Source organism: Actinoplanes sp. NPDC048796, from assembly GCF_040650035.1.
Classification (GTDB): domain Bacteria; phylum Actinomycetota; class Actinomycetes; order Mycobacteriales; family Micromonosporaceae; genus Actinoplanes.
This window is the reverse complement of sequence record NZ_JBEZGO010000001.1, coordinates 810,453-866,087: the sequence shown is the minus strand read 5'-3', so window position 1 is coordinate 866,087 and position 55,635 is coordinate 810,453. Positions and strand designations below refer to the sequence as shown.

General features: G+C 71.2%; 53 protein-coding genes (1 of these 53 cut by a window edge). 32 read left to right on the top strand and 21 right to left on the bottom strand.

Translation table 11 applies throughout. The annotated features are described in order from the left end of the window. Positions 1-241, top strand: partial view of a YciI family protein gene (locus tag AB0C26_RS04085; RefSeq protein ID WP_360241168.1) — the 3' portion only. The gene continues 167 nt to the left of window position 1, outside the view; 241 of the gene's 408 nt are visible here — the last part of the coding sequence; its start codon lies beyond the left edge, outside the window; it ends in the stop codon at positions 239-241. Beyond that, entirely contained in the window at positions 238-1,383 is a 1,146-nt protein-coding gene (locus tag AB0C26_RS04080) for a sigma-70 family RNA polymerase sigma factor (protein ID WP_360241165.1), read from the top strand. The genes AB0C26_RS04085 and AB0C26_RS04080 overlap by 4 nt, the downstream gene beginning before the upstream one ends. On the opposite strand, the gene AB0C26_RS04075 is transcribed toward AB0C26_RS04080, so the two are convergent. Continuing rightward, a complete protein-coding gene (locus AB0C26_RS04075; protein WP_360241162.1) occupies positions 1,380-2,177 on the bottom strand; it encodes a HEAT repeat domain-containing protein in 798 nt (265 codons plus the stop codon). The genes AB0C26_RS04080 and AB0C26_RS04075 overlap by 4 nt on opposite strands. A gap of 83 nt (positions 2,178-2,260) precedes the next feature. On the opposite strand from AB0C26_RS04075, the gene AB0C26_RS04070 reads away from it, so the two are divergent. After that, a complete protein-coding gene (locus AB0C26_RS04070; protein ID WP_360241159.1) occupies positions 2,261-2,407 on the top strand; it encodes a hypothetical protein in 147 nt (48 codons plus the stop codon). 41 nt (positions 2,408-2,448) lie between these two features. Next, positions 2,449-3,219, top strand: coding sequence for an SAM-dependent methyltransferase (locus tag AB0C26_RS04065; protein WP_360241156.1), 771 nt, complete (start codon positions 2,449-2,451; stop codon positions 3,217-3,219). 11 nt (positions 3,220-3,230) lie between these two features. On the opposite strand, the gene AB0C26_RS04060 is transcribed toward AB0C26_RS04065, so the two are convergent. Together AB0C26_RS04060 and AB0C26_RS04055 are read right to left on the bottom strand one after the other, a co-directional pair. Further along, positions 3,231-3,413 carry a hypothetical protein gene (locus AB0C26_RS04060; RefSeq protein WP_360241153.1) on the bottom strand — a complete coding sequence of 61 codons (183 nt, stop codon included), beginning with the start codon at positions 3,411-3,413 and terminating at the stop codon, positions 3,231-3,233. A 98-nt stretch (positions 3,414-3,511) separates the two neighbouring features. Further along, positions 3,512-4,183 (bottom strand): VOC family protein, encoded by a 672-nt coding sequence (locus AB0C26_RS04055; RefSeq protein WP_360241150.1) that lies wholly within the window; start codon positions 4,181-4,183, stop codon positions 3,512-3,514. A 99-nt stretch (positions 4,184-4,282) separates the two neighbouring features. Between AB0C26_RS04055 and AB0C26_RS04050 the strand changes: the two genes are divergently transcribed. After that, complete coding sequence (locus AB0C26_RS04050; RefSeq protein WP_360241147.1) at positions 4,283-4,501, top strand: hypothetical protein; 219 nt, start codon at positions 4,283-4,285, stop codon at positions 4,499-4,501. A gap of 353 nt (positions 4,502-4,854) precedes the next feature. Here the strand turns inward: AB0C26_RS04050 and AB0C26_RS04045 are convergent, their stop codons facing one another. Then, on the bottom strand, positions 4,855-5,334 hold the full coding sequence (locus AB0C26_RS04045; protein WP_360241144.1) for an SRPBCC family protein: 480 nt from the start codon (positions 5,332-5,334) through the stop codon (positions 4,855-4,857). After that, positions 5,331-5,693 carry a metalloregulator ArsR/SmtB family transcription factor gene (locus AB0C26_RS04040; RefSeq protein ID WP_360241141.1) on the bottom strand — a complete coding sequence of 121 codons (363 nt, stop codon included), beginning with the start codon at positions 5,691-5,693 and terminating at the stop codon, positions 5,331-5,333. The genes AB0C26_RS04045 and AB0C26_RS04040 overlap by 4 nt, the downstream gene beginning before the upstream one ends. Before the next feature lie 230 nt (positions 5,694-5,923). Here AB0C26_RS04040 and AB0C26_RS04035 point away from each other — a divergent pair, with 230 nt between their 5' ends. Further along, entirely contained in the window at positions 5,924-6,682 is a 759-nt protein-coding gene (locus AB0C26_RS04035) for a GNAT family N-acetyltransferase (protein WP_360241138.1), read from the top strand. 98 nt (positions 6,683-6,780) lie between these two features. On the opposite strand, the gene AB0C26_RS04030 is transcribed toward AB0C26_RS04035, so the two are convergent. After that, the gene (locus AB0C26_RS04030) at positions 6,781-7,824 is read right to left on the bottom strand and encodes an oxidoreductase (RefSeq protein ID WP_360241135.1); all 1,044 of its coding nucleotides are present in this window, start codon (positions 7,822-7,824) and stop codon (positions 6,781-6,783) included. Between the two features lie 83 nt (positions 7,825-7,907). Between AB0C26_RS04030 and AB0C26_RS04025 the strand changes: the two genes are divergently transcribed. Beyond that, a complete protein-coding gene (locus AB0C26_RS04025) occupies positions 7,908-8,459 on the top strand; it encodes an antibiotic biosynthesis monooxygenase (protein ID WP_360241132.1) in 552 nt (183 codons plus the stop codon). Here AB0C26_RS04025 and AB0C26_RS04020 read toward each other — a convergent pair. Then, a complete protein-coding gene (locus AB0C26_RS04020; protein WP_360241129.1) occupies positions 8,456-10,147 on the bottom strand; it encodes an alpha/beta-hydrolase family protein in 1,692 nt (563 codons plus the stop codon). The genes AB0C26_RS04025 and AB0C26_RS04020 overlap by 4 nt on opposite strands. Positions 10,148-10,312: 165 nt before the next feature. Here AB0C26_RS04020 and AB0C26_RS04015 point away from each other — a divergent pair, with 165 nt between their 5' ends. The 7 genes from AB0C26_RS04015 (at position 10,313) to AB0C26_RS03985 (ending at position 20,004) form a co-directional block, all read left to right on the top strand. Further along, positions 10,313-12,100 carry a sensor domain-containing diguanylate cyclase gene (locus AB0C26_RS04015; protein ID WP_360241126.1) on the top strand — a complete coding sequence of 596 codons (1,788 nt, stop codon included), beginning with the start codon at positions 10,313-10,315 and terminating at the stop codon, positions 12,098-12,100. A 47-nt stretch (positions 12,101-12,147) separates the two neighbouring features. Continuing rightward, positions 12,148-13,854 (top strand): acyl-CoA dehydrogenase, encoded by a 1,707-nt coding sequence (locus tag AB0C26_RS04010; protein ID WP_360243506.1) that lies wholly within the window; start codon positions 12,148-12,150, stop codon positions 13,852-13,854. Position 13,855: 1 nt separating this feature from the next. Beyond that, entirely contained in the window at positions 13,856-14,806 is a 951-nt protein-coding gene (gene ligD, locus AB0C26_RS04005; protein WP_360241123.1) for a non-homologous end-joining DNA ligase, read from the top strand. A gap of 51 nt (positions 14,807-14,857) precedes the next feature. After that, positions 14,858-17,302 carry an excinuclease ABC subunit UvrA gene (locus AB0C26_RS04000; RefSeq protein ID WP_360241120.1) on the top strand — a complete coding sequence of 815 codons (2,445 nt, stop codon included), beginning with the start codon at positions 14,858-14,860 and terminating at the stop codon, positions 17,300-17,302. A 57-nt stretch (positions 17,303-17,359) separates the two neighbouring features. Further along, positions 17,360-17,575 carry a hypothetical protein gene (locus tag AB0C26_RS03995; RefSeq protein ID WP_360241117.1) on the top strand — a complete coding sequence of 72 codons (216 nt, stop codon included), beginning with the start codon at positions 17,360-17,362 and terminating at the stop codon, positions 17,573-17,575. 196 nt (positions 17,576-17,771) lie between these two features. After that, positions 17,772-19,550 (top strand): penicillin acylase family protein, encoded by a 1,779-nt coding sequence (locus tag AB0C26_RS03990; RefSeq protein ID WP_360241114.1) that lies wholly within the window; start codon positions 17,772-17,774, stop codon positions 19,548-19,550. A 4-nt stretch (positions 19,551-19,554) separates the two neighbouring features. Further along, positions 19,555-20,004 carry a YdeI/OmpD-associated family protein gene (locus tag AB0C26_RS03985; protein WP_360241111.1) on the top strand — a complete coding sequence of 150 codons (450 nt, stop codon included), beginning with the start codon at positions 19,555-19,557 and terminating at the stop codon, positions 20,002-20,004. Positions 20,005-20,006: 2 nt separating this feature from the next. Here the strand turns inward: AB0C26_RS03985 and AB0C26_RS03980 are convergent, their stop codons facing one another. Next, the gene (locus AB0C26_RS03980) at positions 20,007-21,218 is read right to left on the bottom strand and encodes a hypothetical protein (protein ID WP_360241108.1); all 1,212 of its coding nucleotides are present in this window, start codon (positions 21,216-21,218) and stop codon (positions 20,007-20,009) included. Between the two features lie 141 nt (positions 21,219-21,359). On the opposite strand from AB0C26_RS03980, the gene AB0C26_RS03975 reads away from it, so the two are divergent. The 7 genes from AB0C26_RS03975 to AB0C26_RS03945 all read left to right on the top strand — a co-directional run bounded on the left by AB0C26_RS03975 (position 21,360) and on the right by AB0C26_RS03945 (position 28,908). Further along, positions 21,360-22,052 carry a SemiSWEET transporter gene (locus tag AB0C26_RS03975; RefSeq protein ID WP_360241105.1) on the top strand — a complete coding sequence of 231 codons (693 nt, stop codon included), beginning with the start codon at positions 21,360-21,362 and terminating at the stop codon, positions 22,050-22,052. A gap of 96 nt (positions 22,053-22,148) precedes the next feature. Then, positions 22,149-23,810 carry an alpha/beta hydrolase gene (locus AB0C26_RS03970; protein WP_360241102.1) on the top strand — a complete coding sequence of 554 codons (1,662 nt, stop codon included), beginning with the start codon at positions 22,149-22,151 and terminating at the stop codon, positions 23,808-23,810. Between the two features lie 228 nt (positions 23,811-24,038). Further along, positions 24,039-24,998 (top strand): helix-turn-helix domain-containing protein, encoded by a 960-nt coding sequence (locus AB0C26_RS03965; protein ID WP_360241099.1) that lies wholly within the window; start codon positions 24,039-24,041, stop codon positions 24,996-24,998. A 30-nt stretch (positions 24,999-25,028) separates the two neighbouring features. Then, positions 25,029-26,420, top strand: a complete 1,392-nt coding sequence (gene zwf, locus AB0C26_RS03960) for a glucose-6-phosphate dehydrogenase (protein WP_360241096.1) — start codon at positions 25,029-25,031, stop codon at positions 26,418-26,420. Between the two features lie 105 nt (positions 26,421-26,525). Beyond that, on the top strand, positions 26,526-26,963 hold the full coding sequence (locus AB0C26_RS03955) for a MarR family transcriptional regulator (protein ID WP_360241093.1): 438 nt from the start codon (positions 26,526-26,528) through the stop codon (positions 26,961-26,963). Then, on the top strand, positions 26,960-28,327 hold the full coding sequence (locus AB0C26_RS03950; protein WP_360241090.1) for an MFS transporter: 1,368 nt from the start codon (positions 26,960-26,962) through the stop codon (positions 28,325-28,327). The genes AB0C26_RS03955 and AB0C26_RS03950 overlap by 4 nt, the downstream gene beginning before the upstream one ends. An 11-nt stretch (positions 28,328-28,338) precedes the next feature. Then, the gene (locus AB0C26_RS03945) at positions 28,339-28,908 is read left to right on the top strand and encodes a hydrolase (RefSeq protein WP_360241087.1); all 570 of its coding nucleotides are present in this window, start codon (positions 28,339-28,341) and stop codon (positions 28,906-28,908) included. Positions 28,909-28,925: 17 nt separating this feature from the next. Here the strand turns inward: AB0C26_RS03945 and AB0C26_RS03940 are convergent, their stop codons facing one another. The 4 genes from AB0C26_RS03940 to cbiE all read right to left on the bottom strand — a co-directional run bounded on the left by AB0C26_RS03940 (position 28,926) and on the right by cbiE (position 32,530). Next, complete coding sequence (locus AB0C26_RS03940; RefSeq protein ID WP_360241084.1) at positions 28,926-29,411, bottom strand: hypothetical protein; 486 nt, start codon at positions 29,409-29,411, stop codon at positions 28,926-28,928. 199 nt (positions 29,412-29,610) lie between these two features. Continuing rightward, a complete protein-coding gene (locus tag AB0C26_RS03935) occupies positions 29,611-30,261 on the bottom strand; it encodes a cobalt-precorrin-6A reductase (RefSeq protein WP_360241081.1) in 651 nt (216 codons plus the stop codon). Between the two features lie 335 nt (positions 30,262-30,596). Further along, positions 30,597-31,382, bottom strand: a complete 786-nt coding sequence (gene cobM, locus AB0C26_RS03930; protein WP_360241078.1) for a precorrin-4 C(11)-methyltransferase — start codon at positions 31,380-31,382, stop codon at positions 30,597-30,599. Beyond that, positions 31,337-32,530: a precorrin-6y C5,15-methyltransferase (decarboxylating) subunit CbiE gene (gene cbiE, locus AB0C26_RS03925; RefSeq protein ID WP_360241075.1), complete on the bottom strand. Its 1,194-nt coding sequence runs from the start codon at positions 32,528-32,530 to the stop codon at positions 31,337-31,339. Before cbiE ends, cobM begins: the two co-directional genes overlap by 46 nt. Positions 32,531-32,647: 117 nt before the next feature. On the opposite strand from cbiE, the gene AB0C26_RS03920 reads away from it, so the two are divergent. From AB0C26_RS03920 to AB0C26_RS03910, 3 genes are read left to right on the top strand one after another with little or no spacing between them, the layout of a single operon-like run. Continuing rightward, positions 32,648-34,246, top strand: a complete 1,599-nt coding sequence (locus AB0C26_RS03920) for a ferric reductase-like transmembrane domain-containing protein (protein WP_360241072.1) — start codon at positions 32,648-32,650, stop codon at positions 34,244-34,246. A gap of 13 nt (positions 34,247-34,259) precedes the next feature. Then, positions 34,260-34,745: an FMN-binding protein gene (locus tag AB0C26_RS03915; RefSeq protein WP_360241069.1), complete on the top strand. Its 486-nt coding sequence runs from the start codon at positions 34,260-34,262 to the stop codon at positions 34,743-34,745. 32 nt (positions 34,746-34,777) lie between these two features. Continuing rightward, complete coding sequence (locus AB0C26_RS03910) at positions 34,778-35,506, top strand: FAD:protein FMN transferase (RefSeq protein ID WP_360243503.1); 729 nt, start codon at positions 34,778-34,780, stop codon at positions 35,504-35,506. Positions 35,507-35,628: 122 nt separating this feature from the next. On the opposite strand, the gene AB0C26_RS03905 is transcribed toward AB0C26_RS03910, so the two are convergent. Further along, positions 35,629-36,474 carry an enoyl-CoA hydratase/isomerase family protein gene (locus tag AB0C26_RS03905; RefSeq protein ID WP_360241066.1) on the bottom strand — a complete coding sequence of 282 codons (846 nt, stop codon included), beginning with the start codon at positions 36,472-36,474 and terminating at the stop codon, positions 35,629-35,631. 38 nt (positions 36,475-36,512) lie between these two features. Further along, complete coding sequence (locus tag AB0C26_RS03900; protein ID WP_360241063.1) at positions 36,513-38,999, bottom strand: LuxR family transcriptional regulator; 2,487 nt, start codon at positions 38,997-38,999, stop codon at positions 36,513-36,515. 120 nt (positions 39,000-39,119) lie between these two features. Here AB0C26_RS03900 and AB0C26_RS03895 point away from each other — a divergent pair, with 120 nt between their 5' ends. Next, entirely contained in the window at positions 39,120-40,004 is an 885-nt protein-coding gene (locus AB0C26_RS03895) for an NADP-dependent oxidoreductase (RefSeq protein WP_360241060.1), read from the top strand. Here the strand turns inward: AB0C26_RS03895 and AB0C26_RS03890 are convergent. Next, the gene (locus tag AB0C26_RS03890) at positions 39,999-40,598 is read right to left on the bottom strand and encodes a TetR/AcrR family transcriptional regulator (RefSeq protein ID WP_360241057.1); all 600 of its coding nucleotides are present in this window, start codon (positions 40,596-40,598) and stop codon (positions 39,999-40,001) included. The two genes, AB0C26_RS03895 and AB0C26_RS03890, sit on opposite strands and share 6 nt — an antisense overlap. Positions 40,599-40,682: 84 nt before the next feature. Between AB0C26_RS03890 and AB0C26_RS03885 the strand changes: the two genes are divergently transcribed. Together AB0C26_RS03885 and AB0C26_RS03880 are read left to right on the top strand one after the other, a co-directional pair. Beyond that, a complete protein-coding gene (locus tag AB0C26_RS03885) occupies positions 40,683-41,468 on the top strand; it encodes a TIGR03620 family F420-dependent LLM class oxidoreductase (RefSeq protein ID WP_360241054.1) in 786 nt (261 codons plus the stop codon). A 2-nt stretch (positions 41,469-41,470) separates the two neighbouring features. Further along, entirely contained in the window at positions 41,471-42,208 is a 738-nt protein-coding gene (locus AB0C26_RS03880; RefSeq protein ID WP_360241051.1) for an SDR family oxidoreductase, read from the top strand. Here AB0C26_RS03880 and AB0C26_RS03875 read toward each other — a convergent pair. The 3 genes from AB0C26_RS03875 to AB0C26_RS03865 form a co-directional block, all read right to left on the bottom strand. Continuing rightward, on the bottom strand, positions 42,178-43,239 hold the full coding sequence (locus AB0C26_RS03875) for a PH domain-containing protein (RefSeq protein ID WP_360241048.1): 1,062 nt from the start codon (positions 43,237-43,239) through the stop codon (positions 42,178-42,180). The two genes, AB0C26_RS03880 and AB0C26_RS03875, sit on opposite strands and share 31 nt — an antisense overlap. Beyond that, a complete protein-coding gene (locus tag AB0C26_RS03870) occupies positions 43,236-43,571 on the bottom strand; it encodes a helix-turn-helix transcriptional regulator (protein WP_360241045.1) in 336 nt (111 codons plus the stop codon). Before AB0C26_RS03870 ends, AB0C26_RS03875 begins: the two co-directional genes overlap by 4 nt. 75 nt (positions 43,572-43,646) lie before the next feature. After that, positions 43,647-46,532 (bottom strand): tetratricopeptide repeat protein, encoded by a 2,886-nt coding sequence (locus AB0C26_RS03865; RefSeq protein ID WP_360241042.1) that lies wholly within the window; start codon positions 46,530-46,532, stop codon positions 43,647-43,649. Positions 46,533-46,823: 291 nt separating this feature from the next. On the opposite strand from AB0C26_RS03865, the gene AB0C26_RS03860 reads away from it, so the two are divergent. Continuing rightward, on the top strand, positions 46,824-47,882 hold the full coding sequence (locus tag AB0C26_RS03860) for a hypothetical protein (protein WP_360241039.1): 1,059 nt from the start codon (positions 46,824-46,826) through the stop codon (positions 47,880-47,882). Continuing rightward, positions 47,879-48,154, top strand: a complete 276-nt coding sequence (locus tag AB0C26_RS03855) for a hypothetical protein (RefSeq protein ID WP_360241036.1) — start codon at positions 47,879-47,881, stop codon at positions 48,152-48,154. The genes AB0C26_RS03860 and AB0C26_RS03855 overlap by 4 nt, the downstream gene beginning before the upstream one ends. On the opposite strand, the gene AB0C26_RS03850 is transcribed toward AB0C26_RS03855, so the two are convergent. Next, positions 48,065-50,236 (bottom strand): tetratricopeptide repeat protein, encoded by a 2,172-nt coding sequence (locus AB0C26_RS03850; RefSeq protein ID WP_360241033.1) that lies wholly within the window; start codon positions 50,234-50,236, stop codon positions 48,065-48,067. The two genes, AB0C26_RS03855 and AB0C26_RS03850, sit on opposite strands and share 90 nt — an antisense overlap. Then, a complete protein-coding gene (locus AB0C26_RS03845) occupies positions 50,217-50,594 on the bottom strand; it encodes a hypothetical protein (protein WP_360241030.1) in 378 nt (125 codons plus the stop codon). Before AB0C26_RS03845 ends, AB0C26_RS03850 begins: the two co-directional genes overlap by 20 nt. 286 nt (positions 50,595-50,880) lie before the next feature. On the opposite strand from AB0C26_RS03845, the gene AB0C26_RS03840 reads away from it, so the two are divergent. The 3 genes from AB0C26_RS03840 to AB0C26_RS03830 all read left to right on the top strand — a co-directional run bounded on the left by AB0C26_RS03840 (position 50,881) and on the right by AB0C26_RS03830 (position 54,673). After that, positions 50,881-51,003: a hypothetical protein gene (locus AB0C26_RS03840; protein WP_360241027.1), complete on the top strand. Its 123-nt coding sequence runs from the start codon at positions 50,881-50,883 to the stop codon at positions 51,001-51,003. Between the two features lie 368 nt (positions 51,004-51,371). Next, entirely contained in the window at positions 51,372-52,961 is a 1,590-nt protein-coding gene (locus AB0C26_RS03835) for an ABC transporter ATP-binding protein (protein ID WP_360243500.1), read from the top strand. Further along, positions 52,958-54,673: an ABC transporter ATP-binding protein gene (locus AB0C26_RS03830; RefSeq protein WP_360241024.1), complete on the top strand. Its 1,716-nt coding sequence runs from the start codon at positions 52,958-52,960 to the stop codon at positions 54,671-54,673. The genes AB0C26_RS03835 and AB0C26_RS03830 overlap by 4 nt, the downstream gene beginning before the upstream one ends. On the opposite strand, the gene AB0C26_RS03825 is transcribed toward AB0C26_RS03830, so the two are convergent. Continuing rightward, complete coding sequence (locus AB0C26_RS03825) at positions 54,647-55,534, bottom strand: TetR/AcrR family transcriptional regulator (RefSeq protein WP_360241021.1); 888 nt, start codon at positions 55,532-55,534, stop codon at positions 54,647-54,649. The genes AB0C26_RS03830 and AB0C26_RS03825 overlap by 27 nt on opposite strands. Positions 55,535-55,635 lie beyond the last annotated feature (101 nt).

The window sequence follows — 55,635 nt, the reverse complement described above, 5'->3', positions numbered from 1 at the left end:
CGCCCCCGAGGGCGAGTGGGTCCGCTACGACGGCGAGGGCCGCCCACCGGTCACCGACGGCCCGTTCGCCGAGACCAAGGACCTCATCGCCGGCTGGATGATCATCGACGTGGACAGCCGCGACCGCGCCGTCGAACTGGCCGGCGAACTCTCGGCCGCCCCCGGCGCCGGCGGCAAGCCGATCCACGAGTGGCTCGAGGTCCGCCCGTTCCTGACCGAGACGCCCACCATCACCGAATGAACTCGTCCCTGCTGAGGGGCCTCACCCCCGGCGTGATCGGGGTCCTCGTCCGCCGCGGAGCCGACTTCGCGGCGGCCGAGGACGCCGTCCAGGACGCCCTTCTCGAGGCCGTACGGGTGTGGCCCACCGCCGAGCCCCGCGACCCGAAAGCCTGGCTGATCACCGTCGCCTGGAACAGGTTCCTCGACGCCACCCGGGCCGACACGGCCCGCCGCCGCCGCGAGGACCTGGCCGACGCCGAACCCGCGCCGGGCCCCGCCGCGGCCGCCGACGACACGCTGCGCCTGTACTTCCTCTGCGCCCACCCGTCGTTGACGCCGTCGTCGGCGGTGGCGCTCACCCTGCGCGCCGTCGGCGGCCTGACCACCCGCCAGATCGCCGAGGCATACCTGGTGCCCGAGGCCACCATGGCCCAGCGCATCAGCCGAGCCAAGAAGACGGTGTCCTCGGTCCGCCTCGACCAGCCCGGCGACGTGGCCACGGTCCTGCGCGTCCTGTACCTGGTCTTCAACGAGGGCTACTCGGGCGACGTCGACCTGGCCGCCGAGGCGATCCGCCTGACCCGCCAACTGGCCACCACGATCGACCACCCCGAGGTAGCCGGCCTGCTGGCCCTGATGCTGCTCCACCACGCCCGCCGCCCGGCCCGCACGGCCCCCGACGGCACCCTGATCCCGCTGGCCGACCAGGACCGCACCCGCTGGAACACCACCCTGATCGCCGAGGGCGTCCAGATCCTGCAGACGGCCCTGTCCCAAGACCGCCTGGGCGAGTTCCAGTGCCAGGCGGCGATAGCGGCCCTGCACGCCGACGCTCCCACCGCAGCGGAAACAGACTGGCTGCAGATCGTCGAGTGGTACGACGAGCTGACCGCCCTGACCGACAGCCCGGTGGTCCGCCTGAATCGCGCGGTAGCGGTAGGCGAGGCCGACGGCCCGCAGGCGGGCCTGGCCGCCTTGACCCCCCTGAACCCGTCCCTGCCCCGCTACACGGCAGTCGCCGCCCACCTCCACGAGCGCGCCGGCGACCTCCCCACGGCGGCCCGCCTTTACGCCCAGGCCGCCCGAGAGGCCACCAACACCGCCGAACGAGACCACCTGACCCGTCAGGCCGCCCGCCTCAACTTCCACGACCCGCGTTAGGGCCATCTCTCGTCGCGTTCGTTCCACCAGGTGACCAGCTGTCGCGCCGCGGCCTCGTCCGGCACGCCCAGCTCGTGCAGTTCTTCGACGCCACCCTCGCTGGCCAGCGCTACCAGGGCCGGTCCGATCAGGTGGTCGTCGCCGAGAAGGCGGCGGGCCTCGTGGATCGCGTCGCGGTGGTCGAGGGCCATCGCCCGTACCTGGTCGTCGGGGTCGTCCCTCAGCCGCACGGTCATGTCCTCCACCGCGTGGACGTCCAGGGCGGCCAGCTCGCGTGTGACCGCGTACAGGGCGTAGAAACGTACGTCGGCGTCTTCGTCCTCGCAGAGCTGGAACAGCGCCTCGGCGGCGGCCGGCTCCACCGCGGAGAGATTCACCAGCCCGGGCAGTGTCCCGGCCACGGAGAACCGCACCTGCGCGTCCGGATGCGTGGCGAGGCGTACGACGGCCGGGAGATCCTCGACGGCGGCGTTGTTGCCCAACGCGTACACGAGCTGGCTGATGACGTCCGGGTCCTCCTCGTCGGCGAGGCGGCCCCGCAGCAGGGGGATCGCCTCGGTGCGGAACGGCCGCTCGTCGCCGAGCCGGCTCAGGATCGCCGCGCCGAACTCGCGTGAGGTGGCGTCCTCGTCGTTCAGGAGCTCGGCGGCCCGATCGAAGACCGGGCGCTCCGGCCGGCGGTGCAGCTCGGCCAGGTGGGGCTGTGGCACGTCGCCGCCGACGTCGATCTCGCGGCGGGCCAGGCGGAGCAGCAGGTCGAGCGGCATCTCGGCCAGCAGGTCCAGGTCAGTCACTCGACGGTGGCGGCCCCGGGCGGGTCCACGAGCTGGCCGGACGGGTCGTCGAGGCGGATCGCACCATGTGGCCGGAGGGCTGGATGATCGATGTCGACGGGGTCGGGATCTACGTCATCGGGGTGCCTGTCCCGCCGCCGGGCGGCCTCGTGCAGGCGCGGGGGCGGCTCGGCTTCGCCGACGACTACCTGACCGGCGACTTTCTGCTGGATCTGGCGCTCGTGCCCTAGCATGTGTCCGTCCACTTCAGACTTACCCGGGGCGGCGGCCGATGAGCGACGCGCAGTTCGACACGAATGAGCCGCAGACGGCTCGGATCTGGAACTACTGGCTGGGCGGCAAGGACAACTTCGCCGTCGACCGGGCGGTGGGCGATCAGATCCGGCAGGCCTTCCCGGACATCGTCGACAACGCCCGGGCGTCACGCGCTTTTCTCGTACGGGCGGTCACCTTCGCCGCCGGGGCCGGGATCCGGCAGTTCCTCGACGTCGGTACGGGGCTGCCGACCGCCGACAACACGCACGAGGTGGCGCAGCGGGTCGCGCCCGAGTCGCGGATCGTGTACGTCGACTTCGACCCGATGATCCTGTCGCACGCGCGGGCTTTGCTGACCAGCAGCCCGGAGGGCGCCACCCACTACGTCGACGCCGACGGCCGCGACTCGGCCACGGTGCTGGCCGCGGCGGCGGACACGCTCGACTTCGCCCAGCCGGTCGCCCTGATCATGTCGGGGCTGCTGGGGCACGTCACCGACGACGACGAGGCCGAGACGATGGTCCGGGCCTACCTCGGCGCGCTCGCGCCGGGCAGCTATTTCATCGCGCTCGACGGCTCGCACAGCGTCGAGCACGGCGAGGCCGAGAAGATCTGGAACGAGCAGGCCAATCCGCCGTACGTGCTGCGCGGCCCCGCTCAGTTCGCCCGTTTCTTCGAGGGCTTGGAGCTGGTCGAGCCCGGCGTGGTCTCGGCGCCGCTGTGGCGCCCGCCCGCAGGCGACGCCAAGCACCTCGACGTCGTCTGCGGGGTGGCGCGCAAGCCGTGACCTGACCCCCGTCAGGCCCGCCGCGCGGCGAGAGTGCCGGCGGGCTGCCCGCGGACCGCGCGCTTCTTGCTCGCCTTACGTGCGGCCCGGGCCAGCCGGGCCGAGGTGAGCAGCCGCCGGCGGTCGGTCTCGGCGATCAGGTCGCGCTGGTGCTCGGTGGCCAGGGTCAGCATCAGGTCGGGGTGCGTCAACATGGCTTGTCTCCTTGTCGGCCGGTGATGCTTCAAGTCTCGGCCGCGCAACCCCTCGCCACATCGGTCGCGGATGCGTATCTTCGCTGTTCAGCGCCCGTCTAGGTATACCTAGGCCGGACCGTGAACTTCCGCCCGTCGGGATCGGTCAGCACACCTTCCCCGGCCCGCGACGCTCCCAGGGCGACCAGCCGATCGACCTCCTCCGGCCCGTCCACCTCGACCGCCAGGAACAGGTCCTTCCCCACCCGTGGCTCCACCGGCGGCCCACCCCAGGTGATCTTCGTGCCGCCGTACGGGGACTGAATCGCCGTCTCCTCATCCTGATCCCAGACCAGGGGCCAGCCCAGCGCCGTACTCCAGAAACAGCCGACCGCCCGCGACCCGTCACAGGCCAGCGCCCCGACCGGCCCGCACCCGGCGAGGAACTTGTTCCCCGGCTCGATCACGCAGAATTCATTGCCTTCGGGATCGGCCAGTACGACGTGTCCCTCGTCCCCTTTCTGCCCGACGTCCGCATGACGTGCCCCGAGGGCCAGCGCCCGCTCCACCGTCCGCAGCTGCCCCTGCTCCGACTCACTGGTCAGATCGAAGTGCATGATGTTCTGCGCGAGCTTCACCTCGTCGGTCGGCACGAACCACACCGGAATCGGTGCCTCGAGCAGCAGCGGATCCTCGTCCGAGGCTTTCCACCCCAGCAGCTCGCTCCAGAAGAGCGCCAGTTCCCGCGGCCGCCGAGCCTCGAAGCAGATGGCGACAAGTCGAGATGTCATGCCCCTTCATAGGCGCCCATCGACCCCACGCGCACCCGAGTTTCGCCTGGCGTCGCCGAATGCGCCTGCCGCATCTGTCCGCCGGTCGTCGTGCCCGGCGTGGCGGTGCAGAAGGCGGCCGGCCTGCGCAACGGACCGGAACTGGCCGGCGCGATCAGCGGCTCCGACGTGCGGCTGCCGCTCTGCGGGCACTTGCACGCCCGGGACCCGCTCGCCGGCCGGACCGCGTACGAGATCGGCGTCGAAGAACTGAACGCCGTGATCGCCGAACTGGGCTCACCCCGCCCGCCTCACGACGAGCGGGCTGGCGCGAGTTGATCACCATGATGGGGTGATCGTGCTGAGGCGGGTCGGCCGGCAGCGGCTGGCGTGGATCTCGTTCGGGGAGGAAAGGACTCTCGGCGCTGGGGGACGGCGGTGATGTCGGGGCCGTCCTCATGGTGGGCATTCTCGCGGTGCTCGCCGTTGCGGTGCTGGGTGCGTTCCTGCTGACGCTGCTGCGGACCACGGTGGTTCTCCCGTGCCGGAGGATCGCCGACCGGTGGCCGGTGGTGGCGTACGTGGTGAACGGGCCGAGCGGCGAGCCGGAAAGTGGCCGATGCGCTCGTGCGGCAGTGGGCGGCCGACCTCGAGCGGTACGGCCGGCCCCGCATGCTGGTCGACGTCTTCGGCTAGCGCTGGGCCTCGAAGTGTTCCTTCATCGACGGGTAGTAGTCGTTGAAGTCGGGCATCGGCCGTCCGTCACGGGAGGCGGCCAGGCCGTCCAGGTAGTACTCCCAGCCGGGGCCGACCTCGCCGACGCTGTCGGTGTCGGTCAGGTGCTGGGTGAAGCGCAGCTCGGTCACGCCGTCGGCCTCGGTGAGCGCCAGCTCCAGGTGCCAGCTGCCGTGATCGTCCACCGAGGAGAGCGCCAACCGGTTCGGTGGCTCGCAGGCGCCGACCGTCAGGTCCATCCAGGGCCGGCCCTCCTCGTGCACCATCTGAACCTGGATGGCGGCGCCCGGAGCCGCGTCACCCTTCCACGGGCCGAACCAGCGTGCCGTACGGACGGGGTCGGTGAGGCTGGCCCAGACATCGGCGAGGGGCGCGTGGAACGTACGGACAAGAACCAGGTCTTTGCCGAAAAGCCGGCCGGTGGGTGTCGGGCTCATGCGCTCTTCTCCTCTGATCGTCCGGGCTGGCCGGCCCGGCGCCGCTCGCGGCGGGTGCGGTAGACCTCGGTCTCCAGTGCGTCGAGGTGGTGTTCCCAGCCGGCCGGCCGGTTCAGCCGCTCGATCCAGCCGGTCAGCTCGGCCAGGGGCGCGGTGACCAGCTCGTAGACGCGCAGGCGCCCGTCCGCGTGGTCGGCGACCAGACCGGCTTCGCGGAGAACCCGCAGGTGGCGGCTGACGGCGGGCCGGCTGATCTCGAAGCGGCCGGCGATCTGGCCGGCCGACAACCGCTCGTCCCGCAGCATCAGCAGGATGTCGCGCCGCACCGGGTCGGCGATCGCCGCGGCCACCTCGTCCACGCCGGAAAGCGTAACCTATCGGTTACGCGTCAGCCTAATTTCGGTTGACCCGCGTACGGCCGGGCTGGCATGCTGCTGAGGCTTCCCGCGCGATCGGCGCGGGCACTCTGCACGAGGGAATGAAGCCTGTGATCTCGGAAGGCCCGACGGCCGCCTGAGGCAAGCTGCCTGATCGGCGGCCATCTCATCACGTCTTCTCTCGTCCCTTTTCTCAGCAGAGGCTTCCTGAAATGACCTTGGATGTACGCATCCAGCAGTCCGTCGTCGCCAACCTCTCCACCCGGCCCACCCCGGTCCGGACCGGGCCGTTCGTGATCGGCATCGACCCGTCGATCGACAGCCCCGGCATCAACTACGCGACGCCGCTCCCCGGCGCCGAGATCTCCGGGGCTGATGTCACCGCGCTGGTGACGGCTTTCCGGTCGTACGACCGCAAGCCCCGATTGGAGTACGTGGTGAGCACGGCGCCCGGCCTGGAGCAGCTCCTGCTCGACGCCGGCTTCACCGTCGAAGAACGCCACGAATACCTGGTCTGCACACCCGACTCGATCCAGCTCCGGCCGGCACCCGACGGCTACGAGCTGCGCGAGCCGGCCACGGACGCCGACCGGGCCGCGATGATCGCCGCCCAGAACGCGGCCTTCGGCGGCGAGCCCATCTCCACCGAGGCGGACATCGCCCGCATCGGCGGCCTCCAGGCCAGGGGCGGCATCGCGGTCATGGCGACTGCCCCCGACGGCACCTGCGCCGGCGGCGGCATGGCGGTACCCCCGAACGACGGCGTCAGCGAGGTGGCCGGCATCGCCACCCCCAAACCGCACCGCCGCCGAGGACTCGCCGGCGCGGTGACCACGGAAATCACCCGGCGCCTCTTCACCGCCGGCGTCGACGTCGCCTGGCTGGAGGCGTCGGGCGAGGATTCGTGGCGCGTGTACGAGCGTGTGGGCTACCGGCCGACTGGCCGGCGCCTTTACATAGCGCTCGACTAGCAGGTTCCGCGGGCGGCTAGTTCGCTCGAATGAGGGCGTACTGGTCGAAGTGCCTGCCGGGGCCGGCCCGGGTGAACCGGGCCGGCCTTCGGCGGCGGTCAGTGGGTCAGCCTGGCCACGCGGCCGTTCGGGCCGGACGCCCAGCATGAGCCGTCGGTCGTGCAGGCGACGGCATCGAAGTTGCCTGTGTCGAAGCGGGTCCATGTGCGGCCGCCGTCTCGGGAGTAGTCGCTGCCCGTGGGGCCCACCGCCAAAGCCGCGCTGCGGGACGCCCACGCCGCGCCCGACCGGTATTCGCCCGGCGCCGTTCGGGCCTTCTTCCACGTGCGGCCGTGCGAGTAGGCGGCTCCGTCCGGGGCCGCCGTCGGGGCGTTGTAGTCGCCGCCGACCGCGATCGCCTCGCCCGACGGGCGCACCGCCAGGCTGTAGATGCCCGCCGTCGGGCCGCTCGGGACCGGAGTGTCGGCTACCGTCCAGGAGCGGCCGCCGTCGCGGGAGGTGAAGACCCGGGCCGTGGCTCCGCCGCCCGTGGCGAACAGGGCCTTGCCGCCCGCCGCGACCAGGCAGGTGCCGCTGGCCGCGAAGGCGAACTCGCCCGGCAGCGCCGCCGGCATGCCGGCGGTGGGGCGGACCTTCCATGTGCGGCCGCCGTCGGCGGTGGCCAGGATGCGGAACTTGCCGCCGACCGGGTCGGACAGGGCCAGGCCGTGCCGGCGGTCGAGGAACGTCACGCAGTCGTAGAAGGCGGCCGGGTCGTCGTTGCGGAACGTCTCGCGCCAGGAGCGGCCGCCGTCCGTGGTGGCGTAGATGCGGGACGCCTCGCCCTCGCCGATGGACAGGGCCACCGCCGTCCGCGAGTCGAACGCCTCGATGTCGCGGAACAGCAGCTCGGTGGCGCCGGCCGGGCTCACGTCGGCCCAGTGGCGGCCGCCGTCGACCGTGCGCAGGATGGTGCCGGCCGAGCCGGCGACCCAGGCGACCCGCGCGTTGACCGGGGCGAGGCCGCGGAACTGCGCGGTCGACCCGGTGTCGGTGAGGCGCCAGGCGGGCTGGTGACTCGCGGCGGCGGCGGGCCCGGCCGTCACAAGAGCCGACAAAGCTGAGACAGCCAGGACCATCGACAACTTTCGCTTCAAGGTCATGTGGCGGAACTTACCGTGTGTGCCACGGCACGGAAACCGGGAGCGCACCCCGCCGGAAACCCGGGGATACCACAATGTGGGACATGGAGACTGTCACCGTCGCGATCACGCGCCGCGCCGACCCGTCGCGTACGGCCGAGATGATCGCCTGGGTGAACGCCGGCACCACCCTGGCCGAGGACTTCCCGGGCTTTCTCGGCACCGGCTGGGTGCGGCCCGACCAGGCGTCGAGCGAGTGGCACATGCTCTACCGCTTCGCCGACGCGGACGCGCTGCGCAACTGGGAGGAGTCCCCGCAGCGCCGCTGGTGGCTGTCGTCGGCCGAGGGCTTCGTCGAGCACACCCGCGTCGAGCGCCGCACCGGCATCGAGGGCTGGTTCGACCCGCCGCAAAGCCAAGAAGCGCAAAACGCGGAAAGTGTCCCGAAAGCGCCGGCGCGGTGGAAGCAGGCGGTGACGATCTGGCTCGGCTTCTTCCCGGTGAGCCTCCTGGCCGCGTACACCCTCAATCACCTGTTGGTTGATCTTCACGTGGTAGTGCGGACCCTGATCAGCACCCTGGTGCTGACCCCGATCATGACGTATCTGGTGTTGCCGCAGGTCACGCGCCTGCTGCAGCCGTGGCTGAAACGCTAGTCGAGCACTGAGCGGAGCCGGATGGTGTCCGCAACCGTCCAACCGGGCGGCGGCGCCAGAGCGGCCCACCCGTCGACCGCCCCCGACTTGTACACGTGTCCGTGCCCGATCGGGACCTTGTTGGCGAAGATCGCGTCCACGGTCGTCTGCCAGAACGTGACCACCGGGTACCACTGCATGGCCGGCGTGACGTCCGGCCCTCGGGTGCCGCTCAGCCACTGCGGTTTCTTCCAGAACAGGCTCGGGCTCCACCACACGACCGGGTCCGACGAGTTCTGCATGTAGACGACCTTGGGCTGCCGCCCGCCCAGATCACGCAGTTCCTCGGCCCGTGACGAGAACTCCACCGGCAGGCTCGGGTACGACGGGTCCCACACCGGCGTCCCGGCCGAGCGGCCGGCGGTCAGCTCCTGGTGGATCGGGTTGGCGAAGGTCGGCCCCTCGAGCAGGATCCCGTCCGCCCCGGAGACCATGGCCGGCGCGCTGCCGAAGGTCTTCTCGGTCCCGTACGTCCCCAGGCTCTCCCCGAAGATCAGCAGCTTGGGCCGGCTGCCCGCGGGCATCGCCGCCCACCGCGCCCGCACCGCGGTGATCAGCGCCGACGACGCCTCCACCACGTTCGAGCGGTCGGCCAGGAAGGAGATGACGCTGGGCAGGTACGAGTACTGCATCGACACGAGCGCGGTGTCGCCCGCGTACATGTACTCGAGCGAGCTCGGCACGTCGTTGTCGACCCACCCGGTCCCGGTCGGCGTGAAGACCGCGATCACGGCCCGGCCGAAGGCGCCGGTGCGGTCCATCTCCCGGACCAGCAGGTCGGCCCGTTCGGTCACCGAGCCGGCCGAGGACAGCCCCGCGTACAGCCGGATCGGGTCGGCCACCGGCCGGCGGGCGAACGCCGCCAGCTGATCGTGGCTGGGCGCCTTGGCCACGAAGTTGCGGCCCTGCCGGCCCAGCGAATCCCACGACACCAGCGAGGCCGGGCTGCCCGAGCGCAGCGGCGACATCTGCCGTTCGACGCCGCGCCCGGTGCCGCTGTCGGTGATGGCGGCCGAGCGGTCGGCCGTGGTGTACAGGTTGCTGACCAGCAGCCCGTCGAACGCGGTGTAGCTGAGCACGGTCACCACCACGAAGCCGGCGCAGTAGGCCGCCGACTCCGGCACCAGCCGCCCGAACAGCCGGGCCAGCCCGTGCGCGGCCAGCCGCAGGCAGCGGGCGACCAGCAGGAGCAGCCCGAAGGTGAGCAGGCTGATCCCCACCGTGCGGATCAGGTCGTACTCCTGCTGGGGTGGCATGCCCAGGCGCAGGCGGAGCTCACGCTGCCATCGGGTGCCGAGCCAGAGGAAGAGCAGGATCAGCGGCGGTACGAGCAGGAACAGCACCCGCCAGGCGATCCGTTCCGCGCGCCGCGACGGCCACCAGCGCCACCGGACGAGCGCCCCGATGGCCGTGCCGAGCGCGTAGCCGATGGCGGCGGTCAGCCCGGCCACCACGCCCTGCAGCGACCAGGTGCGCGGGAGCAGCGACGGCGTGTAGGAGAGGCAGTAGAAGACGGCGCAGAGGCCGAAACCGGTGACGCTCAGTCCGCAGCTGACGACGCGGCGGCGGGGCGGGGCGGTGGCGATGACGCGGCCGCGTTGCGTGGGTATCCAGGGGCGGGGTGGCGCCAGCAGCACGAGCCTGCGCATGGATCGCCCCCAATCCGCCTCAAACGCAGGATCATCCCCTTCGGTGCCGCACCGCAAGCACCTTTTCCCTTCGTGCTCGCAGCGGGAACTTCGACAAACCGGGCCGTATTTGCTTGGACCGGCGCCGCGCGCTGCCGATAGCTAGCGCCGAGGGGGTCAACATTCATGCGATTGCGTACCTGGATCGCGGTCGTGATCAGCGTTGTTCTGCTGGCCGCCGCGGGCACCATCGGCATCCTGGTCAACCGGTCGGCGCTGCGGGCGGCCGATCAGGTCCACCGGGCCGACTCACGCGCGCTCGGCGTGAACAACAAGACTCTCGTCGGCGCCATGCAGAGGCTGTCGGCGTCCGAGCTCGGTGAGTTCCTGAACGACAACTCGCTGCACCTCGGCCGGGACAGCGCGGTCGATCGGACGGCGTTGCGGCAACTGGCCGCCAAGAGCACCTACTTCTCGTACGGGGCTCTGCTGCTCGACCTCAAGGGCACCGTCCTGACGAGCTCGCGGGACACCGGGGTGCCGGCCATGACCGACGCCGGCTGGAAGCCGATGCTGGCCATGCTGGCCGCGGATCAGACGTACGGCGTCTCGTCGATCATGTCGGTCGACGCCACCTACCTGGAGGCCGTCGCCGTCCCGGTGATGGTCGGCGGCGGCGCGGTGGCGCTGCTGGTCGGCCTGAACGACGTGGCCCACACGCCGTTGCAGAAGTACACCGTCTCCCTGGGCGGGAAGACCCACCTCACCACGATCGTCGACAGCACCGGCACGATCGCCGCGACCAGCGATTCCGCCGACCTCGGCCACAAGGTCGACCCGGCGATCCGCGCCGCGCTCGCCGCCGACCCGAACACCGAGTTCGTCGAGTACACCGACGTCTCCGGCGCCAAGATGATCGCCATCGTGGTCGGCGGCCTGCCCGGCGGCTGGGCCTACGTGCGTACGCAGAGCCAGGCCTCGTTCGACGGCGCCGTGCACTCCAAGAGCCAGACCCTGAACCTGACCCTGCTCGCCATGCTGCTGATCGGCGTGCTGGCCATCGCCGCCCTCGGATACCGCACCATGAAGCAGCGCCGCCAGGCCGACCAGCGCTTCCAGGCCCTCTTCCAGCACGCGCCCGACCTGGTCTCGGTGCTCGACGTGAACGGCGACATCGAGTACTCGAGCCCGAGCGCCAAGGCGATCCTCGGCTTCGAGCAGGGGCAGCTGGTCGGCAGCAGCGTCTTCGACATCATCCACCCGGACGACCGCGGGTACATGCGGGAGCAGTTCGCCCTGCTGCTGAGCCGCCGGGACGCCGTGCTGCGCCTGCAATGCCGCTCGCGCTCGGTGCGCGGCGAGTACCGCTGGTTCGAGTTCACCGCCTCCAACCAGATGCACAACCCGGCCCTGCACGGCGTCGTGATCAACGCTCGGGACATCTCGGAGACCCGCGCCTTCCAGGAGCGGCTGGCGCACGAGGCGCAGCACGACGCGCTGACCGGCCTGCCGAACCGGCGCCGCATGCAGGACGCCCTCGGCGCCTCGCTGCGGGAGCAGCCGGTCGGCGTGCTCTTCGTCGACCTGGACGGCTTCAAGCCGGTGAACGACGCGCACGGGCACGAGGCCGGCGACGAGCTGCTGCGGCAGGTCGCCCGGCGGCTGACCGGCTGCGTGCGGGAGGGCGACGTGCTGGCCCGGGTCGGCGGCGACGAGTTCGTCGTGCTCATGCCCGGCGTCGCCGGCGATACCGACACCGGTGCCGCCTGCGACCGGATCCGGTCGGCGATCGAGAAGCCATTCACGATCGACGGCATCGACGTACGGATCGGCGCGAGCGTCGGCGTGCATCTCGCCCCGAGCGCCGGCGATCCGGACGAGGCCCTGCGTGCGGCCGATCACGCCATGTACGCGGTGAAGAAATCCGGCCGGGATCGCCGGAGCACGGGCGGGCGGCACCGCGCGGCGGACTGAAAAGCGGCACACTGGGTGCAACTTCCCGATCGAAGGTGGTGCCGGTGGTGTCCAAGATCCTCTCGCGTCGTGATCTCGACTTCCTCCTGTACGAGTGGCTCGACGTCGAGACGCTCACCAAACGGGAGCGCTTCGCCGAGCACTCCCGCGAGACGTTCGACGCCTTCCTCGACGTCTCCGCGCAGATCGCCGAGCGCGACTTCGCCCCGCACAACCGCCGCAGCGATCTGGAGGAGCCGACCTTCGACGGGGTACGGGTCCAGGTGCACCCGGAGGTCGGCGCCGCGCTGAAGGTCTTCAACGAGACGGGCCTGATCTCCGGCACGATGGACGCCGAACTGGGCGGGCTCCAGTTGCCGGCCGTGGTGGCCCGCGCCTGTTTCCTGTGGTTCCAGGCGGCGAACATCGCCACCTCGTCGTACCCGCTGCTGACCATGGCCAACGCCCACCTGCTGACCACCTACGGCAGTCCCGCGCAGGTCGCGCGATTCGTCCAGCCGATGGTCGAGGGCCGGTTCACCGGGACCATGTGCCTGTCCGAGCCGCAGGCCGGCTCGTCGCTCAGTGACGTGCTCACGCGGGCGGTGGCGAGCGGCGACGGGTCGTACAAGATCAGCGGCAGCAAGATGTGGATCTCCGGCGGTGACCACGAGCTGAGCGAGACGATCGTGCACCTCGTGCTGGCCCGCGTCGCCGGGGCGCCGCCCGGCGTCAAGAGCCTGTCGCTGTTCATCGTGCCCAAGCACCACGTGGCCGAGGACGGCACGGTGGGCGAGCGCAACGGCGTCTCGCTGTCCGGGCTCAACCACAAGATGGGCTGGCGCGGTACGACGAACGCGGTGCTCTCCTTCGACGAGGCGACCGGATATCTGGTCGGCGAGGAGGGCAAGGGCCTGGCCTACATGTTCCACATGATGAACGAGGCCCGGATCGGTGTCGGGGCGGGCGCGGTGGCGCTGGGCTACACCGGATATCTGCACGCGCTCGACTACGCGCGCGAACGCCTTCAGGGGCGGCCGGTGGCGGCCAAGGACCCGGCCGCGCCGCCCGTGCCGATCGTCGACCATCCCGACGTACGCCGCATGCTGCTCGCCTCCAAGGCGTACGTCGAAGGGGGTCTGGGGTTGATCCTCTACGCGGCGAAGCTGCTGGACGAGCCATCGGGAGAGAACGACCTGCTGCTGGACGTGCTGACGCCGATCGTGAAGGCGTGGCCGTCGCAGTGGTGCCGGGTGGCCAACGACCACGCGATCCAGATCCATGGTGGGTACGGGTACACGCGCGAATATCCGGTGGAGCAGTTCTACCGGGACAACCGGCTGAACTCGATCCACGAGGGCACCGACGGGATCCAGGCTCTGGACCTGCTCGGCCGCAAGGCCGTGATGAAGGGCGGGGCCGGCCTATCTCTGCTTCTGTCGAAAATTCGGGCGTCATGTCAGGACGCGTCGGTACTCGCTTTCTGTGACCGCGTCGAACGCACGACCGCCAGGCTCTGGGACGGCGGCGATCCCACGGTCGCGCTGGCCAACGCGACCGCCTACCTCGACGCCGTCGGCCATCTGGTGATCGCCTGGATCTGGTTGTCGCAGCTGGACGCCGTGGGGGACAAGACGGGCGCGTTCTACGACGGGAAGCGGCTGGCGGCCCGCTACTTCATCACCCACGAGCTGCCGAAGATCGGGCCCATGCTCGACCTGCTCGACTCCCGCGACACGCTGCTGGCCGACCTCGACCCCGCCTGGCTCGGCTGACATGGCGTCCCCGGCGATCCAGGTCGAGGTCGGCGACTTCGACGTCCGCGTCTCCAACCCCGACCGTGTCTACTTTCCCGAGCTCGGGCTGACCAAGCGGGACCTGGTCGACTACTACCTCTCGGTCGGCGACGGCATCGTGCGGGCGCTGCGCGAACGGCCGTGCATGCTGCACCGCTTCCCGGACGGGCTGGCCGGCGAGAAGGTCCACCAGAAGCGGGTGCCCAACGGCGCCCCGCCCTGGCTCGAGACGGTCCGGGTGAAGTTCCCGCGCTACAACCGGCACGCCGACGAGCTCTGCGTGACCAAGCTGGCCGACGTCATCTGGGCCGTGCAGATGTCCACGGTCGAGTTCCACCCGTGGAACTCGCGCCGGGCCGACACCGAACAGCCCGACGAGTGGCGCATCGACCTCGACCCGATGCCCGACTGCCCGTTCGACCGGGTCCGCCGCGTCGCCGGCGTGGCCCGCTCGGTCCTCGACGACCTGGGCATCACCGGATATCCCAAGACGTCCGGCGGCCGCGGCCTGCACGTCTACGTCCGGATCCGCCCCGACTGGGGTTTCGGCGACGTCCGCCGGGCCGCCCTCGCCTTCGCCCGCGAGGTGGAGCGCCGCGCCCCCGACGACGTGACCACCACCTGGTGGCGCAAGGACCGCGACCCGGCGGCCCTGTTCGTCGACTACAACCAGAACGCCCGCGACCACACGATCGCCAGCGCCTACTCGGTCCGCGGCAACCAGCGCGGCACGGTCTCCACCCCGATCACCTGGGACGAGATCGCCGACGTCGAGCCGGACGACTTCACCATCCGGACCGTCCCGGCCCGCTTCGCCGGCCTGGGCGACCTGCACGCCACCATCGACGACGAGCACTTCTCGCTGGAAACCCTGCTCGAGTGGGCCGACCGCGACGAGAAAGCCGGCCTGGAGGGACCGGCCGACGTGTGAGGCCGCCGACATAACGCCCCGGCGGCGATCTTTGTGGGCTACGACAGACAGATGGCCAAGCTCGGACCGCCGCCGGACTCGCTGCCCCGCGCCATCGAAGCGCGCGGGGTGCGGCACAACACGCTGCGCGACCTCGACGTCGACGTGCCCCTGTGGCGGACCGTGGCCGTCGTCGGGGTGTCCGGCTCGGGCAAGACGTCGCTGGCGATGGGCACGCTGTACGCCGAGGGCCTGCACCGGTTCCTGGAGGGCCTCAGCACGTACAGCCGCCGCCGTCTCACCCAGGCCCAGCGGCCGGACGCCGACCGGATCGACCACCTGCCGCCGGCCCTCGCCCTGCGGCAGCGGCCGCCGGTGCCGGGGCCGCGCAGCACCGTCGGCACGATGAGCCAGGTGCTGAATGTGCTGCGGCTGACCATGTCGCGGCTCGGCACCCACGTCTGCCCCAACGGCCACGACGTGCCGCCGTCGATCGCCACCCAGGCCATGGAGATCACCTGCCCGGTGTGCGGCGCCCGGTTCGAGGCGCCCGGGGCCGAGACGTTCGCGTTCAACTCGATCGGCGCCTGCCCGCGCTGCGACGGTCTCGGCACGGTGTACGAGGTCGACCCGGCCACCCTGGTGCCCGACCCCGGCCAGACGATCGCCGGGGGCGCGGTGCGGCCGTGGAACGTGGGCGGCCGCCGGCTGAGCATGTACGCGGCGGGCGAACTCGGCGTCCGGCTCGACGTGCCGTACGGAAAACTGTCCAAGAAGGAGAAAGATCTCGTCCTGTACGGCGAGCCGGTGAAGCAGCCGGTGACCGTCTCCGGCCGCGACGGCCGCCCGGTGCGGCTCAACGTCACGTACGACAACGCCGTCACCGCCGCCGAGAAGTCGGCCGACAGCAAGTACCTGAACTCGCACACCTGCCCGGTCTGTCACGGCTCCCGGCTGCGCCCCGAGGCCCTGCGCTCCCGGCTCGCCGGCCGTGACCTGGCCCAGATCAGCGCGCTCGACCTCGACCACCTGGCCGCCTTCACCCACGAGCTGCCGCCGCTGATGCCACCCGAGCTGGACCGCCTCACCACCGGCCTGACCGGCGAGCTGACCGGCGCGATCGGTCCCCTGCTCGACCTGGGCCTCGGCTACCTCGGCCTGGACCGGGCCGGCGCCACCCTGTCGACCGGCGAACGCCAGCGGATCGAGCTGACCTCGACGGTCCGCACCAGCACCACCGGCATGCTCTACGTGCTCGACGAGCCGTCGGTCGGCCTGCACCCGAGCAACGTCGAGGGGCTGCGCAGGACGATCGCCGCCCTGGCCGGCAACGGCAACTCGGTGGTGATCGTCGAACACGACCTCGACGTCATCCGCACCGCCGACTGGATCATCGAGATGGGTCCCGGCGCCGGCCGCGCCGGCGGCACGATCGTCGCCGAGGGCACACCCGCCCAGATCCAGCGCGACCGCCGCTCCGTCATCGGCCCGTTCCTGGCCGGTCGCCCGGCCGTGTCCCGCGCGCCCCTCGGCCCGGCCCGGTCCGCGATCGAGCTCAAGGTCGGCCGTCTCTACAACCTGCGCGACGTCGCCGCGACCTTCCCGATCAACCGCCTGACCGCCCTGGCCGGCCCGTCCGGCGCCGGAAAGACGGCCCTGGTCCTCGACAGCCTGGTCCCCGCCGCCCGCGCCCGCCTGGCCGGCACCCCGCTGCCGCCCCACGTCACGTCCGTGGATCTGGGCCCCCTACGCCAGGTGGTGGAGATCGACGCCACCCCGATCGGCCTCAACGCCCGCTCGACACCGGCCACGTATTCGGGCGCTTTCGACGCCGTACGGGCCCACTTCGCCGCCGCGTCCGGCCGCACCCCCGCCCACTTCTCGTTCAACACCAGGGAAGGTCAGTGCCCCACCTGCCGCGGCCTGGGCACCATCGACCTGGACGTGCAGTACCTGCCCGACATCACCGTCGACTGCCCCCAATGCCACGGCGCGAGATTCAACGACGAGACGCTTGCCGTACGCGTGGACGACCTCACCATCGCCGACGTGCTCACCATGACCGTCCGCGAGGCCCTGGACCGTTACACGGCGATCCCGGCGATCGCCCGCCCCCTACGCCCCATAGCCGACGTGGGCCTCGACTACCTGCGCCTGGGCGAACCCACCCCCGCCCTCTCCGGCGGCGAGTCCCAGCGCCTGCGCATAGCGGCCCGCCTGCGCTCCACCCAGCGCGACGTCCTCTACGTCCTGGACGAGCCGTCGACGGGCCTGCACCCGGTGGACATCGCCACCTTGGTGAAGGTCCTGGACCGCCTGCTGTCCGACGGCGCCACCGTAGTAGTCATCGACCACGACCTGGACCTCCTGGCCGCCGCCGACCACGTCATCGACATGGGCCCGACCGGCGGCCCCGACGGCGGCCGCATAGTCGCCCAGGGCACCCCCGCCGAAATAGCCACGTCCCCCCACAGCGTGACCGGCCCTTACCTGGCCTCCCACCTGCCGCCCTCCTGAAGCCCGTCCGCCCGTTCCCGCCGCCCGCGAAGCCGGCCCGATTCCTGGCCGACCTCGATGCCCCTGGCCACGGACATCTTCAACTGCGGCGAGGAGGAGTTCGACGACTTCCCGCACTTCACCTACATCGAGCGCCGCCGAGTCAGGGCCGACATTCGCGATCTCGACGGGGGCGTGGACGGCCCCGGCCATGAGCGATGCGTGGTTGTCGTTCGCGGCCTCGCCCGGCGGCTGCCGACGGCGACGCAGTTGCACCACCGTTCGAGGTCGTGACCGCGCCGGCACGCGGACGACCCCGATTTCGCGGGCGAGTAGGTGAGCGGACGGCCCGTCGGCGCGGGCAACTGGTGGCGGGCCGCTCGGGGGACGCGTTCCACGAGGGCGCGGCGGCTCTCGCGAGGGCGGGCGCGAGTGTCCGGGGCGGGAACCGGGTCGCTCGGTGGGCGGGTTGCCGGTAAGCATGTGTGGCATGAAGGTCTTTCGTGACGCGTACGGGATTCCGCATCTGCGGGCGGGCTCGGTCGATGAGCTGGCGTTTCTGCAAGGGCGGGTGGCCGTCGCCGATCGGGGGCGGCAGCTCGAGGTGGAGCGGCGGCGGGCCGAAGGGCTGCTGGCCGAGCTGGTCGGGGCGGACGGGGTGGCCTGGGACCGGTTCGCGCGGCGGGCCCGGATCGCTGACACGGCGCGGAAGGCGTACGACAAGCTGGATGAGCGGACCCGGGGCTGGCTGGCCGCGTACGGGGAAGGGGTTCGCAGTCAAGGGCTTGTCTGGGCGGACTGGACGCCGCTCGGGGTGTTCCTGGCTCGGCACATCGTGTTCGGCAGCTTCACGGCGAAGATGTTCAACGCCCATGTCGCGCGAACGCTCGGTGAGGACAAGGTGGGGTGGTTCGACGCCGAAGGGCCGGGGGAGACCGGCAGCAACGCGTGGGCCAGGGACGGGGAGATCGCCGGGGATCCGCATCGGGCGATCGAGCTGCCCGGTGGCTATCAGCAGGTGCGGCTGAGCTGTCCGGAGTTCGACGTCTTCGGGCTCACCTTCCCCGGTGTGCCGGGAGTGCAGCATTTCGGGCAGGCCGAGACGGTGGCCTGGGCCGTCACCAACGCTCAGGCCGACTACCAGGATCTCTACATCGAGGACATTCGCGGGGATCGGGCGCGCGGGCCCGAGGGCTGGGAGCCGGTCACGCGGCACGTCGAGACGATTCCGGTCCGGGGCGGCGACGATGTCGAGGTGGAGGTCGTGGAGACGGCCCGGGGGCCGGTCATCGATCACAACCTTTCCCTGCGTACGCCGGCCCGCGCCGGCCTGGAGCTCGGGTTCGCCGCCCTTCTGCCGTTGCTGCACGCCCGGACCGTCGATGACGTGGCCGGCGCTCTGGAAGGCTGGGTGGAACCGGTCAACAGCATCCTCACCGCGGACACGAGCGGGCGGCTCCTGCAGCTCACCGTGGGGCGCGTGCCCCTGCGCGACGAGCGGAACAAGCGCCTGCCCGTGCCGGCCTGGGAGCCGGCGTACACCTGGCAGCCCGGTCACGTGCCGATGACCCGCGTGGCGATGGCGAGCGCGGTGAACGCCAACGATCGACGGCCGGACACCGAGGCGTACGGCGTCTCGTTCGCCTCGAAGAAGCGGGCCGACCGGATCCGGGAGCTGCTCGACGCGGGGACGCCGCACGAGCGGATCCACATGGACACGAGCATGCCGGCCGACAGCGTCGAGGCGGGCCGCCGGGCCGCGTTCCGGGACCGGGTGGCGCGGCGGCTCTACGACCATCCGGCGCTGGCCGGCTTGAAGGAGCCGACCGGGTTCGACGAGATCTTCGACGTCGATCCGCGGGCGCGGGTCGGGCTTCTGCAGGACAGCGTGCTGGCGGGGCTGAACCTGAAGCCGGAGGACCTGGTCGACCCGGCGACGATCACCTCGGGGCCGTGGGGCGAGCGGCACCTGCTCGACCCCGTACGGCTGCCGGGTCTTGACGTCGACCTTCCCCGCGTCGAGTTGTCGGGGGAGCGGGACACCGTGCTGTGCACGTCGAGCGCGCCCGGGATCACGGATCTCTGCCGCAAGGGCCCAGTCGCCAGGTACGTCTGGGATGTCAACGACCGCGCCCGGAGCCGATGGGTGGTTCCGTTCGGGGCGTCCGGCGACCCGGAAAGTCCGCATTTTCGCGACCAGCTGCCGCTCTGGGCGCGGGGTGAGATGATCCCGCTCGTCCTGGACTGGACCGAGCTGATCGAGGAGTGACCCGATGAGGTTCCGCGCCGAACTGCAGCGCACCGGCGGCACGACCACCGGTTTCGAGGTGCCCGACGAGATCGTCACCGCGCTCGGCGGTGGTGGCCGGCCCAAGGTCGTCGCCACCTTCCACGGCTTCACCATGCGCTCGACCATCGCCAAGATGGGCGGCGGCTACTGGCTCGGGGTGAGCGCCGAGCGCCGCGCCGCCGCCGGGGTCGAGGGCGGCGAGGTCTTCGACGTCGACGTGGAGCTCGACACCGCGCCGCGCGAGATCGAGGTGCCGGACGATCTGCGGGCCGCCCTCGACGCCGAGCCGGCCGCGCGCGAGTTCTGGTCGACGCTGTCGTTCAGCAACCAGCGCTGGCACGTCGACCAGCTCACCTCGGCCAAGACGGCCGAGACCCGGAGCCGGCGGCTGGCCAAGTCGGTCGGGCTGCTCCGGGAGGGCAAGCCTCGTTAGGGCTATCGGGGGCGGTACGCGACCTCGGGGTCGAGCAACCGCGCCCACCCCGGGCGCCACGCCGGGCCGCGGGCGGCCATCTCCTCCTGCAGGTTCGTGCGCCACGGGCCGGAGACGCCGTCGTCGGCCCACCACTGCGGCCACGAGTCGTAGCGGCGTTCCACCAGCACGTCGGCGGCCGTGGTCTGCACACGCAGGAACAGCCAGCGCCCGTAACGGGGGTCGGCCTCGGCGCGGCGCAGACGGCGTACGAGATCACCCAGCTCCTGGAAGGACGCGAAGCGCGCCTCGCCGGGGCGTTCCAGCGGCGGGTGCTTGCCGGGCTGCGCGCTCAGGCTGGTCGCGTCCGCGTAGACCAGGGCCGTGCACCGGCCGTCGCCGTCCGGGGAACGGTCACGCATCCACGCCGCCAGCGCCTCGAGCTCGTCGGTGGCCGGCGGCTCCGGGCGGGTCAGCTCGGCCGCGTCCCGCATGGCCGACCACACCAGACGGTCGTGTTCGCCCTGGCTGAGCTTGCGGACCCGGCGCATCGGCGGCCGCACGCCGGGCTCGACGCGCGGTGGCCGGTGGCCGGCGGTGATCCCGCCGCGGTCGGCGCAGGCCAGGGCGGCCGCCAGGTCGAGCGTGGGCTCGGTGAGGCGGCCGAGCAGCCGTTCGAAGGCGGGGCCGGTGACCTGCCCTCGTACCGCCGCCGACAGCAGATCCTCGCCGGCGGCCCGGACGTCGTCGCGCTCGGCCGGGGTGCGCAGCTCGTGCCGGCCCCACTCGGCGACGATCTCGGCCAGCTCGGTCAGCGTGTTCTCGTTGCTCAGCACGGCGCCGACCGTCTGCACGAGCCCGTCGCCCACGCCGTCGCGGTAGCGGGTGCGTGACCAGCGGCCCTCGGCGTGCCACACCACGAAGCCGAGCGCGTCGGTCTCGGCCAGGGCGGTCAGATCGTCCCAGGGCAGCCAGTCGGGCGCGCCGGTGAGCAGGTCGATCGGCGGGTCGGCGTCGGCCGTCCCGCTGTGATCGCGGTCATAGCCGAACAGGACCGCGCGGGCGCCGTCGAGCAGCGCGAGCCGGGCCCAGCTGCCCCCGTGATCGTCGTGGTGGGCGCCCCGGCCGTCGACGAACCAGACGTCGTCGTACCCGATGCCGGTCAGGCCGGCGGCCAGGGTCGCCCATCGGGTCCAGAGCAATCCGGGCGCGGGCAGGTCCACGTCGGTCAGCATCTGTCCACTGTGCCAAACCGGGCCGAGGCAATGTCACCCCCCTTGCCTCATGCGAAAGGTTCGGACCGGACGGTTGCAGATCGGTGGCTTCGAGCCGGAGTCCTTCAGAAGCCGGTGGCCCGCGGCGATGGGAACGGGGTCATGCTTACCCACGCTCTCGGCCTCGTCGCCGCCACGCTGTCCGTTTCCCTCTCCTGGCCCCAGGTCTACAAGTCCTGCGTGCAACGCCGGACCAGCGGCCTGTCGGCCACCGCCTGCGCCCTCGGGGTGGCCATGCCGATCGGCTGGATCACCTACGGCCTGCTCAGCGGGGAGGGGATCCAGGTGATGACGAACACGGCGACCGGACTGGCCGGCCTGGCCATCCTGGTCGCGCTCCTGGTCACCCAGCCGTCGCCGCGCCCCGGGCGGGCCCTGTTAGTGGCCGGCGCGGTCGCCGTGGCCGCCCTGCTCAGCGCGGTCGCCGCGGCGCTGCCCGCGGTGACCGGTCACATGGCCGCCTCCGTCCTGGGTCCGCTGCTGGCCGGCGTCTCCTTCCTTTCCGCGATCCCGCAACCGCTGGCGTTGCTTCGCAACCGCCAGGCGGACATCAGCGGTCTCTCTCCGCTGCGCTGGCGTCTGGGAGCGGGTGCTTCCGCTTCCTGGCTTCTGTACGGCGTACTGACCGCCCAGCCGGCCGTCGCCGCGTCCGCCCTGGTCGGCCTGGTGAGCGCCACCATCGTCGTCACCTGCCTGCACCGGCGCCGCGAGCGCCGGCCGGTCACCGCCCCCGTCACCGCCGTCTCCTGGCGGCACTCGATCACCACCCGTAACCTGGCGATGGCCGGAGTCTGACCGGTTCCTGGGCTTTTGTCATCGTTGCAAGATCACTGAGCGTGCATCGACCCCCTACTATGCCGGGCGTCATTCCCGTCAGAAGGGTCGTTCCGTATGCCTCTGAAGACGCACCGACTACTCACCGCCGCGCTGGCGGGGGCCCTGGCGGCGGGTGCCGTCACGGCCCCCGCGCTGGCCGGCACCGCCACAACGGGCCCGGACGCCGTGCCCACGCCCAAACTCGGCTGGTACAAGTGCTACGACTACGCCGAGTGCGCCACGGTCAGGCTTCCGCTCGACTACGACAACCCGCGCGGCGCCACCACCGAGATCGCCGTGCTGCGGGTGAAGGCCAAGAACCAGGCCAAGAAGATCGGCAGCCTGTTCGTCAACCCGGGCGGGCCGGGCGGCTCGGCCACCCAGTTCGCGCTGGACGCGCCCAACTGGCTCACCGACCCGCTGCTCCAGCGCTTCGACGTCGTCGGCGTCGACCCGCGCGGCATCGGCGCCAGCCAGAACGTGCGCTGCTTCAAGTCCGTCAAGGACCAGACCGCGGTCCTCGACCTGATGAACGTGCCCTTCCCGGTCACCACGGCCGAGGAGAAGGCGTACGTCAAAGGGTCGCAGTTGCTCGGTAAGGCCTGCTCGACCACGGGCCGGCCACTGACCGGCGCCGCCTCCACGGCCGAGGTCGCCCGCGACATGGACGTCATCCGCCGCGCGGTCGGCGACAAGAAGCTGAACTACCTGGGCTTCAGCTACGGCAGCGCGCTCGGGCAGTACTACGCCAACATGTTCCCGAGCCGGTTCCGGGCGCTGGTCGTCGACGGCGTGCTCGACCCGAACGCCTGGGTCGGCAACACCCGGCAGATCATCGACGACCGGCTGCACTCCAGCGACGGTGCGTACAAGGCGCTGATCGAGATCCTGAAACGCTGCGACAAGGCGGGCGAGAGCAAGTGCGTCTTCGCCGAGGGTGATCCGGTCAAGCGGTTCGACGCCATCGCCCAGAGCCTGAAGAAGAAGCCGCTCGCCCTGCCGGACGGCGAGGGCGGGACGATCCAGGTGACGTACGCCGTCTTCGTCGGGGCGATCCTCGGCGCGCTCTACCAGTTCGACGCCGGCGAGCAGGTCACCGCCCTGGCCGACCTGGTCGGGGACGCCCTTCGGGGTGGTTCCACGGCGGCCCTGGTCACGCGGGTGAAGGACGCGCGGGCCTCGCGGGCGTACGACTTCCCGTACGACAACGGCGCCGAGGCGGGCACCACGGTGATCTGTACCGACGGCCGGTTCCCGGCCAACGCGGCGGACTGGCCGCGGTACGCCGACCGGCGAGACGCCAAGGCGCCGTACTTCGGCCGCTCGTGGGGCTGGATCGACAGCCCGTGCGCCCACAAGACGTGGACCGTGCGGGACGAGGACGCGTACACCGGTCCCTTCACCCGCCGGACGGCCGCCCCCGTGCTGGTCGTCGGCAGTTTCTGGGATCCGGCCACCAACTACCGGGGCGCGGTCTCGTCGAGCCGGCTGCTGCCGAACTCGGTGCTGCTGTCGAGCAACAACTGGGGCCACACCGCGTACGGCTCCGGGGTCTGCGCCACCACGGCGATCGACACCTACCTGCTGACCGGCAAGCCGCCGGCCCGCGGCAAGGTCTGCACCGACGCGCCGCAGCCGTTCCAGACCCCGGTTTTGACCGCCACCTCGTTCTTGAAGAAGCGGCCGCCGATCGCGGCGCCGTTACCGGATTCGATCCTGACTCCGGCCAAGCTCTGAAATTCTCCGATGGTGGGGCGGCTTCCGGGCCGCCCCACCGCTAGTGCCAGCCGCTTCGGTCGCGGGAGTCCGCGACCTTGCCGGTGATCGACGCGACGAGGATGACCAGGAAGAAGAGCGCGAGTACGAGTTCCATGCATTGAGCATCTTCGTCTTCCGGCCGGGCCGACAGTGGCAGATATGCCATGCATCTTCAAAATCCTGCCAACCGGCCGTATGCTGCGTCACATGCTGCGCAACGTGGCCGTGATCGCCCTGCCCGACGTCGCCCCGTTCGAGCTGGGCGTCCTCTGTGAACTGTTCGGCTACGACCGCTCGGCCGACGGCCTGCCCACCTACGACTTCGCCGTCTGCTCGATCGACGGCGCCCCGGTGCCCAGCCGGTCCGGCTTCGACGTCGCCGTCAAACACGACCTTTCCCGTACGGAAGCCGCCGACCTGGTCGTGGTCGCCCCCTTCGACAATCCCTGGTACGGGCCGCCCGAGTCGGTCAGCGCGGCCCTGCGCTCCGCGTACGACCGGGGCGCGTGGGTGATGAGCGTCTGCACCAGCGCGTTCGCGCTCGGCGCGGCCGGGCTGCTCGACGGCCGCCGCTGCACCACCCACTGGCTGCACACGGAACGGCTGGCCCGGCAGTTCCCGTCCGCGATCGTCGACGCCGACGTGCTCTACGTGCAGGACGGGCGCGTGCTCACCAGCGCCGGCACGGCCGCCAGCATCGACGCCGGCCTCCACCTGATCCGCCAGGAACACGGCAGCGCGGTCGCCACCATGCTGGCCCGGCGCATGGTCGTGCCCCCACACCGCGACGGCGGCCAGGCGCAGTACATCGAAACCCCGCTCAAGCCGGTCGAGTGCGCCACCATGCAGCCGGTGCTGACCGCGGTGATGGAAACCCTCGACCAGCCGCACACGGTCGACACCATGGCCGACCTGGCGCACATGGCCCCGCGTACCTTCGCCCGCAAATTCCGGGAGGAGACCGGCGTGACCCCGCACGACTGGCTCACCGGCCAGCGCCTGCTGCTCGCCCGCCGCCTGCTCGAGGAGTCCGACCTCGGCGTCGACGTGGTCGCCGACCGGACCGGCTTCGGCAGCGCGGCCACCCTGCGCCACCACTTCGCGCAACGGCTGAGCACGACCCCGCAGGCCTACCGGGGAACGTTCCGGTCGTCACAGCCGGTGTGATTACCTGCCGGCGCGGGCAAACGCCCGGTCATGGCGAAGACTCCCGGCCCCACGCTGTTCGTGCTCTTCGGAGCCACCGGTGACCTGGCCCGGCGGATGGTGCTGCCGGCCTTCTACACGCTCGCGGCCGAAGGGCTGCTCCCCGACGACTGGATCCTGGTCGGCAACGGCCGCGGCGACGTCACCCACGAGAACTTCCGCAAGCACGTCCACGACGCGCTGACCGAGTTCGGCCCGGCGCCGGCCAAGGGGCCGTGGAAGGAGTTCGCGTCCCGGCTGCGCTTCGCCGGCGGCGGCTTCAACAGCGACGACCCGGGCAGCCTGCTCGACGTCATCGCCGACGCCCGATCGTCGCTGGGCTCGTCGGCGCAGCTCGTCCACTACCTGGCGATCCCGCCGGTGGCGTTCCCGGAGACCACCGAGGCGCTCGGGAAACACGGGCTCGCCGACGGGGCGCGGGTGGTCTACGAGAAGCCGTACGGGACCTCGCCCTCGTCTTTCCGCTCCCTCAACCGGCTCGTGCACCGGGTGCTGAAGGAGGAGCAGGTCTACCGGATCGACCACTTCCTGGGCAAGGAGGCCACACAGAACCTGCACGTGGCCCGCTTCGCGAACGAGGCGATGGCCGCGCTGTGGAACCGCGACCACATCGAGAGCGTGCAGATCGACGTTCCCGAGACGCTGGGCGTGGAGGACCGGGCGGGCTTCTACGACGCGACCGGCGCCGTGCTCGACATGCTGGTCACCCACCTGTTCCAGGTGGCGGCCGAGGTGGCGATGGAACCACCGGCCAGCCTGGGCGCGGCCGACCTGCAGACCGCGAGGGAGAAGGTGATCCGCGCGTTCCGCCCGATCGACCCGGCCGAGGTGGTGCTGGGCCAGTACACGGGCTACAAGTCCATCAAGGGCGTCAAGCGAGGATCGAAGACGGACACGTACGTGGCGGCCAAGCTGTGGATCGACAACCCGCGCTGGCGCGGCGTGCCGTTCCTGCTGCGTACGGGAAAGAGGCTGGCCGAAAGCAGGCAGGTGGTGAGCCTGGTGCTGAAGAGGCCGGCCGGCCCGTTCGCTTCCCTGCCGTCCCAGTCGAACGTGCTGACGTTCGACCTGGCGGGCGACGGCGCGATCGACCTGTCCCTGCTGGTCAAGAGGCCGGGGGTGGCCCTGGAACTCGATCCGGGGAGCGTGCGGCTGCCGCTGTCCGAACTGCCGGAGGCGGAGCCGCTGCCCCCGTACGTCCGCCTGATCCACGACGTCCTGCTGGGCGACCGTTCCCTGTTCACCCGCCCGGACGGCCTGAGCGCGACGTGGAAGACGATCGGCCCCCTGCTGGACGCGCCACCGGCACCGGCCGCCTACGCCCAGGGGTCGTGGGGTCCGGCCCAGGCCCGCAAGCTGGCGCCCTGGCTGCTGGGCTCCTGACAGAGTTCTCGTCGCGGATTCGTTCCGCTCCGGCCACATCCATCCGCCCGAAATGTCTTCAGGCCAAACTTGTCAGTCTGAACTGACGACATTACGGTGGGAGCCATGACAGACATCCCGGAATCGGCGGCGCACGCGGCCACCGAGGTGCGGGTCGTCTTCAGCCGGTTGCGGCGGCGGCTTCGGGAAGTGGCGAAACTCGACGAGCTCACCCCCTCGCAGACCTCGGTTCTGAGCCGCCTCGACAAGGGCGGGCCGGCCTCCTCATCCGCGCTGGCCGCGGCCGAGCAGGTGCGCCCACAGTCGATGGCGGCCACGATCGCCGCGATCGAGCAGGCCGGGCTCGTCACGCGTACGCCGGATCCGGCCGACGGGCGCAAGCAGCTGATCTCCCTGAGTGACCTCGGCCGCGAGCGGATCGGCGTCTCGCGGCAGGCGCGTGAGGAGTGGATGGCCCGCGCGCTGACCGACGACTTCACCGAGGACGAGCGCCAGACGATCATCGCGGCGCTCGCGCTGCTTGATCGACTGGCCGATCGATGACCGTAGCCACCGCCGAGACCGCTTTTGATCGGCGCTTGATAGCGCCCATGGTGCTCGGCTCGATCCTCAATCCGATCAACTCGTCGATGATCGCGGTGGCGCTGGTCCCGATCGGCCTGGCGCTCGGCGCCTCGCCGTCCGAAACGGCGTGGCTCGTCTCGGCGCTCTATCTGGCCACCGCCACCGGGCAGCCGGTGGTCGGCAAGCTCGTCGACCGGTACGGCCCCCGCAATCTCTATCTCGCCGGCAGCGCCCTGGTCGGAATAGCCGGCGTCCTCGGCCTCCTCGCCCCTGACCTCGGTGTGCTCATCGTTTCCCGCGTGCTGCTCGGTCTCGGTACTTGCGCGGGCTATCCGGCCGCGATGTATCTGATCAGGAGCGAATCCCGGCGTACGGGAAAAGACAGCCCCGGCGGCGTCCTCACCGCGCTCGCCGTCTCGGCTCAGACGATCATCGTCATCGGTCCCACCTTCGGCGGCCTCCTCATCGGGCTGGGCGGATGGCGCTCGATCTTCGCGGTCAACATTCCGCTCGCGCTCGCCTGTGTCGTGTTCGGACTGCTGCGCCTGCCGCGTTTCACCGGTGAGCCGCCGGCCACCCGTCTCGACTTCCTCGGTATCGGCCTGTTCGCCGCGACGTTGACCGCGCTGATGCTGTATCTGATGGATCCGGCGCTCGATGACCTCTGGCTGCTGGCCGTCATGGCCCTGTGCGCGGCCGGATTCGCCTGGCGGGAACTGCGCGTCGCCGACCCTTTTCTCGACCTGCGCGTCCTCGGCGGCAACGGGCCGCTGATCGCGACCTATGTGCGTGCGCTGCTCGCCCAGACGGCTTCCTACGCCATTCTGTACGGCTTCACCCAGTGGCTGGAAGCGGGACGCGGACTGAGCGCCTCGCACGCCGGTCTGGTCCTGCTGCCGATGTCCCTGTTCGCCATCGTGATTTCGGGTGTGACGGGGCGCCGGAAGGCGTACCGACCGAAATTGATCGTTGGTGGTCTGGGTCAGCTCGTGGTGAGCGTCCTGATGCTCACACTGAACGCGGAGAGCCCGCTCTGGCTGCCGGTCCTCGTGACGCTGATCTGCGGCCTTCCGCAGGGTCTGAACAACCTGGCCAATCAGAACGCCCTCTACTACCAGGCCGACCCATCACGCATCGGAGCGGCGTCCGGCCTGCTGCGCACTTTCAGTTACCTCGGCGCGATGGTGTCCTCGGCCGCCACCGGCATCTACTTCAAGCACGGCGCCGACACGTCCGGCCTGCACGGCCTGGCGATCTTCCTGTCCGTCGTGGCCGTCCTGATGCTCATCCTCGTTCTGGCCGACCGCTCGCTGTCGCGCGTCGGCACCCGATCCCCGTCCTGAAAGGCACCACCATGCCCGTCACCACCCTCGACCCGAAGACCGCGCTCGTGGTCGTCGACCTGCAGCGCGGCATCGTCACCGCCCCGGTCACCCCGCACTCGGCGGCCGACGTGGTCGCCCGTACCGCTTCGCTGGCGTCCGCGTTCCGCGAGAAAAACCTTCCCGTCATTCTCGTACGCGTCACCGGCCGCCCCGACGGCGCCGACTCGCTCCGCGCCCGCACCGACACCTCCCGCCCGGCCGGCCCCCGCCCCGAGGGCTGGGACCACATCGTCGACGACCTCACCAAGGGCGACGACATCATCGTCACCAAGCGCAACTGGGGCGCCTTCTACGGCACCGACCTGGACCTCCAGCTGCGCCGCCGCGGCATCACCCAGGTCGTCCTCACCGGCATCGCCACCAGCATCGGCGTCGAGTCGACGGCCCGGGCCGCCCACGAGCACGGCTACCAGGTCACCATCGCCACCGACGCGGTGAGCGACCTCGACCCCGGCACCCACCGCAACAGCATCGAGAAGATCTTCCCCCGCCTCGCCGAAACCGGCACCACCGCCGAAATCCTCGCCCTGCTCGCCTGACCAGGCCCGGCCCCGCATCAAATCTGGTGCAGCCAGGCGATGAAGAAGACGATCGCCGGCACCGGCGCCAACACGGCCACGGGGATCACCCAGGGTTCGCGGGGGCGGCCGGCCAGCCCGGCGGTCAGTCGCCGGTGCACGGCGGCGATCCCGACCAGGGCCAGCGCCGCCACGGCGGTGATCGGGATTCCGACGGCGAAGTGGGTCAGCCAGGCGCCGGCGCGGGTCGGCCCACCCCAGGAATTGTCGTACGGGCCGTGGTCGACCAGCCCGTACAGCAATCCGCGGAGCACCCCCAGCAGCTCGACGCCGAGCGGGACGAGCGCCGCCACACCGAGCAGGACACTCAGCACGCCGTAGCCGAACGCCGCCGCTCGCCCGCGGGGCCGTCCCGTCACCACTGCGGCGACCGACCGGGGAAGAAGCGTCAAGCAGTAGAGGGAGTCGCGGCCGGCGGCTGACAGCGCCCGTCCGAGCCGTGAGCGCGCAACGGCAATAGTCATGCCCCGATGCTCGGCCGATCCGGCCGGCGCCTCCAGCGTGCTGACCCGGCCATCGAAGTTCGGTTATCCACACCGGCCCCGCCCACCTGGTCGTGGGACCGTTGCCCGGCCCCGGGCGAAGCAGTCCGGGCACCGTAGCCGGCCCGGGTGGAGCGGTCGGGGACCGTTGCCCGGACCCGCTGAAGCGGTCGAGGGACCGTTACCCGGCGCGGGTGATGCGGTCGGCGACCTCCTCGACCGAGGTGGCGGCGACCACGCCCGCGGGAAGCGGCGGCCGGTCGACCATCACCACCGGGATGCCGCGTTCGCGGGCGGCGGCGAGCTTGGCGCCGGGACCGCCGCTGTCCTTGGTGACCAGGACGTCGATGGCGTGGCCGGCGAGGATGCGCCGCTCGCCGTCCAGGGTGAAGGGCCCCCGGTCGAGCAGCACCTCCAGCCGCGCGGGCATGGGCGGGGCCGGCGGCTCCACCGAGCGGGCCAGGAACCAGGCGTCCACGTCGGCGAAGGCCGCGATGCCCTGACGGCCGGTGGTCAGGAAGACGCGGCAGCCGAGGCGGGGGAGCAGCGCGGCGGCGCCGGGAAGATCCGGAACCCGGTGCCACTCGTCGCCCGGACTCTCGGCCCATCCGGGACGGCGCAAGGCAATTAGCGGTACGCCGGTGGCCGCGGCGGCCGCGGCGGCGTTCGCACTGATCCCGGCCGCGAACGGGTGAGTGGCGTCGACCAGGACATCGATCCGCGATGTCCGCAAATATCCGGCCAATCCGGCCACACCGCCGAAGCCGCCGATCCGGACCTCTCCCGGCGGCAGCAGAGGAGCCGACGTCCGCCCCGCCAGCGAAGTGATCACCACAATCACCGAGGCCGGCGAGCCGATCGCTGGGCCGGCTGCGGGCAAAGGGAAGCGCGGCGAAGGGCCGTGCGGCGCAGAGGAGGGCAGCGCGGACGAGGGCGGCGCGGAGGAGGGCGGCGCGGAGGAGGGCGGCGCGGACGAGGGCGGCGCGGAGGAGGGCGGCGCGGAGGAGGGCGGCGCGGAGGAGGGCGGCGAAGAGGAGGGCGGCGAAGAAGAGGGCGGCGAATGGAAGCGTGGCGAAGGGGAGGTTGGCGGAGCGAAGTGCGGCGAAGGGGAGGGCGCGGAAGCCAGGGCGGTGGCCAGGGCGCGGGCCTCGGTGGTGCCGCCCAGGATCAGGACTCTCGGCATCGGGTGGTGGAGTAGAGGTGGCTGTCGGGGAAGTGGGCGGCGGTCAGAGCGGGCCCCACGACGATCACCGCCGTGCGCTTGATGCCGGCCTCCTTCACCTGGGCCGCGATGTCGGACAGGGTGCCGCGCAGGATCTGCTCGTCGGGGCGGCTGGCCCGGGCCACCACCGCGACCGGGCAGCCGGCGCCGTAGGACGGGATCAGGTCGGCCACCACGGCCTCGATGCGCTGGACGGCCAGGTGCAGGACCATCGTGGAGCGGCTGGCGCTCAACGTGTGCAGGTCCTCGCCCGGCGGCATGGCCGTGGCCCGTTCGGCGGTGCGGGTCAGGATGACCGTCTGCGCCACCTCGGGGACCGTGAACTCGCGGGCCAGGGACGCCGCGGCCGCGGCGAAGGCGGGAACACCGGGGGTCACGTCGTACGGGACGCCGGCCGCGTCGAGGCGGCGCATCTGCTCGGCCACGGCGCTGAAGACCGACGGGTCGCCGGAGTGCAGGCGGGCCACGTCCTGGCCGGCCGCGTGGGCGGCGACCATCTCGGCGAGGATCTGGTCGAGGTTGAGGCCGGCGGTGTCGATTTTGCGGGCGCCCGGCGGGCAGCCCTCGAGCAGTTCGGCCGGGACCAGGCTGCCCGCGTACAGGCAGACGGGTGACGAGGCGATCAACCGCTGTCCCCGTACGGTGATCAGATCGGCCGCGCCCGGACCGGCGCCGATGAAGTGGATCATCGGGTCACCGACCAGATGGTCACCGGCATCATTGCTCTCCATCCCGTGAAGCCGCCCACCGGCGACGCCCGATTGACCGCCACCCGGGTCATCTCACCGCCGTGCTCGGCGTACGCCGCGGCCAGGAACGCCTCGGACTCGACGGTCACCGCGTTCGCCACCAGGCGCCCACCGGGCCGCAGGGCCGCCAGGCAGGCCTCGAGCACCCCGTCGCGGGTCAGCCCGCCCCCGATGAAGATCGTGTCCGGCGCCGGCAGCCCTTCGAGCGCGGCCGGCGCGCTGCCCTGCACCACCCGCAACCCGGGAACGCCCAGAGATGCGGCATTCACCCCGATTGTCGAGACGCGGTCGGCGTGCGACTCGACGGCGATGGCCCGGCACGACGGATGACTCCGCATCCATTCGATCCCGATGGACCCCGACCCCGCACCCACATCCCACAGAAGCGCCCCGGGAACCGGAGCCAGGACGGACATGGTCACCGCCCGCACCTCCCGCTTGGTCAGCTGCCCGTCCGAGACGTACGACGAATCCGGCAACCCGGGCACGAGCGACGACGAGGGCCCAGCCCCGCAGTCGATCGCCACCACGTTCAGCGGATCGGCGCCCGAAATATCGGAAGAGACCTGCTCCAAAGGGCCGCCGAGCTGGGAAAGCACCGTAACGGAGGCCGCCGCAAAACCGGCCGAGGAAAGCAGGGAGGCCACCGCGGCCGGCGTGGAGGCGTCCCGCGACAGCACCAGGATCTTCCGCCCGGGATTGAGAACCCGGCGCACCACGTCGACCGGCTCCGTGACCAGGCTCACGACCTCCACCGAGGCCAGCGGCCACCCCAGCCGGGCCGCCGCGAGCGACACCGACGACGGATGCGGCAACACGCGTACCCGGGAAGCTCCCAGCACCCGCACCAGAGTCGCCCCGATGCCATGGAACATCGGATCACCGCTTGCCAGTACGCACACCCCCGGCCCCGCGTGCTCCTCGAAGAGCCCCGGCAGCGCCGGTACCAGCGGAGACGGCCAGGCCACGCGCTCGGCCGGCACCGCGGGCGGCAGCAGTTCGAGCTGCCGCGAGCTACCCAGGATCACCCGTGCTTCGGTGAGCGCGCTCCGGGACGTACGGGAAAGGCCGTCCCACCCGCCGGCGCCGATGCCGACCACAGTGACCAGGTCGGGGTTGCCGTCGCGCATGCGCCGAACCTATCGCGACCCCACCTGGCGAGATTTTCCGGATCCGGTTGAGCGATGGTCGCGCCGGGTGCGTACAACCTCCCGACGGCTTGTCGGACCGCTGAACGGGTGAGGACTATGGCGCAGGGACCCCCCACGTTCCAGCAGCGCTACGTGCCGGACGAGGACGAGCAGTATTTCGCCGATCTGCGCGGAGCGCCCGACCCGGACGACCCGTGGGGCGCGCAGGACGACGATCCGCGCCTGTCCGGCGGCCACGGCGTGCGGGAGGTCGACAACTGGCTGCCCGACGACGAGTTCCGCCGCAGCGACATCCTGATCGAGTCGCAGACCGACCCGACCGGCTGGAAGACCACCGGCGCGGTGCAGCCGCCGATGTCCGACGACCGCCCGCCGGCCGAGGCCATCTCCGGCAACCGGCTGCTCACGGTCCTGCTCTTCTTCTCCGGGCTCGCCACCAGCGTCGCCCTGTGGGTCTTCGACACCCAGCCGGGCGCGGTCAGCGACACGCCGACCCTGATGCTCGCGGCCGGCCGGATCACCGGGCTGATCGGCGGCTACCTGCTCTTCGTGCAGCTGCTGATGATGAGCCGGGTCTCCTGGCTCGAGGAGTGGGTCGGGGCGCGTGACCTGCTGCGCTGGCACCGCTGGCTCGGCACCTCGCTCGTGGTCTTCGTGCTGGCCCACATCGTCTTCATCGTGTACGGGTACGCGCTGACCGGCGACACCGGCGTGGTCGACCAGGGCTGGACGATCATCACCACGTTCCCCGAGATGATCAGTGCCACGGTCGCGACCGGCCTGCTGGTCCTGATCAGCCTGATCTCGATCCGGGCGGCACGGGCCAAGTTGCCGTACGAACTGTGGCACCTGATCCATCTTTCCGGCTATCTGGTGCTTCTCCTCGGGTACGGGCACCAGGTCGCGACCGGCGCCGACCTGAGCGGCCGCTTCGCCTCCGTGTTCTGGCCCGCGCTGGGCGCCCTGGTCATCTCGGCGCTGGTCTGGGGCCGTCTGATCGAGCCGCTCTGGCTCAACGTGCGGCACCGCTTCGAGGTGGCCGAGGTGGTCGGCGAGGCGTCCGGCACGTTCTCGGTGTACATCGGCGGCAAGAACCTGGAGAAACTGCCCGCGCAGGCCGGCCAGTTCATGCGGTGGCGCTTCCTGACCCGTAACGGCTGGTGGCAGTCCCATCCGTTCTCGCTGTCGGCGGCGCCCAACGCCCAGTGGCTGCGGCTCACCGTGACCGCTGTCGGCGGGCACACGTCACGGCTGGCCACGATGAAGCCGGGCACGCCGATCTGGGCCGAGGGGCCGTTCGGGGTCTTCACGGCCCAGCGCCGTACGCGCCGGCGCGCGCTGCTGATCGCCGGCGGCAGCGGCATCGCGCCGATCCGGGCCCTGCTCGAGGACATGCCGCCGGACACCATCGTGATCTACCGGGCCTCGCGCCCGGACGAACTCGTCTTCCGCGGCGAGCTGGAGGACCTGGCCGAGCAGCGCGACGCCTGGGTCCGCTACATCGTCGGCTCCCGCAACGATCCCGGCCCGAAGCGGCTGTTCACCCCGGACGGGCTGCTCGGCCTGGTCCCGGACGTGAGCCGTCGCGACGTCTACCTGTGCGGACCGCCGGGCCTGGTCGGTGCGGCCGTGGCGACCCTGCGCGAGCTGGACGTCCCCGACAGTCAGCTGCACCTGGACCCGTTCGAGTTCTAGAGGAGTTCTTCCGATGCGACGTAGTACCGCGGCCGCCGTGGGCACCCTGACCGGTGCGGCGCTGATCATCGGGGTCCGGTTGAGCGTGCAGCCGCCGGCGGCCCCGGTGGCCGCCCCGCCCGCCGTCGACCTGGCCGGCGGCACCCCGGCCCCCAAGCCCTCCACCTCCGCCGCCGGCAACAAGTCGGGCAAGACGACGGCTCCGAAGCCGAAGACCGGCCTCAAGGACGGCGTCTACAAGGGCAAGGGCGCCACCAACCCGTACGGCACGGTCCAGGTCCAGATCCGCGTCGAGGGTGGCGAGATCACCGCGGCCGAGGCGACCTACCCGACCACCGCCGACAGCGCCACCATCAACCCGCCCGCGGTCGCCGCCCTCAAACAGGAGACCCTGGGCGCCAAGACCGCCAAGGACGTGGCCGCCGTCTCCGGCGCCACCTACACGAGCAAGTCCTACGCCGAGTCCCTCCAGGCAGCGCTGGACGCCGCAAAGGCGTAGGGTCACGCTCTGTGCGCCACGTCGAGCATGTGATGGGTACGACGGTCAGCATCGAACTGACCCCCGATCGTCCCGACGACGAGCTCCGAGCCCTGATCGCGGACGTCTGCGGTTGGCTGCACGAGGTCGACGCCCGTTTCAGCACGTACAAGGCGGACAGCGAGGTGTGCCGCTTCCGCCGGGGCGAGATCACCCACGCCGACCTGTCCCCGGACATGCGCCACGTCCTCGACGCCTGCGCCGACCTGTGGCGCGACACGGACGGTTACTTCGACGCGTACGCGACGGGCCCGCTCGACCCGTCGGGCTACGTGAAGGGCTGGTCGGTCGAGGTGGCCTCGGCCCGCCTGCTGGCCAAGGGCTCGACCAGCCACTACATCAACGCCGGGGGCGACATCCGCATGCGCGGCCACCACCCCGACGGCGGCCCCTGGCGGGTCGGCATCCGCCATCCGTGGGAGGCCGGCAAACTGAGCTGGGTCCTCGCCCTGACCGACGGCGCCGTAGCCACCTCAGGCACGTACGAGCGAGGCGACCATGTCATCAACCCCCGCACCGGCCGCCCGGCCCAGGGCCTTCGCTCGGTCACGGTCGTCGGCCCCGACCTGGCCCGGGCCGACGCCTACGCCACCGCCGCCCTGGCCATGGGCGAGCCCGGCACAACCTGGCTGGCCAAACAGGCCGCCAACGGCTACGACTCAGCCGTGGTGACCGACGACGGCCGAGCCTTCAGCTCAGCCAACCTCCCCGCCGCCGTCTGAGCGCCCAGATCACTAGTCGCCGATGAAGACCATGTGATCGTGCGTCGACACCAGCCGCGCCAGAGTCAGTAGTCGCCGCGCCATGTCGGACTCCTCCGGCGGGGCCATGGGCATGCCGGCCGCTAACGCTGATGGCCACCCGCGGATGGTGATTGCCTGAGGTCGCCGATGGCGGTGCCGAGGTCTCGTTCGATGCCGTCGGGTTGTTGGAGGCCGTTGTTGAACAAGAGCTGGACGAAGGGGCGGTGTTCGGGGCGGCCGGCGGTGGCGAAGTAGGACTTCAGGCCCTCGGCGAACTCCGTGTCGGGTGGGAGGGTCGCTTCGTCGACCAGTTTCTTGATGCCGGTGACGGCTACGCGGTCGAACGCGGCGATCCGGCGGGCGAAGCCGTCGGTGAAAGCCTCGAGCTCGGCGTCGGGGACGACCCGGTTGACGTAGCCGTAGTCGGCGGCTCGGGCGGCCGGGATGTCGTCGCCGCCCAGCAGGATCTCCAGGGCCCGGCCCCGGCCCGCGAGGCGGGACAGGCGGGCCATGGCGCCGCCGCCGGGTACCGAGCCGACGCCGATCTCGAACTGGCCGAAGATGGCCTGGTCGGAGGCGAAGCGGATGTCGGTGGCCAGGACGAACTCGCTGCCGGCGCCGCGCGCTCGGCCCCGTACCTCGGCGATGGTGGCGATCGGGAGCCGGCTCAGGCGTACGAAATTGTCCACATAGGGGTGGAGTCCGGTGGGGCCCGGCTTCATGGCCACCACCCGCCGGGTGTCGGACAGGAAGTCCCAATGGGCCATGAAGTAGCCGGGTGTCTCGCTGCGGAAGACGACGACGGTCAGCGCCGGGTCGTTCTCCATCTCCGTTGTCAGGGTGGCCAGCTGCTCGACGGTGTCCGGGTCGATGAGGTTCGCCGGGCCGTTGCCGAACGTGACCCGCCAGTACGACGGCTGGACCTTGGTGACGCGGAACTGTTCCATGGCCCGAGCCTGCCGCCGGCGTCCGGCCGAAGGACCGGTCAGACTCCCTGGTCGTTCGTCTCCAGGGCGGTGCCCAGTTCGCTGCGCGAGGTGATGCCGAGCTTGGGGAAGATGCGGTACAGGTGGGTGCTGACCGTGCGCGGCGACAGGAACAGCCGGCCGCCGATCTCCTTGTTGGTCAGACCCTGCGCGGCCAAAGCCGCGATCTGGGCCTCCTGGGCGGTGAGGCGGTCGTCCGTACGCCGTACCGTCTCGCCCGTCGCCCGAAGCTCCTGCCGTGACCGGTCGGCCCAGGCCGTCGTGCCCAGGGCCTCGAAGAGGCTGGCCGCCGCCCGCAGGTAGGGCCGGGCCCGGACGTACTGGCGGTCCCGGCGCAGCGCCACCCCGTACGCGTGATCCGCCCGGGCCTTGTCGAAGGGGTGCGCCGGGAGCACGGCCGCGATGTCGCCGGGCGCGTAGTCGTCGGCCGAGCGTTGCAGCCGCAGCAGCGCCCGGGCGTAGACGAGCCCGCGGGTCAGCGCCGGCGAACCGGTGGCCGCCTCCTCGGCCTCGAGCTTGGGCAGCAGGTCCTCGAACCGGGCGGTCCGCCCGCCCATGACCGCCGCCTCGGCCAGCGAGCCGACCGCCCAGAACCGCACCGTCGGGTGGTAGGCGATGTCGCCGGTGTCGAACAGGCGCAGCAGGTGGTCGAAGGCGGCGGCGCCGTTGCCGGCGGCCAGCGCCGCGTGGCCGCGGACGAACTGGCAGAGGCAGATCATGCCGTGCGCGCCGCTGGGCAGCAGGGCCCGGACGGCGCCGTCGGCGATCTGTTCGGCCAGGGCCTGCTCGCCGCGGAGCGCGGCCGTCATGCCCTGGGCCAGCCGGGCCACGATGGCCCAGCGGGGCTGGCCGGTCTCGGCCGCGAGCCGCAGGGCCTGGCCGGCGGCGCCCTCGATCAGGTGGGCGTCCTTGGCGAAGACGCCGACCCAGGCCTCGGTGACCAGGGTCTGGGTGAGCAGGCCGATCCGGCGCTGGGACCGGCTGGCCGTGACGGCGTCGGCGGCCAGCGTCTTGGCCGGGCCGAGCGCGCCCACGGCCAGCGCCGCCCAGGCCAGCTGGTAGTCGGGGCGGGGCGCGGCGACGAACTCGGGCAGCGCGGCCACCACCTGTTTGCCGTACTCGAGCGGCACGGCCAGGGCGAGCAGCGTGGCGATCCGGGGATGGTCGGCGCCCAGGCCCGTGCGCTGCACGAACTCGACGACGGCGGCCCGCACCTCGGCGGTCAGCGGGGTGAAGTAGAGCTGCAGGACGACCCCGTTGAGCACGTCGAACGCGTCGTCGAGGTCGCCCTCGGCCAGCGACCGCTCGGCCGCCTCGAGGTGGGTGAGCAGGCGGATGTTGGTCACCTCGATGTCCCCGCCGACCCCGGCGTTGGCCCAGTTCAGCCACAACCGTTCGGGCCGGCTGAGCACCCGGTCGTCGATCAGGGGCGACAGCCGGCGTACGGTCCGAGTCTCGCCCGCGTCGAAGGCCGTGTTCACGGCCCGCAGGTAACGGTAGGCCCGGCGTCCCGGGTCGGTGGTCAGTTCGGCCGCCCGTTCCCAGGCCACCGCGGTTCCGCGTACCCGGGCCACGCGCTGCATGGCGGCCGCCAGGTCGTCGTCCGGCCCGGTCGCGGCGAAGGCGAGATGCCAGGTCCGGCGCTCGGGGTCGTCGACCACCGCGGCCAGGGCGGCGTGGGCGCCCCGGCGGTCGGCCACCTCCAGCGGGCGGGTCAGCCGCAGGGTGTGGCCCTCCAGTGTGGCCAGCCGCGCGTCGAGGGCCGGTTGCAGATCGTCCGCCGCGAGGCCGGTGGCCCGCAGGATCTCGTCGACGTCGTTCCGGTCGTCGACCGCGGCCACCTCCAGCAGCCGCCGGGCCGGCGGCGGCAGGTCGGCCAGGATGGCCCGGTACGCCTCGGCGAGCCGGGCCGGTTCGCGCAGCCCGAGCGGATTGCCGGCCGCCTCGGCCAGGACGCGGGCGCGTTCCGCCTCCGGCCGGCCCGGGGCGACGATGAGCGCCGCGGCCTCCGGCGACACCGGGCCGATCGGCATCTCGCGCAGGCCGGAGCCGCGGAGCCGCCGCGCGGTCTCGGCGCCGTCCCGCATGCCCATCAGCAGGGCCAGTTCCGCGCCGGCGAGCCGCCGTCCCACGTACGCCAGAACCTGCCAGCTCTGTTCGTCGAGCCATTGGGCGTCGTCGGCCACCAGCAGCGTGCCGGCGCCGAGCCGGTCGAGGACGGCCAGCGAGACCCGGTACGGGTCCCGGCCGGCCAGGACGTCATCGACCGGCATGGCGGTGCGGAGCAGTCGCTCCAGGCCCGCGAAAGAGACCTGGCTCTCAGCGGGCACACCGGTTACCGTGAGCACTCGCCACCCGGTGGTCCGCGCCACATGATCCAACAGCGCCGATTTGCCTATCCCGGGCGGACCGGTCAGCACCACAGCCTGCCCGGTCAGGGCCGTGAGCTGCTCCAACTCGCCGTCGCGGCCGATCAGGTCTGACACGGTCGAAAAATACCCGATCCGCGGGCACGCTCCCACGCGTGATCCGTCACGTGACGCAGGGATGACTCAACAGTGCCCGGACATCCGGCCGAACGTTCCTGACCGACCTACGCTCGGCCCATGACCAGGGCACTTGTGATGGATGACTTCGGGCCGCCGGATGTGTTGCGGCTCGCCGAGACCGACGTGCCCGCTCCGGGCGACGGGCAGATCCGGGTGACGGTGCGTTACACCGGCGTCGGCCCGACCGACCTGGCCATCCGGGCCGGGCATCTCAAGGGGGTCTTCCCGGGCGGGCCGGGCACGGTTCTCGGCTTCGAGGCGGCCGGCGTGGTCGAGAGCGTCGGCGACGGCGTCTCCGACGTGGCGGTGGGCGATGAGGTCGCGGTGTTCCTGCCGCGGCTCGGCGGCTACGCCGCCCTCGCTCTGGCCGACTTCTGGGTGCCGAAGCCGGCCTCGGTGAGCTGGGCCGACGCCGCGGCGCTGCCGGCTTCGGGCGAGGCCGCCGTACGGGTTCTCGGCCAGCTGGCGGTGAGCGCGGGGGAGACCCTGCTGGTGCTGGGCGCGGCCGGCTCGGTGGGGCGCGTCGCGACCCAGCTCGCCGTGGCCCGGGGCGTACGGGTCGTGGCCGCCGTTCGTCCTTCGGATTTCGATCTTGTACGGGGTCTCGGCGCGACGCCGATCGACTATCACGAACTGTCGGGCCGGGTGGACGCCGTCCTCGACGCGTCGGGCCGTAGCGACCTGCCCCGGGCCATCGCGCTCGCCGGTGGCACGTCGCGGGTCATCACGCTGTCCGATCCGCGAGGCCCCGGGCTCGGGGTGAAGCTTTCCGACGTCGTACCGGAAGGGGTCGTTTCCGCTCTGCACGAGGCGATGAGCGGCCTGGCCTCGGGTCGGCTCGCGCTGCAGACGCAGGTGGTGGTTCCGCTTGCCGAGGCCGCCGACGTGCACCGCCGCCTGGAGTCGGGTTCGCTGCAGGCCAAGGCCCTCCTCGAGCTATAGGTTCGGCACCGCTCGCATCGCCAGGTCGACCGTGGCGTGCAGACTCGCCCGGTCGACCCCGGCGGCGGCGTGCACGGCGTTGCCCTCGCTGACCGTCATCACATAGCGGGCCAGGGCCGCCGGGTCGGTGCCGGCGGGCAGGTCGCCCTCGTCCACCGCGCGGGCCAGGCGCTCGGCCAGGGCCCGTTCGCCGCCCAGCCGGCTCGCGGCCAGGAACTGCGCCATCTCGCCGTTGTCGCTGCCGCCGGCCAGCCCGCCCTGGATCGACAGACACCCGGCCGGGCGGTCGGCCCGGGTCAGCGCGTCGGCGTTGGACCGGAGGAACTTCTCGATCACCCGGTACGCGGTGGGCTCGGCCAGCGCCTCTTTCGCGTACGCCATGTCGTGCTCCGCGTAACGGGCCACGGCCCGGCGGAACAACTGCTCCTTATTGCCGTACGCGGCGTACATGCTCGGCCGGTTGATGCCCATCGCGCTGGTCAGGTCGGTGAGCGAGGCGCCTTCGTACCCGTGCTCCCAGAAGACCTCGATGGCGCGATCCAGCGCCTCGTCCGCGTCGAAGGCCCGCGGCCGGCCCTTTGTCTTCACCGTCACACCACCCACTCTACCGCTTGGTACAGAAGTGGGCTACTGTCATTCCGTACCGAGCGATACAAAACAACGAAGGGGGTGGCACCGATGAAACAGGCAGGACTGTGGAGCATGCGGTTCGGCGACGTGGCGAAGCTCGAGGAACTGGGCTGGGACGCGTTCTGGACGCCCGGTCTCGACGGCTCCGGCGCTCTCGGCACCGTGGCGCGACTGCTGAGCGCCGCGCCGAACAGCACGGTCGCCACGGGCGTGCTGAACATCTGGGGCCAGACACCGGCCGAGCTGTCGACGTTCTTCGCGCGGCACGGCGACCGGCTGCTGGTCGGTCTCGGCATCGGCAACGCGGCCGGCGCGGCCGCCCGGGGCCAGGACTACGGCAACCCGATCACGTCGATGAGCCGCTACCTCGACCAGCTCGAGATCCCGGCCGAGCGCCTGCTGCTGGGCGCCCTCGGCCCGAAGATGGTCGACCTGGCCGTCTCCCGGACCGCCGGCTGGCATCCGTTCCTGGTGACGCCCGAATACGTCGCCCGGGAACGTGCTCGCGTCGGCAACGATCCGCTGATCGCCCCGCACCAGGCCGTGGTCGTCGGCGCCTCGCCGGCCGAGGCCCGCGCCCTGGCCCGCGCCCAGGTCGGCATGTTCATCGGCTTCCCCGCCTACCGCAACAACCTGCGCCGCCTCGGATTCACCGACGACGACCTCGTGCCCGGCGGCAGCGACCGCCTCATCGACGCCCTCGTCGCGCACGGCACCACCGACGACATCGCCGACCGCGTCCGTCAGCACCTGGACGCCGGCGCCGACCACGTGGCGCTCCACGTGCTCGGTTCACCGACCCCCGCTTTCGCTTCGATCGTCAAGGAGAACTGATCATGGGACAGCTCGACGGCAAGACCGCTCTCGTCACCGGCGCCACCGCGGGTATCGGCCTCGCCGCCGCCCGCCGCCTGGCCGCCGAAGGCGCACACGTGTTCGTCACGGGCCGCCGCAAGGAGGCGCTGGACGAGTTCGGCGACGGCTTCACTGCCATCCAGGCCGACGTCGCCAACCCCGACGACCTCGACCGCGTCTACGCCGCCATCGCCGAGCACGGCAAGGGCCTGGACGTCCTGTACGCCAACGCGGGCGGCGGCGAGTTCTCGGCGCTGGCCGACATCACGTGGGACCACTACGCCACCACGTTCAACACCAACGTCGGCGGCACCATCTTCACTGTGCAGAAGGCCCTGCCGCACCTGAACGAGGGCGCGTCGGTCATCATCACCAGCTCCAACATCGACGTGAAGGCCGCGCCCGCGTTCAGCGTGTACGCCGCGTCGAAGGCCGCGCTGCGCTCCTTCACCCGCAGCTGGGCCGCGGAACTGGTCGAGCGCAAGATCCGGGTCAACGCCATCGCCCCCGGACCGATCAACACCCCCGGCCTGTCCGGCCTGGCCGGCACCCCCGAGGACGCCGCCCAGCTCCTGAAGGGCCTCGCCTCCGGCGTCCCGATGGCCCGCCTGGGCACGCCCGACGAGATCGCCGACACGGTCCTGTACCTGGCCTCGCCGGCCAGCGCCTACGTGACCGGCTCGGAGATCTACGTGGACGGTGGCGCCAGCCAGGTCTGACGCTCCTGACGGTCCAGGCCCTCATCGGCCTGGGCCGTCGCTCCGTCGGCCGGCCGCTGGGCGGCGGCCTGCAGCCGCAGCACCTCGACCAGCGCGTCGATGCTCCGGATCAGGGCGCCGATCTGATCGTCCTCGGGCCGGCGCTGGTCCGGTATCACCTCGAGGCCGCCGTCCTCGTCGTCCTCGTCGTGGCCGAGCCGTGCCTCGACCGCGAGCGGCTCGTACATCTCCTCGATGATCCGCAGGTAGAGCTCGCCGGGGTGGGGCAGGTCCCGAAGCCGCCGCAGCGGCCGCCGCCAGCCGGCACTCTTGTTCTCGAACGTCCCGTAGCCCAGCACGCGACCGAGCGGCGACTGGACGTACCGGATGTCGGTCACCCGCAACAGCGGCAGCATCTCCACCCGCCGCCGGACGACCCCGCGTACCACCATGATCCGTTTGTTGGTCAGCGTGAACCGGTCGAAATACCACCGCGGCACCTGCCAGAGCAGCAGAACCAGCGCCACGGCGCAGATCCCGATCGTGAACAGATCCACGTACTGCGGCTTGATCCGCAGTTGTACGGCCCAGACGCCCAGAACGGCGTACAGCAGAATGACGGAGGCCGACTTCACCGGCGAGATCCAGTGCCGCTTCCACTCGCCGCGGTACCGCTCGGTGGGGAACAGATACCGGGCGATGAGCGTGGTCGGTTCGTCCTCCAGGGCGAGCACCCGGCGCGGCCCGAGCTCGGAAAGATCGGAGACCGGGGCGTCGGTGATCGTCGTCTCGGGCCGGACCAGCCGCCGCAGCCGGAAGAGCAGAGCCGACGAGGCGAACCCGACGCCGGTGAAAAGCTTGAACAACTTCCCGGGGCGGGCGTCGATCAGAGCCTGAAGTTCCTCCTGGCGGGTGGCCCCGAGCTCGGACTCCCCATACCGCAGACGGGCCGACCAGCGCACGAAGAGGCGCCCCAGCCACGGCGACAGATCGGTCGTCTCATTGACGACAAGCCCGAGAAGAACACCGAGAACAATCTCGACGCCGCTCATGACGCCGGCGCCACAAACCCGAACTTCGGCCGCAGCGCGGGCTCGGCCCGGCCCCGCCCGGCCGCGAGCCTCGAACGAGCGGCCTCGACGCGGTCGGCCGCGATCCGGTAGTACCGCTTGCGGGGCCGTTTCTCACCGGGCCGCAGCGACTCCCAGCGGGCTTCCACCCAGCCCCACTCTTCGAGCTTGTCCAGCGACCGGTAGACCCGCGGCCCCGACCGCCCGACCTGCTGCATGATCCGCCAGCCGTGCATCTCCACGTTCTTGTCGAACCCGTCCAACAGGGCGTCAAGAACCAGCGCGGTGGTGAGGTCGAGCTCCGGCCCGCTCATTCCGTAATCATATGGTCACCGCCCGCATAAGCCCATGCCCCGGACAGGTCACTCGACCGGGGCCGCCTCTGATTGTCAGCCGGCCCGAGATTCCGGGGGTGCGCTCCGCAGGGTCCGCTCGGCGGTCTCCAGGCGTTCCCGCAGGGGTGCCGTTCGTACGCCGGACAGGTCGTCGAGAATCCGCCGCGCCATTCGGATCTGGTGGTCGGCCGATGCCGGATCCCCGGCGGCGAACAGCGTCTCCCCGATCACCGTCATGGCTTCGACCTGCCGGAACGAGTCGGACATCTGCCGGCTCAGCAGCACGGCACGCCGCCCGTTCCGGGTGGCTTCGGCGAAGCTCCCGAGGCCCCGCTGGATGTCGGCGAGAGTGATGAGGGTGTCGCACTCCGCCCTCTCGTCGTGTGCGCGAAGGTGGATGGCCAGTGCGGCCTCGCCGTGCCGCAACGCCGGCCGGAGCCGGCCGGTCGCCAGATACAGGGCGGCCAGGCTGCCGTGGCTCTGGCCGGCGCCTCGGTCGGCTCCTATCTGTTCGCGTATGGCGAGGGCCTGATGAAAGTTCTCGGCCGCTCGCTGATGCTGACCGAGCCGTAGGCGGGCCGTGCCGAGCCAGTTCAGGACCGCCGACTCGCCGGCCGGGCTGCCCATCTTGCGGCACGCCTCGAGGACCCGGTCGTAGATGTCGATCGCCCGGGAGGCCTGACCGATACTGACGTACGTCGAGGCCAGGTTGTGCGAGCAGAGGGCCTCGGCCTCGAAGTGCCCGACCGCCGCGGCGAGCTGCTGGGCTTCGTGGAAGGCGGCGACGGCGTGGCCGTAGTCGTGCAGGGCGAAGTAGGTCGCCCCGAGGTTGTTCAGTATTCCGATCTGCCCCTCGTCGTGGCGGTCCCGGCGGGCCGACTGCAAGGCCCGTTGGTTGAGCTTCAGGATGTCCTCCTGGCGGCCGAAACGCTCGAGAACCTCGTGGATGACTCCGGGAATCTGCCACCCGTGACGGTGGTACCCGTGATCCTGAGCCCACCGGCTGACGGAGCAGAGGTTGTCCCGTTCGGCGTCACACCACCGCATCGCCTCGTCGCTCGTTTCGAAGACCATCGGGCGGATCTCCGGCGCGTGCGGCAGCTCGCCCATCGCCGGCCATTCCGGCGCGATGACCGCTACCGCGTTGGCCGCCGACAAGAGATACCAATCCAGCAGCCTTCGCTGTTCCGGCTCGGCGAATCCGGGATCGTCCTCGGCGGCGGCCCGCTCGCTCGCATACCGGTGGAGCAAGCTGTGGAAGCGATAGCGGCGAGTGGTGTCGTGATTGATCATGTGAGCTTTGGCCAGGAGATTCAGGAGGGCTTCGGCGCGCTGCGGCGTCGTGCCGATGACGGCGGCTGTGGCTTCCGGGCTGAAGCTCGTTCCCGGGTAGAGCGAGACGCGCCGGAACGCGTAGGCGGCCTCGTCCGGCAGGGCTTGGTACGACCAGTCGAACACCGTGGCGAGACTGGCCGCCTGATCCTCCTCGCCACCCGCGTCGAGAAGCCGGTGCTTCAGTTCGCCGGCCAGCTCCGCGATGCCGGCCCGGGGCCGTTCCGCCACGTGTTCGCCGACGATCCGAACCGCCAGGGGGAGGCCGCCGGACAGCCGGGCCAGCTGCCGCAGACCGTCGGCCTGTGATGTTCCGCGAGGGCCGACGATGCGCGCCAGCAACGACGTGGACTCGGCCTCGGCGAGCGGCGTCGCGGTCACGGGCCGCACTCCGTCGCGGATGGTCAGCCCGCTCAACCGGGTACGGCTGGTGATCACCGTCAGACAGTGCATGGACCGGGGGATCAGCGGACGGACCTGGGCCGAATCCAGGACGTTGTCGATCAGGATCAGGATCCGCCGGTCACCGATCAGATCCTCGAATCGGTCCCGGCGCTGCTCCAGCGTCACGGGAAGCTGATCGAGCGGCACACCGAGCATCCGCAGGAAACGGTCGAGACCATCCCGCGGGTCGAGCGCGGGAGTGAGCCCGTACGCGCCGGCGTCGAGGTAGAGCTGACCGTCGGGATACCGCTCGCGGAGACGATGTGCCCAGTGGATGGCGAGGGTGGTCTTGCCGACGCCGGGCATTCCGGTGATCACGACGACGTTGTTGGCGCGCAGCTGTTCCAGCTCGTCGAGCAGCGCCTGACGCCCGGTGAAGTCCGCGATGTCCGGAGGCAGATACCGGGGAACTCGTTCGGTGACCGGTTGTGGTGGCGGCCGGTCCGCCACGGCGGCGACCTCGAGGTCCGGCTCGGCACGCATTTCCTTGAGGAATCGACGCTGGAAGGCCATCGCGAACCGTTTCGCCTCGTCGTGGCGCCCCGCCGCGCGCAACGCCCGGATCCAGCAACGCGCCAATGCCTCGTCGAGGTCGTATTCGCGGATCACGCCGTCCAGTTGTTCGAGCACGGATTGCGGCTCTCCACACGACAGCCGGCTCTCCGCAAGCTGCTTGTGGGCCTCGAGAAGGACGTCGTCCAGCGAACGGCGCAGTTGCTCCGCCCGCGCACCGCGAATCTCCGGCAACGGATCGCCACGCCAGAGCAGAAGGGTCTGTACGAGTATTTCGACGGCGGATTCCGGCCGGCCCTGCGCATGTGCGCGCCGGGCCTCGGCCAGCTTCCGCCGGAAGCGGTGCAGGTCGACCGTGCCCGGATCGACGTCGAGCCGATAGGCGCCTGCTCCCGGCACGCGCACGAGTGCCCGGCCCAGGCCGACCTCGGACAGGACGGACCGCAGACGGCTGGCGAGCGAATACAGCGTCGGCCGATGGTCCTCGTTTCCTCGCCGCTCCCACAGAAAGTCGATCAGAGCGTCGGTACGGACGGGCTCGCCCGCGTGGTACAGAAGCACCGCGATCATGGCGCGTTGCTTCGCCGGTCCCAACGGGACGATTTTTCCGTCGTCGATCAACTCGGTCGTGCCCAGTATGCCGAATTCCACGTGTGCCCCCATCAGCGTGTAACAAGGCCATTACTGAGTGTGTTTCAGCTGGGCAAATGATTGGGTGGGTGCGTCGCTCTGCGCAATATCTGACACGTCATCGCCAGTTCACGTGCATCTGCCCGGCAAGGTTTCTGCAATGCCGCCGGCAAGGCGCCGCCCCCATCGTGGCCTTATCAGATCGCTGACCAGGGGGTGGGCCGGATGAGTGATCCGGATTGGGTCAAGGCGCCGATTGGCATCGACGCACGAAGATGGGTTTCGCGTCCCGGCTGCCGGACGCTGTTGGCCGTGATTCACACGATGGCGAGCTGCCAGCGCCTGCTCGACATCGTGGATCTGGTGGAGGCCGACCCTCGGGTGCAGACCGTTTTCACGGTGGCGCCCGACGTTTTCAACGCGGGTGTCGTCGCTCATCTCCAGCGGCTGGGAGCTCTCGTGGTTCCCTGGCAGCAGGCCGTTCGGGAGAACTTCGACCTGGCCATCGCGGCGGCCCATGGCGGGCTGCACGAACTGCACGCGCCCGTGATGCTGACGGCGCACGGGGCGGGCCGCGCCCGTCTCGTCCGGTCTTCGAGTGTGTACGGACTCGACGCGCCCCGGCTCGTCCGCGACGGCCGGGTGATCGCGTCGGCGCTGATGCTGTCGCACGAGAACGAACGCGCTGTGCTGGCCCGGCAGTGCCCCGACGCGCTACCGGTGGCCACGGTCGCGGGTGATCTCTGTTTCGACCGGCTCGTCACCGATCTCGCGGCGCGCTCGAGCCACCGGAAGGCGCTGGCTCTGACCGAGAGTCAGAAGCTCGTCGTCGTCACCTCGACGTGGGGGGACGACGGACTCTTCGGCGGTGTCCCTCAGCTGCTTCCGATGCTCATGGAGCAGCTCCCGCCGGCGTCGTTCCGGGTGGCGCTGCTCCTGCATCCGGCCATCGCGGCTGCCCACGGACATCGGCAGGTCAACGCGTGGACCCGGGCCTGCCGGGAGGCGGGAATGACGTTGGCCGACCCGGTCGACGACTGGCGTCCGTACATCGCGGCCGCCGATCATCTGATCGGGGACCGAGGCTCGGTGACCACGTACGGGGCGGCGGTCGGACTGCCGGTTCTCTGTGTGGCGGCCAACGGTGACGCCACCGCCCCGGGCTCTCCCCAGTCTCTGGTTCTGAACGCGGCCGACCGTCTGGACACAGCGAAGCCGATTCTTCCGCAACTGCTCGCCGCACGCCCGGTCGGCCGCCGGCGCATCGCCGCCGCGGTGACGTCCCGTCCGGGCCGGTCGGCTCGTCTTTTCCGGCGAGCGATCTACCGGCTCCTGCGGCTCCCGCAAAGAACCAGGGAGATGGCCTCGTGAATCCTCCGTACGACCCGGTGGTCGCTCTCGTGGGCGACCCCTCCGGCCTGGAGCCGGTCGCTGACATCCTCATCGACGAGACCGGCGACGCGGCGCCGGAGGAGCTGCTCGCCCGGTTCCCCGGTGCGGCCCTCGTTCTGGTCGTGACGGGCGAGGGTGCCGCCATCGGATTCCGGGACGGGCTAAGCGCCGTCCATCTGCCCGAGCTGATCCCGCTCCTGTACGCCTGGTGGTGCCGGCAGTCGCCGGCGCAGGGCAACGGCCCGTGGTGATCCATGAGCTTCCAGGATCTCCACGGCCCGCTCGAGACAGAGCCTGCCCCGGGTCGGGTCTCCGCGGCGGTCGGCGATCTCGCCGGCGATCTCGAGGGCGTCCGCTTCTCCGACGGCGGCGCCGAGCCGCCGCATACCCTCGACCGCCTCGGTCGCGGCGTGAGCGGCGGCCACGAGATCACCGCCCGCGAGGTTCGCCCGGGCCAGCCCGAGCTTCACCAGGGCCAGGTTGTACGGATCGGCTGCCACCGACCGGTCGAGCAACGTTCCCGACTCCCGCAGGAGCCCGATCGCCTCTGCGGCACGCCCCCGCCGGGACAACAGCTCCCCGAGGTTGATCAGTGTGAGCCCGATGTCGCGGCTGTCGCCCAGCCGCCGCCGGTCGGTCAACACGGACCCCAGCATGTCGATCGCGGCGTCGTCGTCGCCCGAATCGCGGTACACGAGGGCGAGCATCTCCTCCGCCTCGATGCGTCCCGCCACGTCTCCGGCCTGCCGGTACGTGGTGATCGCGGCTCGGAGCAGTTGCTCGGCCCGGCCGTACTCGCCGGCCGTGGTGCAGGTGCGCCCGAGCCGTTTGAGCATGCGCCCCTCGGCGTGCGGCTCGCCCCACAACCGGGCGGCGGCCAGACCTCGTTCGTCGATCTCCCGGCGATCGACGCTCTTGCGATACAGCTGCAACGGCCACATGACGTCCGTGAGATGCCAGGCCAGTTCCGTCCATCCCCGGTCCAGGGCTGCTTGCCCGGCCAGGCCGAGGTTGGCGCGTTCCCGGTCCAGCCAGGAGAGGGCGTGGTCGCGGTCGCCGAAGGCCGGAAGACCGACGGGGTCGGTGCGAAACGCGTAGGCGAGCCGGCGCCGGTACGGCGTGCTGGCGACATCGGCCGCGCCGGCCGCCCCGAGGTACCACTCGAGCATGGCGACCAGAGCCCCGTCGCGATCCGCCTCGGTGTCGTCCTCGGCCGCCTTCTGGCGCGCGAAAAGCCGGAGCAGCGGATGATAGCCAAACCGGTTCTCGGCGACCTCCTGCAGCAGGTTGACCTCGAGCAGGACGCCCATCAGGCGGTCGGCGGTTGACTCGGTCCGGATCCCCGGGAGAAGTGCCGACGCCGGGCCCATACCGAACTCCGGGCCCGGATGCAGGGCGAGCCTCCGATAGAGGACCGCGGCCGGCCCGTCCAGGGCTCGATAGGACAACTCGAATGATCCACTCACCGAGGTCTCCTCGTTGGGTGTCTCCAGCCGGGCCAGCCGATCGGAGGTGTCGGCCAGCGCCGCGACCACACCGGCCACCGACTGACGAGGCCGCGTCGACAATCGGGCGGCCACCACACAGAGAGCGATCGGCAGCCCGGCACACAACTCGGCCAGGCGCTCGGACTGCTGTCGTTCGCCGTCGATCCGGCGCCCGCCGACGATGGCCGCCAGCAACGCCGTCGATTCGCCGGCGGTCAGCGGCGGGACGTCGACGAAGGTCGCGCCCTCGGCGATCAGACCCGAAAGGCGGCTACGGCTCGTGACCACGGTCAGGCTCGACGACGAGGCCGGCAGCAGTACCCGCACCTGAGCCGCCGAGAAGGCGTCGTCCAGGACCACCAGCAGCGCACGACCGGCCGTGTGTGACCGGTAAAGAGCGGTGAGCTCGGCCAGGGTGACCGGCAGGCTCTCGCCGGGAACTCCCAGGGCGCGAAGGAACGCGCGCAAAGCGTCGGCCGGATCGACCGCCGGCGGGGAGCCGAAACCGTCGAGGTTCACGTAGAGCTGACCGTCGGGGTAGGCGTCCGCCGCCTGGTGAGCGTAGTGCCGGGCCAGCGCCGTCTTGCCGACCCCACCAGGGCCGCTGAGCACAACGACTGTCGAACCGGTCTCGGCCGCGCGCTTCAGCGCTTCCAGCTCGGACTGCCGCGCGGTGAAATGCCGCGGTGGGGCGGCTGACTGCCGAGGGATCGCCCGCGCCGGGACGCCGGCCCCGTGGTAGTGAATCCCGCCGTGGATGTCGAGCGCCTGGACGCTCGGCCCGAAGATGGTGCCCGAGACCGTGTTCTCCAGCGGCGCCGGGCGATCAGAATCTGATGTCGCCACGGACGGTCCGTGTCTGCACCACCTGATCGGCCCGGCCGCTGAAATTGTTGACGACGGCGGCATCGGTGGCGGACCCGTGCGCCGTCGCGTCGTGCCAGGCGGTGGTCACCTGCCGCGCGAAGGCGGGATCCTCGGCCATGACGCTCGCCAGATGCCGCGCGAACTCCTCGACGCGGTCGGTGTCGGCCGGATGCTCGATGGCGGCCGCGAGGCTTTCGGCCTCGGGCGTGTCCCGGCCGAAGCGCGCCCGGACGATCTCGAAGAGCGAGGCGAACGCGCTCTTGCCACCGGCGACGAGCAACTCCGACCCTTGCGCGGACAGGGCCGACGCGATGGCCGGCACGACTTCCTCGAACATCTCCGGTCCCCCAGTTGCCGCGAGCACACAACTTTAACGGCGGCGAGGCATCCTCAAGATCAGCTTTCGCATAGAGGGAGCCATATGTAAAAAGGCCCGAAACGGCGGCGCGATCACCCGGACAGGGTCGTTCGACCGTGCGCCAGGGCGGGGACGGACGTCCACTGTGGACGGACTATTCGGAGCTGAAGGTTAAATTGCACCTTAAATACTATATGAAACGTCTTGTCCTCGGGGTTGACAGGTGTCAAGATCTTGCACTGTTCCATCCGCCGATTGTTGGAGGTTGCAGTTGCACGACCTCGTGCTGTCGCTCGCGCACATGATCGACGCGCAGCTCGTTCACGCCATTTTCGCGGCTTCGGCTCATGCGGTAGCCGAGAGCGCTGAATGGATGAAGTGGCTCTGACATAACGATGTCAAGTTCCAGGCGGCAGTGCTGACTGGCGTCTGAGTTTTCTTTCGGGCGGTGTGGCCGGTCTCCAGGAGCGGTTGCACCGCTCTTGTCGTGCGTCACATAGTCGCACGGTCACTAGTCGCTAGTCCAGCGCCGTTCCACGTTAGAGGGACCGGCCGCTCGTGGAACCCAGTTTAATCGACCGGCTTCAGCATCTGAACGGGCTGGGTGGGAAGGCGCGGCACCTGTCACATCGACTGAAAACGGGCAGCGCTCGGGGGTCGCTCTGGGGCAGAGTGGCCGACGTGGAGATACGGGGACCGGGGCGGTTTTTGTGGTGGCTGGGGCGGGAGCACAAGCGGGGGGTCGGGTTGGGGGCGATGTTCGGGTCGCTGTGGTTCGTCAGCTTGGCGACCACGCCGTACCTCATCTCGCAAGCCATCGACCGCGGCCTGGGGGCGCGGCAACCAGATGTGCTGATCGGCTGGGTCGCGGCCGTTCTGGTCGTCGGGGTGGCGAGCGCGGTGCTCGGGATCATGCGGCACCGCAGCATGTCGAAGTTGCGGATGGCGGCCGCCTTGCGGACGGCCGACCTGGTCCTGACGCATGCGACGCGGCTCGGGTCGGCGCTGCCGCGGCGGGTCACGGCCGGTGAGGTGGTCACGATCGGCATCTCGGACGTGTGGACCATCGGGCGGTCGATGAACGTCGGCGGGGTCGGGGTGGCGTCCACCCTGGCGTACATCGTGGTGGCGATTCTGCTGTCGCGGACGGCGCCGTCGCTGGCGATCGTCGTGCTGGCCGGGGTGCCGGTGCTGGCCCTGTTCGTCGGGCCGCTGCTGCAGCGCAGTCAGCGCGCGTCGCAGAGCTACCGGCAGCGGCAGGGTGAGCTCAACGCCCGCCTGGTCGACGTGCTCGGCGGCCTGCGGATCCTCAACGGACTCGGCGGCAAAGAGACCCATTTGCGGCGGTACGAGGGTGAGTCCGGCAAACTCCGGGCGCAGGGTTACCGGGTCGGCGGCCCGTCGAGCTGGATCGGGGCGCTCGGTGACGGCCTGCCGGTCGTGTTCCTCGCCGTCGTCGTCTGGCTCGCGGCCCGGCTCGCCGCGCAGGGGCAGCTCACCGCCGGGGAGCTGGTGGCGGTGTACGGCTACACGGCGATGCTCGTGATCCCGGTCAACGTGCTGATCTTCTGCTCCTTCGACGTCACGCGCGGGCTCGTCGCGGCCCGCCGGGTGGTCAACTTCCTGCGGATCCCGGTCGACGACCCGGCCGGGCGGGCCGCGCCCGAGGGGCCGGCCGTGCTGCACGATCCGGAGTCCGGTGTGGTCGCCGAGCCGGGGCGTTTCACCGCGCTCGCCGGTTCCCGCCCGGCCGACGCGGCCGCGGTGATCGACCGGCTCGGACGGTACGGGCCGACCACGGCGACCTGGGGTGGCCTCCCGCTCGGGGCGATCTCCCAGCCGCTGATCAGGGAACGGATCCTGGTCACCGAGCCGTCCGCCGACCTGTTCGCGGGCGAGCTGCGCGAGGTGGTCGCCGGTCGCGGCGAACCGCACGACGAGAAGGTCCGGGCCGCGATCGACACCGCTGTCGCCCACGACGTCGCGGCCGACCTGGGCCGCCCGGTCGAGTGGGCCGGCCGCAACCTCTCCGGCGGGCAGCGCCAGCGCGTCCGGCTGGCCCGCGCCGTCCACGCCGACCCGGAGATGCTGCTCGCGGCCGAACCGACCTCCGCTGTGGACGCGCACACCGAATCCGCGATCGCCGAGCGCCTGGTCGAAGCCCGCCGGGGCCGGGGCACTGTCATCGCCACCACGTCGCCGGTGCTGCTCGACAAGGCGGACGTCGTGCACTACCTGGTCGACGGCCGGGTCGCCGCCTCCGGCACCCACCGCGACCTGCTGGCCGGTGAACCCGGATACCGCGCGCTGGTCACCCGCGTGTTCGGTGAGGAGGACGGCGAATGAGCTCGGTACTTCCCGTCGCCGACCAGCGGACCGTCGCCCGCGCCGCGTGGCGCCTGATCATGCTGGACCGGCGTTCCGTCGTGGCGATGCTCGCCCTCAACTCGCTCGTCGCGCTGGCCGGCGTCGCCGGTCCGTGGCTGCTCGGCCGGATCATCGACGAGGTCACGCACGGCGGCGGGGTCGGCTCGGTCGACAAGCTGGCGGCGGCCGTGCTGGTCTGCGCCGTCATCCAGACAATTCTTTCCCGGTACGCCCTGGCGATCGCTTACCGCTTCGGCGAGCGGACCGCCGCCCGGATCCGCGAGAGCTTCCTCCGGCGCTCGCTGGCCCTGCCCGCCGCCGTGGTGGAGCGGGTGCCGGCCGGTGACATCGCGGCCCGCGGGACCACGGACGTGGACGCGGTCGCCACCACACTGCGCGACATCCTGCCGATGTTGCTGATCAGCTTCGTCCAGATCGTCTTCCTGGTGGCGGCGCTGCTGCTGCTCAACCCGCTGCTCGGGGTGATCGGCCTGCTCGGGCTGTCCGGGATCTGGTTCTCCACCCGCTGGTACCTGCGGCGGGCCCGTCCCGCGTACCTGAAGGAGGGCGAGGCGAACTCGCAGCTGGCCGAGGAGCTGGCGGCGACGACGGCCGGCGCCCGCACCATCGAAGCCTTCGACCTGGCCGACCGCCGTCTGGCGGCGGGCCGGGCGGCGATCGCCGAGACGCTGCGCACCCGCCTGGCGACGCTGAGGTTGCGGAGCTTCTTCTTCCCGTCGGTGGAGATCTCGTACGCCCTGCCAAGCGTGCTGGTGCTGCTGGTCGGCGGCATGCTCTACATCAACGGTCATGTCACCCTGGGCACGGTGAGCGCGGCCGTGCTGTTCCTGCGGCAGCTGGTCGGGCCGCTCGACGCGATCACAATCTGGATCGAGCAGTTGCAGAGCAGCAGCGCGTCGTTCGCCCGGGTGGAGGGGCTGGCCGCGATTCCGGCGCCGAGGTTCGAGACGCGGCTGCCCGAGGGCGATCGCATCGAGGTCCGGAACGTGCGTTACGCGTACGACGAGGGCCGTGACGTTCTGCACGACGTCGACCTGACGGTGCAGCCCGGCGAGCGCCTGGCGATCGTCGGCCTGTCCGGCGCGGGCAAGTCGACGCTGGGCCGGCTGATCGCCGGCGTGGACCGCCCGGGCGCCGGCTCGGTGACGGTCGGCGGGGTGGCGGTGGCGGAGCTGCCCCCGGACGAGTTGCGCCGCCAGGTGGTACTGGTAACGCAGGAACATCACGTCTTCCGCGAGACGCTGCGCGACAACCTGATGGTGGCGGCCCCCGACGAGGAGCTGCGCCGCGCCCTGAAGACGGTCGGCGCCGACTGGGCCGACGACCTCGACCGCGACTTGGGCGAGGACCCACCGGACGGCGCCCAGGCCCAGCAGCTGGCCTTGGCCCGCGTGGTGCTGGCCGACCCCCACACGGTGATCCTCGACGAGGCGACGGCCTTGCTGGACCCCACCGCGGCCCGAACAGCGGAACGCGCCTTGGCCGCGGTGCTGCACGAACGCACGGTCATCGCCATCGCCCACCGTCTACAAACGGCCCACGACGCCGACCGCGTGGTAGTCATGGACGACGGCCGCATCATCGAGCTGGGCACCCACGACGACCTGGTCGGCGCCGGCGGCCCCTACGCGGCCCTATGGCGCTCATGGCACGGGCATGAGGCCGTCTAGCGCCAGCTCGATCGCCTTAGCGGCATGCTCCCCGATAGCCCCTTGCCAGTAGACCCCACCGTGACCACCGCCCTCGCGCGGACTGTCGGCCCCTTGTGGGCTGCCGGTCCCGCGCTGGCTCTCGGCCCCGCGCTGGCTGCTGGCTGCGCCATGGCCGCCGGCCTCGCTTTGCCCGGCGGCTGCACCCGGTCGGCCCGCCCCGCGCTGTCCGCCGGCCGTGCCCTGTCCGCCGGCCGTGCCGTGTCCGCCGGCCGTGCCGTGTCCGCCGGCCGTGCCGTGTCCGCCGGCCGTGCCGTGTCCGCCGGCCGTGCGGTGCCAGCCGGCTCCGAGCGGCCCACCGGCGGGGCCTTCCGGGCCGGTGCCGTCGGTGAGCATGCCCTCGGCCACGCCCTCCACCATGCCGAAGAGCAGGAGCAGGTCGGCCGGTACGAGGTCACGGCGCACCAGACCCTGCTCCTGCGCCCGCTGCAACGGCCCGGCGAGCAGCCCGACGATCTGGCGCAGGTAACGCCCTTGCACGGCCGGTTCGAGGCGGCGGGCCAGATGAACGAGCGGCCGCATGGCGACCTGGGAGCTGAGGACCGCACCGAGCAGCGGCCGGAACGCGGCCGGCTGCTGCCGGTTGGCGTCCACGCAGGCCTCGAGGCGCTCCACCTGAAAGGCGATCACCCCCGAAGTCAGCGCATACCGGTCGGGAAAGTGCCTGTAGAGGGTGGCCTGCCCGATCCCCGCCCGGCGCGCGATCTCCGGCATGCCGACGGCGTCCCGCCGCCCGGTCATCAGGTCGCTCGCCGCCTCGAGAATCGCCTGGCGGTTGCGCTGCGCGTCCCGGCGGCGCGGGGTCTGTACGCCATAGATCAAGGCCCGCCCCCTCTCCCGAGTGACAAACGTTACTGGCAAGTAACGATAATGTCATGAAGTTCAATTTCTCGGAACAGGCGGCGCTCCCCACCGGCCGGCCT

Excerpts from the sequence above, each read along its gene's own strand:
- AB0C26_RS04025 (WP_360241132.1), top strand. The coding sequence starts at position 7,908 with ATGGAGACTGTCACCGTCGCGATCACGCGCCGCGCCGACCCGTCGCGT.
- AB0C26_RS03905 (WP_360241066.1), bottom strand. The coding sequence starts at position 36,474 with ATGGAACAGTTCCGCGTCACCAAGGTCCAGCCGTCGTACTGGCGGGTC.
- AB0C26_RS03945 (WP_360241087.1), top strand. The coding sequence starts at position 28,339 with ATGCCCGTCACCACCCTCGACCCGAAGACCGCGCTCGTGGTCGTCGAC.
- AB0C26_RS03940 (WP_360241084.1), bottom strand. The coding sequence starts at position 29,411 with ATGACTATTGCCGTTGCGCGCTCACGGCTCGGACGGGCGCTGTCAGCC.
- AB0C26_RS03835 (WP_360243500.1), top strand. The coding sequence starts at position 51,372 with ATGTTCGGGTCGCTGTGGTTCGTCAGCTTGGCGACCACGCCGTACCTC.
- AB0C26_RS04065 (WP_360241156.1), top strand. The coding sequence starts at position 2,449 with ATGAGCGACGCGCAGTTCGACACGAATGAGCCGCAGACGGCTCGGATC.
- AB0C26_RS03920 (WP_360241072.1), top strand. The coding sequence starts at position 32,648 with ATGGCGCAGGGACCCCCCACGTTCCAGCAGCGCTACGTGCCGGACGAG.
- AB0C26_RS03910 (WP_360243503.1), top strand. The coding sequence starts at position 34,778 with ATGGGTACGACGGTCAGCATCGAACTGACCCCCGATCGTCCCGACGAC.
- ligD (WP_360241123.1), top strand. The coding sequence starts at position 13,856 with ATGGCGTCCCCGGCGATCCAGGTCGAGGTCGGCGACTTCGACGTCCGC.
- AB0C26_RS04055 (WP_360241150.1), bottom strand. The coding sequence starts at position 4,183 with ATGACATCTCGACTTGTCGCCATCTGCTTCGAGGCTCGGCGGCCGCGG.
- AB0C26_RS04015 (WP_360241126.1), top strand. The coding sequence starts at position 10,313 with ATGCGATTGCGTACCTGGATCGCGGTCGTGATCAGCGTTGTTCTGCTG.
- AB0C26_RS03955 (WP_360241093.1), top strand. The coding sequence starts at position 26,526 with ATGACAGACATCCCGGAATCGGCGGCGCACGCGGCCACCGAGGTGCGG.
- AB0C26_RS04070 (WP_360241159.1), top strand. The coding sequence starts at position 2,261 with ATGATCGATGTCGACGGGGTCGGGATCTACGTCATCGGGGTGCCTGTC.
- AB0C26_RS03985 (WP_360241111.1), top strand. The coding sequence starts at position 19,555 with ATGAGGTTCCGCGCCGAACTGCAGCGCACCGGCGGCACGACCACCGGT.
- AB0C26_RS04045 (WP_360241144.1), bottom strand. The coding sequence starts at position 5,334 with ATGAGCCCGACACCCACCGGCCGGCTTTTCGGCAAAGACCTGGTTCTT.
- AB0C26_RS04080 (WP_360241165.1), top strand. The coding sequence starts at position 238 with ATGAACTCGTCCCTGCTGAGGGGCCTCACCCCCGGCGTGATCGGGGTC.
- AB0C26_RS03880 (WP_360241051.1), top strand. The coding sequence starts at position 41,471 with ATGGGACAGCTCGACGGCAAGACCGCTCTCGTCACCGGCGCCACCGCG.
- AB0C26_RS03885 (WP_360241054.1), top strand. The coding sequence starts at position 40,683 with ATGAAACAGGCAGGACTGTGGAGCATGCGGTTCGGCGACGTGGCGAAG.
- cbiE (WP_360241075.1), bottom strand. The coding sequence starts at position 32,530 with ATGCGCGACGGCAACCCCGACCTGGTCACTGTGGTCGGCATCGGCGCC.
- AB0C26_RS03875 (WP_360241048.1), bottom strand. The coding sequence starts at position 43,239 with ATGAGCGGCGTCGAGATTGTTCTCGGTGTTCTTCTCGGGCTTGTCGTC.
- AB0C26_RS03915 (WP_360241069.1), top strand. The coding sequence starts at position 34,260 with ATGCGACGTAGTACCGCGGCCGCCGTGGGCACCCTGACCGGTGCGGCG.
- zwf (WP_360241096.1), top strand. The coding sequence starts at position 25,029 with ATGGCGAAGACTCCCGGCCCCACGCTGTTCGTGCTCTTCGGAGCCACC.
- AB0C26_RS04020 (WP_360241129.1), bottom strand. The coding sequence starts at position 10,147 with ATGCGCAGGCTCGTGCTGCTGGCGCCACCCCGCCCCTGGATACCCACG.
- AB0C26_RS04035 (WP_360241138.1), top strand. The coding sequence starts at position 5,924 with ATGACCTTGGATGTACGCATCCAGCAGTCCGTCGTCGCCAACCTCTCC.
- cobM (WP_360241078.1), bottom strand. The coding sequence starts at position 31,382 with ATGGAGAGCAATGATGCCGGTGACCATCTGGTCGGTGACCCGATGATC.
- AB0C26_RS03980 (WP_360241108.1), bottom strand. The coding sequence starts at position 21,218 with ATGCTGACCGACGTGGACCTGCCCGCGCCCGGATTGCTCTGGACCCGA.
- AB0C26_RS03895 (WP_360241060.1), top strand. The coding sequence starts at position 39,120 with ATGACCAGGGCACTTGTGATGGATGACTTCGGGCCGCCGGATGTGTTG.
- AB0C26_RS03975 (WP_360241105.1), top strand. The coding sequence starts at position 21,360 with ATGCTTACCCACGCTCTCGGCCTCGTCGCCGCCACGCTGTCCGTTTCC.
- AB0C26_RS03965 (WP_360241099.1), top strand. The coding sequence starts at position 24,039 with ATGCTGCGCAACGTGGCCGTGATCGCCCTGCCCGACGTCGCCCCGTTC.
- AB0C26_RS03830 (WP_360241024.1), top strand. The coding sequence starts at position 52,958 with ATGAGCTCGGTACTTCCCGTCGCCGACCAGCGGACCGTCGCCCGCGCC.
- AB0C26_RS04030 (WP_360241135.1), bottom strand. The coding sequence starts at position 7,824 with ATGACCTTGAAGCGAAAGTTGTCGATGGTCCTGGCTGTCTCAGCTTTG.
- AB0C26_RS03845 (WP_360241030.1), bottom strand. The coding sequence starts at position 50,594 with ATGTTCGAGGAAGTCGTGCCGGCCATCGCGTCGGCCCTGTCCGCGCAA.
- AB0C26_RS04060 (WP_360241153.1), bottom strand. The coding sequence starts at position 3,413 with ATGTTGACGCACCCCGACCTGATGCTGACCCTGGCCACCGAGCACCAG.
- AB0C26_RS03950 (WP_360241090.1), top strand. The coding sequence starts at position 26,960 with ATGACCGTAGCCACCGCCGAGACCGCTTTTGATCGGCGCTTGATAGCG.
- AB0C26_RS03995 (WP_360241117.1), top strand. The coding sequence starts at position 17,360 with ATGCCCCTGGCCACGGACATCTTCAACTGCGGCGAGGAGGAGTTCGAC.
- AB0C26_RS03970 (WP_360241102.1), top strand. The coding sequence starts at position 22,149 with ATGCCTCTGAAGACGCACCGACTACTCACCGCCGCGCTGGCGGGGGCC.
- AB0C26_RS03990 (WP_360241114.1), top strand. The coding sequence starts at position 17,772 with ATGAAGGTCTTTCGTGACGCGTACGGGATTCCGCATCTGCGGGCGGGC.
- AB0C26_RS04000 (WP_360241120.1), top strand. The coding sequence starts at position 14,858 with ATGGCCAAGCTCGGACCGCCGCCGGACTCGCTGCCCCGCGCCATCGAA.
- AB0C26_RS03870 (WP_360241045.1), bottom strand. The coding sequence starts at position 43,571 with ATGAGCGGGCCGGAGCTCGACCTCACCACCGCGCTGGTTCTTGACGCC.